This is a genomic window from uncultured Apibacter sp., from assembly GCF_946479295.1.
Taxonomy (GTDB): domain Bacteria; phylum Bacteroidota; class Bacteroidia; order Flavobacteriales; family Weeksellaceae; genus Apibacter.
The window spans coordinates 1-44,413 of the sequence record NZ_CAMLFD010000021.1 but is presented as its reverse complement, the minus strand read 5'-3'; the positions used below and the strand labels follow the sequence as shown (position 1 = coordinate 44,413).

Genomic DNA, 44,413 nt, shown 5'->3' with positions numbered 1-44,413 from the left:
AGAGAGCCTTGTATAATTATATACAAGGCTTTTTTTATGAATAAAAAATACAAAATCTACCCAAAATCATCCCATCATAATCCCCCCTCTTACTCCTATTTATTTAACATATATTAAAATCTTAAGCCTATTGTTTTTTTAATTTTTACTATTTTTTACACTTATTTAGTTATTGAATGCTTATAAATATAGTACATTTCAATCTGAATTAGATAATATTAATAAAAATCAACATATTTATGTTAATTAATTATATTTAATAATATAATTAATTAGTTTTATACAAATTTCAAATATTTGCTAATAATAATTATTTTATTAGTAAGCTTGAAATTTTCAATTATGGAATAAATTTGATAAACTTTTTAATAATAAATTATTTTATTTTTAAGATTATTGTATAGATTTCTATTTGATTTTAGGATTTTTTAGTATTTTTGATTTTATTAAATCAATTACCATCTTGTTATTAATTGATTTTCAACTAATTATACTTTAAAATAAATAATACTACGATTTTTAGTAAAGAATATGAATAACAATATCCAAAAAAATATAGAACTCACTCTTGATGAAATTCATAATTTTCGCGGTAAATATCCAAAACAATTAATATATCTATTTTTAATAGAGATGTGGGAACGTTTCTGTTTTTATGGAATGAGAGGAGTTCTAACTATTTTTATGGTAGGGCAATTAGGAGTTACCGATAAAGAATCTAATTTAAAATATGGCGCAATTCAAGCATTTATTTATGCATTTACTTTTATAGGAGGAATACTTGCCGACAAAATATTAGGATTTAGAAAGTCACTTTTTATAGGAGGCATTACTATGGTTTTGGGTAATTTAATTATAGCCTATTCTCCTCACGATTTTTTTTATTTTGGAATAACGCTTTCAATAATAGGTACAGGATTTTTTAAACCTAATATATCCACTATGGTTGGAGAATTATATAGTGAAAAAGATCCGCGAAGAGATGCCGGCTTCGGACTCTTCTATTCAGGAATAAATTTAGGTGCTTTATTTGGAGGCATATTATGTGTATATTTAGGAAAATATCATTCTTGGAATTTATGCTTTTTAGCTGCGGCTATAGTCATGTTAATAGGAATTATAATCTTTTTAATCACAAAAAAATATTTAGGGCCAATAGGAGATTCTCCACTACGTAATATGAAAGCTTCATCAAGAAGACTACGTGAAATAGTTGTATATGTGGGAGTACTATTATGTTTCCCAATTATTTATGCCATGATACATAATACAAGATACACAGATTACTTTATGTATACAATCGGTCCATTGGCAATATTATTATTCGTAATTGAATTAATAAAAATTAAAAGTATCCAAATTCGAAAAAAACTGATGGCTGCAATGATTTTAATTGTATTTTCAGTGTTGTTTTTTGCATTTTTTGAACAGAGTGGAGGAGCATTAGCAATTTTTGCTGAAAGTAATCTAAGTCATAAGTTACTATTTTTTACTATTGATCCGAATATAGTTAACAATAGTTCAAATGCATTATTCGTAATAGTTCTTAGTCCTTTATTTGGTTTATTATGGTTATGGTTAGCTAAGTTTAAACTGGAACCAAATACAGTAATAAAATTCGGACTTGGATTTTTATTTCTTTCAGCATCATTTTATGTTTTATATAGTACAAGATATTTTGCTGATAATAATGGGATAGCCTCTTTAAACATTTTTACAATAGCATATTTAGTGATGACATTTGCAGAACTTTGCTTATCACCAGTAGGATTGTCCATTGTAACGAAATTATCACCTAAAAATTTATCAGGGATGATGATGGGATTATGGTTTTTAGCTAGTTCGTATGCTCAATATGTGGCAGGATTATTAGGAGCGGGAATGTCATCATCCTATGAAAACGCTTCTTTAACTGATAAACTATATTCGTATACATCAGGATTTGAACAATTAGCAAATTACGCATTAATCGCAGGATTAATTATAATCTTATTCTCACCTCTTATTCGAAAATTAATGCAAGGAATTAAATAATAAAGAAAGTAAAAACTAAGAATAATTATTATGACAGAAACTCAAGTCAAGAAAGGACATCCTAAAGGATTATACTTACTGTTTTTAACAGAAATGTGGGAACGTTTTTCCTATTATGGGATGCGGGGAATATTAATGCTTTATCTTACCAAATCTTATTTAGAAGGAGGGCTAGGTATTGATGCTGAAACAGCTAGTTTAATCTATGGTTACTTTACGGGGTTTGTATACTTTACGCCGTTGATAGGCGGATGGTTGGCAGATAGATATTTAGGTCAACGACATTCCATAACAATTGGAGGAATTATAATGATGTTCGGACAACTTGCCTTGTTTTCATTGAATACCCATATCGGTCTATGTGTAGGACTATTTCTATTGATAATAGGAAATGGCTTTTTTAAGCCTAATATTTCAACATTAGTGGGAGGATTATATTCAGATGGAGATCCAAAAAGAGATTCGGCATTCTCCATTTTTTATATGGGAATCAATCTCGGCGCTTTGATTGCACCCATAATTATAGGAATATTAACCGATGATATTTTTTCGACTAAAGATGCTGCTGGAAAAATTATTTCCTATGGATATAAATATGGATTCCTGGCAGCAGCAGCAGGGATGTTCTTAGGGCAGATCAGTTATAATATGTTAGCAAAAAAATATTTAGGAGATTTAGGTTTGAAACCGCAAGGTAAAATAGATAAAAACGATATGAAAAATGAAACAAATACTAATGCTCCATTAACAAAAAATGAGAAACAAAGAGTTACGGTAATATTTATCTATTTCTTTTTTGCCATTTTCTTTTTCGCAGGCTTTGAACAGGCAGGTTCATCATTAACATTGTACACAGATAAATTTATCGATAGGAATGTAAATTTACCTTCAATTGGAGGATATGTCATTCCCACCTCATTATTTCAATCGATAAATCCATTTTTTATAGTATTGTTGGCACCGATTTTTGCGTATTTCTGGAATACAAAGCTAGGACAAAAACTAACAACTCCTTTGAAAATGGGATTAGGTATGGTAATTTTAGGAGTTGGTTTTTTCTTTATGTTGGGAGCTGTAGCTGAAAGAGGTGGCGATATATCAGATGTTACTATTAAAGCCAGTATTTGGTGGGTAATTTTAACCTATTTAGTTCACACGATAGGAGAATTATGCTTATCGCCTGTAGGATTATCTGTAGTAACCAAGTTAGCTCCACCTAAATTAGCATCTCTTCTTATGGGGGTATGGCTTATGGCATCTTTTTTTGCAAATATTTTAGGTGGATATTTAGCTTTTATAATTCAAACACTCGGAGCAGGAAAAATATTTTTATACATTTCTATATTTGTAATTATTTGTGGAATACTAATGATTGCACTTAATAAAGTATTAGTTAGAATGATGCAAGGTGTAAGATAAATACTGAATAATTATATACAAGATATTTTAAAGCATATTCTTTTTGTGAAAAAATTAAAGAATATGCTTTAATTATTTATCATTAAGGAACTTTACATGAAATTAAGTATAAATAAAAACAAAGTCTAAAAATAGGCTTTCTCTTTTTTAAAAATTTATTTTTTTAATGTAATCTTAATGAACTATGGCTACTATATTTAAATACAATCAAATCATTCTATAAAATTCATATAATTAGCTAACCCAAAAGAGAGTGTAATAATTACAAGAATTTATGAATAATTAATACTAATATATAAATCATAAGTTAAGAAAAATGAGCACACCCATACAAACCTTCCAATTTCCCGGATTACAGACTGAGCAAATTCTCCATATAAAAAGAGAAGATATGATACATCCTGTTATTTCGGGTAATAAATTCTGGAAATTAAAATATAATCTTATAAAGGCTAAAGATTTAGGGAAACAAATATTGGTAACCTTTGGAGGGGCTATGTCTAATCATATCGTAGCCTGTGCTGCTGCCGCTCAAGCTAACGGTTTTCAATCAATAGGAATAATTAGAGGTGAGGAAATCGTTGAAAAATGGAAGGAAAATATAACTTTAACCGAAGCATCGGAATATGGAATGAAATTTTTTTTTGTACCCAGGCAAGAATATAGATTAAAAGAAAAGTCAAAGTATATACAAAATATACTTGATAAAATACCTAATTATTATTTAGTACCCGAAGGAGGAACCAATACCTTAGCAGTGAAAGGAGCCTCCGAAATATTATCGGAAGAAACTTACAACTATGATATCATTACTTCAGCAATGGGCACTGGCGGAACCTTAGCAGGATTATCGGTAGGTGCAAAAGCATACCAGTTAGTGATAGGTTTCCCAGTTTTGAAAAATGCTCATTTTTTAGTTAAAGAATTATTAAAATATACTCATAAAAAAAATTTTATAGTAAATTTGGAGTATCACTTCGGAGGATACGCTAAAATTACGACAGAATTAATTGATTTTATTAACGAATTTTATTATCTCAATAATATACCTCTTGATCCAGTTTACACAGGAAAAATGATGTTTGGACTCAGAGATATGATAAAAAAAGGACAAATAGATAAAGATAAAAAAATTTTAGCGGTACATACAGGAGGTTTACAGGGCATTAAAGAAATGAATAAGTACTTAAGTAAGAAAAGCAAACCTATTATTGTAACATGAAAAAATTAGGCATATTTCTATTATCGATAGTTTTAGGAAGTTTCATACAAGCACAAAATACTCTCAAAAAAGATGATTTATATATACAAGACTATGCTAAAATAGCTGTGGAAGAAATGGAAATGTATCAAATTCCTGCTAGTATTACCTTGGCGCAAGGTATCTTAGAGACAGGAAATGGACAAAGTATATTAGCGAAAGAAGGCAATAATCATTTTGGGATAAAGTGTAAAAATGATTGGACGGGGGGAAGAATGTATCATGATGACGATGCCAAAGGAGAATGTTTTAGAAAATATAACTCAGCAAAAGAATCCTATAGAGATCATTCTTTATTTTTAGCTGAAAGGCCTTACTATAAAAAATTATTTCAATTAGATAGGAAGGATTACAAAGCGTGGGCGCATGGATTAAAAAAAGCAGGGTATGCTACAAACCCTAAATATGCCTATATGTTGATTGATCTAATAGAGAGATATAAATTGTATCTGTTCGATTCATTAACTTCTGATGAAGTGGATGTAAAACTTGCAGAGTTGTATCCCGGTTCGTATAAATCCAATATTTCAGATGAACAGCCTATCTTAGTAGCTGATATTAATACTAAGGATCGTGAAATCAAAGATAAAAAGAATCAAAGTTCTATAAAGAATCCAGCTAAGAAGAAAATTGAAAATGTAAAGAAAATAGTTGTAACAAAGGTTAATAATTTTCAATTTCCCAGTTCGAGAATCAAAATTCATCCTAATGGACATGTAAAATATATTGTATTTAAAGATGGAGATACCTTGGAAGACATATCAAAAGCGTATCATATTTCTCTAAATCAATTAAAAGCATACAATGATTTGGTTTTTCAGGATAATATTGAGGTCAATCAAAAAATATTTTTAGAACCAAAAAAGAAAAAAGGACTAAGCAAGGAACATGTGGTAAAAGAAGGAGAAAGGATGTATCATATAGCCCAGGAAAATGGAATTTCTTTAATCCAATTATATAAAATAAATTTAATGTTTCCAGGCGATGAACCCAAAAAAGGAGATAGAATTTTGTTAAAAGGAAGAAAAAGTTAAATAATAAAATTTTAGATGATATTTAAAAGAAGCAGAGCTTTATTTGAAGAGGCCCGTAAATATATACCTGGAGGAGTAAATTCACCTGTTAGAGCATTTAAATCAGTAGGAGGAACTCCGATTTTTATAAAATCAGCGAAGGGAGCTTATCTTACCGATGAAGATGGAAATAAATATATAGATTATATCAATTCATGGGGGCCTATGATTCTTGGGCATAATCATACAGAAGTGGTAGAGGCAGTCAGAAAACAAATGCAAAATGGATTTTCTTTTGGAACTCCTACAGAATTGGAAACTGAAATTGCAAAATTAATTACCTCCTTTGTTCCAAATATTGACAAAATTAGAATGGTGAATTCAGGTACAGAAGCCTGTATGTCGGCAATTCGGTTAGCAAGAGGGTATACCTCTAGAAATAAGATTATTAAGTTTGAAGGATGCTATCATGGACATTCAGATTCTTTTCTTATAAAGGCAGGAAGTGGTGCGGCAACATTTGGAAATCCTAATAGTCCCGGAGTAACAAATGGCACAGCAAAGGATACTTTATTGGCGAGATATAATGACATTGACTCGGTGCAATCACTTTTTGAAAATAATAAAAATGAAATAGCGGCAGTTATTTTAGAGCCAATAGCAGGAAATATGGGATGCGTTCCCCCGAAAAAAGATTTTCTTAAACAATTAAAATTTCTATGTAAAGACAATCAATCATTACTCATTTTTGACGAAGTTATGACCGGTTTTCGCGCAAAATTAGGCGGTGCGCAAGATTTTTTTAATGTACAAGCAGATATAGTAACCTATGGCAAAATAATAGGAGGAGGCATGCCTGTAGGGGCATTTGCTGCAAGAAAGGAAATTATGGATTTTTTATCTCCTGAAGGAAAAGTCTACCAAGCAGGTACATTATCCGGGAATCCGATTGCCATGTGTGCAGGGTATACGACTTTATCCATTCTTAAAAGCGATTTGGATATTTATGATCGAATTACCCAAACCACAAAAATATTATCTACGGAATTAAAGGCTATTTTTGAAAGTGCAGGAATTCAAATATGTATTAATCAATGTACTTCCATGTTGACCCTATTTTTTGGAATTTCTGAAGTTTCAAATTTTGATGATGCTTCCAAAGCCGATCATGATATGTTTAATAAATATTTTCATTTTTTACTTGAAAACGGCATTTATTTACCTCCTTCCGGTTATGAAACATGGTTTATATCCGATTGCATAAAAGAAGATGAGATTGATAAAACACTTACTATCAGTAAAAAGTTCATTTCATCAATTTAAAAATATTATAAAATTTAGAAGATACCGTGGCAGTTTTACTTATATTTTCTTCCAAATTTAGTTTGCTTTGAAAAAGAAGTATTGAATTAGAAATCAAAACTATCTATAAGTTCCAGTTCAGTTTTAAAAGATAATATTTTTGTTCCAAATGTATTAACAAGTAATTGAGAAAATTTATCGGAATAATTTCTGTAATAATCTTCTAAATCATTTTTACTTTTGGCATAATATTGTAGAGAATAGGTACATCCCGATTCATCGGAATGAGATGTTACTTTTGAAAATATGATTTTTGTAAATTTTTGTGTTTTTTTCATTTCCGGAATTAGGATATTTTTAACCCAAAGTAACCAATCTTTTTCCGAAGGATATTCCACGTGAAAGCTCTCTGAATATATAATCATTTTTTATAAGTAAGTGTTATTAATTATTTGCAAAATCCATAGTGTAGCCGAACATGCCCTTTTCTTTAATCATATCTGCAACTTCTTTAGGCATTTTATTTTCCCATCCCGATTTTCCTGAAGCTATTTGAGAAAGAATTTGTTTGCCATATATTTTAAGATAAGAGTCATTGTAATCGTTAATATCTACAATTCTTTTATTTTTCTTAAAATATTTGTATAAATCTTTTAAAGATTCATTTACTTTTAAATTATCAGAATTAAGAAGCTCTCCTGTTTCCTGATTAATATAAGGATAAAGATAAATTCTCATCTGTTGTTTAAATAACTTACCAAAGGCTTCCATAATTCCACCACTAAGTCCAGTATAGTAACTTTCCTCAAAAATATCTAATAAATTATTTACTCCCATCGTAATGCCAATTCGTTCAGAGGTAAATCTGCTAAAATAATCCACTAATCTATAATATTCGGAAAAATTAGAAATTAAAACGGTATATCCCAACTTTCCCAAGACATCGGCACGATCTAAAAAATCTTGCTCATTAATTTCCCCGGAAGAAAGTAAATTAGATAAGGTTATTTCAAACAAAACCTTAGTATTTTGATGGTCAACATTTTTTTCTTTCATAAACATTTTAAGTCCCTGATAACACATGTCTATGTTTACATGGGTAACTGGGCGAAAACTTCCTCTTAACGCAAGAATGTTTTTGTTATATAACTCATCCGCCGGGAGTACATTTTTACCATTAGGTCTAAAAACAGCGGCATCAGACATTCCGTTTTTAACTAATTGTAAACTCAATAAACGATTATCTACAGAATGATATCTCGGTCCGCTAAAATTAATCATATCGATCTCTATTTTATCGATACTTAATTCATCATATAGAGAATTAATAATTTTTTTTGGATTATCACTGTAGAAAAAAGCGCCGTAAATTAAATTTACTCCTAATATTCCTAAGGTTTCTTGTTGTAATTTCGCCTCATTTTCATGGAAACGTACATGCAAAATAATTTCATTATAAGCTTCCGATTCCTGTAACTGAAATCGAATGCCTACCCACCCGTGTCCTTTGAAAGTTTTATTAAAGTTGATAGTGGTTACCGTATTGGCATAAGTGAAAAATATTCTGCCAGAGTTATTATTTCTATCAATTCGATCTTCAATAAGCTTAATTTCATGGTCTAGCATTTTTAGTAACCTAGCCTGAGAAACATATCTATTATCAGGTTCTTTTCCATAAATAGAGTCGCTGACTTCCTTATCGTAAGCGGATATTGCTTTCGCTATGGTCTTAGAGGCAGCTCCGGCTCTAAAAAAGTAACGTACGGTTTCCTGACCCGCACCAATTTCTGAAAAAGTTCCATAAATATTCTTGTTTAAATTAATCTGAAGAGCTTTTTGTCTAGGCGTAAGTACTTGTTTATGAGAGAGCATTGTTTAAACTTTTGTTCGTAAATTTACAAAAATTATGGTACTACAAAAAAGTAATATAACATTCTTAGGAACTGGTACTTCTCAAGGAATTCCGGTTATTGGCTCAAACGATCCAGTCTGTAAATCTATGGACACTAAAGATAAAAGATTACGAACCTCTGCATTAATTCATTATAAAGGGGTGGATATTTTAATAGATTGCGGTCCTGATTTTCGACAGCAAATGTTAAGAGAAAACAAATCTAATGTAGATGTAGTATTAATTACTCATGAACATACGGATCATACTGGCGGATTAGATGATTTACGACCTATAAATTTTCTAAAAGGGCAAGATATTCCTATATATGGAAAAGAAAGAGTATTGGAAGATATAAAAAGAAGATATGCCTATGCCTTTGCAGAAGAAAAATATCCGGGAGCTCCGGGGTTTGAATTACATTCTGTACAGGGTATTATAACCTTACCTAATGTTTCCATACTTCCTATAAATGTATTGCACGGTAAATTACCTATTTTAGGTTTTAAGATTGGCGGATTGTCTTATATTACTGATGCATCCTATGTTTCTGAAGAGGAAATCGAAAAAATAAAACATACGGATATTTTGGTCATTAATGCCTTGAGAAAAGATGCTCACGCTTCACATTTTAACTTGACTCAAGCCTTAGAGTTTATTGATAAGGTTAAGCCCCAAAAGGCGTATTTAACACATATCAGTTATCAATTGGGATTTCATGAAGAAATAGAAAAAATGCTGCCTCCTAATGTTTTTCCGGCTTACGATGGATTAAAAGTTGAGTTCTGAGGATAGACCAATCTTATTTTGGTTATAAACAAAAATATCTAAAGATTATTTAGCATTATTTAGATATAGTTTAATTTGAGAATTAAATTATAAGTATATCTTCCAATTTTGTACTTTTGTAAAACTTTCAATTATATTATTACTAAATAAATGAACAACAGATCAGTATATGTGGCGGCTACTTGTCCTTACAGTGGGAAATCTTTGATTAGCCTGGGGATATTGCAAATGGTCATGAGGAGAACACCTAATATAGGTTATTTTCGTCCTATTATCGATGATTTGGATGATGGGATAAAAGATAACCATATTGAAACTATGATTTCTTTTTTTAATTTGAATCAAAGTTATGAAGATGCCTACGCTTTTACTAAAAGCGAAATTATTGACCTTCAAAATAGTGGGAGATTAAATGATGCTTATGATAGTATAATACAAAAGTATAAGGCTTTAGAAGATAAATTTGATTTCGTTTTGATTGATGGAACTGATTTATCAGCCGGAAGTACTTCTTTAGAGTATGATTTAAATGTAATTATAGCTAAATCTTTAAATATACCAGTAGTCTTGGTTGTTAAGGATTCCTTTAAAAACTCTCATGATTTAGCTAAAAATATTAGTCTTGAATTAAATAATTTTTTAAAGAAAGATAATAAGGTTATTGCAGTAATTGTTAATAAATGTGATAAGAATATAGAGGAGGTAATTACCAAAAGCAAGAAAAGAATTGGGGATTCTGTATTGTTATCAATAATTCCTAACGACAAACCTTTGAGCTTCCCGACTCTTAAAGAAGTAGCAGATGTTTTAGGAGCTAAAGTGCTACATGGAAGTGAAAATCTTAATAGATCAATTAATAAATTTATGATAGGAGGTATGCTCTTATCACAATTTATAAACTATGTAGATGATGATTGTGTAGTAATCCTTCCAGGTGACAGATCTGATTTAATCATAGGAACATTACTTTCCAACTTATCTAATTTCAAAAGGATATCTGGGATAATATTAACGGCAGGGATCAGTCCTGACGCATCAATAATGAAAATGGTTGATGGTTCCAGTGTAAATATGCCTATCTTACTTGTAGATATTGGCACATTCGAGGCAGCTACCGCTATAGATAATATTAAATCAACCATATATCCGGAGAATAGCGCTAAAATAAAACGTAATATTGATCTTTTCGAACAATATGTAGATGTACCGGAGCTTGATAAACGAATATCTTCTTTTAAAATTGAAGGAATTACTCCAAGAATGTTCCAGTATAATTTATTGAAAGAAGCTAAAGCAGCTCATAAACATATAGTATTACCGGAAGGTGGAGATGAAAGAATTATACGAGCAGCCTCTATGTTGGCGGATGATGAAATAGTAAAAATTACTATTTTAGGAAAGCAGGAAGAAATTATACAAAAGGTAAATCAGCTTGGACTGAATTGGAATACAGATCTTATTTCCGTATTAGATAATACGGATAATGATAAACTCAATGATTATGTAGAAACCTTGTATGAGATAAGGAAAGATAAAGGTATGGAGCTTGCTCAGGCAAGAGACTTAATGCTCGATGCTTCTTATTTTGGAACGATGATGGTTTACAAAGGAGATGCAGATGGAATGGTTTCCGGAGCTCAGAATACAACTGCTCATACTATACTTCCAGCTTTACAATTTGTTAAAACAAAGCCGGGTATTAAAACTGTTTCTTCTGTATTTTTTATGCTCTTACAGGACAGGGTATTAGTATATGGAGATTGTGCGATTGTTCCTAATCCGACCTATGAACAATTGGCTGATATAGCTATATCTGCTGCAGGTACGGCTAAAAATTTTGGAATTGAACCGAAAATTGCCATGCTTTCTTATTCTTCAGGATATTCAGGAGCTGGAGTAGATGTTGATAAGGTTAGAAAGGCAACTGAGCTGGTAAAATCTTTACGTCCGGATTTGTTAATAGAAGGTCCTATACAATACGATGCAGCTGTGGTTCCAAGCGTCGGAAGCAGTAAAATGCCAGGTTCTTTAGTAGCAGGTAAAGCAAATGTTCTGATATTTCCGGATTTAAATACAGGAAATAATACTTACAAAGCTGTACAGAGAGAATCAGGCGGCTTGGCTTTAGGGCCTGTATTACAAGGCTTGAAAAAACCGATAAATGACCTAAGTAGAGGAGCAACCATTGAAGATATATATAATACTGTGGTAATTACTGCTATTCAAGCTGCAAATAATAACTAAAATTATAATATAAATATCATAGACAAACTCTATTAACAGTTACTGTTGATAGAGTTTTTTATTGCTAAACATTAGATTGTATTGTTGAAATTTTTCTAGATTGTAAGATCAAATGAATAAAAAGTTAATCGATAAATTTTAAATAAATATTGCTTATCCATTGTTACTGAAATAGGTATAGGTAAGATGAATAATAAAGATGGTCATAATTATACCGCATACAATAATATTAACACCCATACTTAAAAAATAACCTAATAAAGCACCTACAGAAGCTTTTAAAGCACCTTTTTTATCCATAAAATCATGCATCAATTCTCCAAATAAGGCTCCTAAAAAAGGACCGTATAAAAAACCGGAAGGAAGAAAAAAACCTGCAAATATTCCTAGGGAAGCACCAATTATACCATATTTAGATCCTCCAAATTTTTTGGCTGTAAGAATAGGTATAAAATAGTTTACGACAAATGCTAATAGAGTTAAAGTTGCACAAAAAGCTACCCACCACCAACTTAACGAGTCTCCAAGTGGAGATAGTTTATAAATTAATAAACCTATAAATGCAATGGGAGTTCCCGGCAATGCAGGTAAGACGGAACCTATCATACCAATAATTATAAGTATAAATATTAAAACTATCCAAATTAAATCAGGCATAAAATGTGATATATTAAATATAACCATAAAGATAGTTAATAAATAACAAACATTATACTTTATCCATAATAAAATGATATAATAGTAATGAATTAATGACTGAGATAAATATATTAAGACTTAAAAATGAAAATTCAATAATTGATAAATTAGATAGTTATATATCAAAAAATTTACCTGATGATATAGTATTAATATCACAAATTACAAGTAAAATTTTGATCGTATTAATTATATTTCTGATTTTAGATTTTTTCCAGCGAAAAGTCTTATTGAAAATCGCTTTAAAAATAGTTCCTAAAACAAAAAATATCTTGATGAATACATTTATAAAAAAAAATGTATTTACAAGCTTTTTTCGATTATTTCCTTTAGGAATATGCTATCTTTTAGTCCCCTTAATATTTTATTCTCATCCACAAAGTTTTCATATTCTTAATTTAATATTCAGTATATTTTTAATCGTATTTATTGCAAAATTTTTTATTAGTATTATTGATTCTTATAATGATGTGGAAAACAGGGATAAAAGCTATAGGACCATTGCTTTAAATACTTTTTTGGAGTTTCTTAAAATTATAATTGTATTATTATCAAGTTTTATTGTTATATCCATCGTATTTGATCTATCAAGCTCAAATTTTTTTACTTTTTTAGGGGCTATAATGGCTGTAATAATTTTGGTATTTAGAGATCCTGTATTAGGATTTGTGGCCGGAATAAATATTGCAAACTCCAAACAATTAAAATCAGGAGATGAAATTTATATATCTAAATATAATTTAGAAGGAATAATATTAGAAATAAATTTGGTAACAACTAAGATTCAAAATAAAGATAAGACTATATCTACCATACCAACTTATGACTTAATATCAACAGAAGTTATAAATTACGAACCTATGAAATCTTCTCATTCTAGAAGGATAAAAAGGTCGATAATCATTGATAGTCAATCTGTCCTATTTTTAGAAAAAAAAGAGCTTGATGAGATGAAAATTAATGAAGCATTGCATCAGTACTTTACTTCTCAAAAAACTGAAAATGATTTGATACAAACAAATTTGGGATTATTTAGGAATTATATTAAATGGAATCTTCAAAATCATTTACTAATATCGAAGAAAGATACCCTAATGGTTAGATTGTTAGATCCTACCATTTATGGAATACCTATAGAAGTATATTGTTTTACCGATACTTCGGATTTACTTGAATTTGAAGATATACAAGCGGAAATTTTTGAGCATATAATCTCAATATCAACTTTATTCGGACTTAAAACTGTAGCGGGCGTAACCTCTTAACTTTTGGAGATGTATTTTTCAAGTTCCTTAATGCCTTTTTTAGTAGCAATAGACCGTATTAATAATTCAATGAAATATTTCTTTACAGGAATCTCACTTAAATTTACTTCTGTAAAGCTATTCTCCATTATGATCATTTTTTCAATGAGATAAAAATATTCAATGGTTAATTTTTTATTCATTTTAGCGCGGTATATACCTTCCTCAATTCCTAAAATTATATTATTTTTAATGAAATTTTTTATAGAATTATTATACAAAGAAACCATTTCCGAATAGATGTCAGGATAAAAGTTTTTAAGTTGAAATAAAGTTTGGTTTTCTCTGAAAAAAATAGAAGAAGTACTATTTTCAAGAATAAGAAATTTCTGGTGGATAATATTAGGATAATCCTTTATTTTATTTTCCATTTCCTGAATATAAGAAGTCAAACATTTGTTAAAGGTGTTTTTTATTAAATCTTCTTTACTGGAAAAATGCTCGTATAAAGTTTTTTTTGACATGCATAAACCTTTACTGATCATATCCATGGTAACCATTTTGACGCCGATTTGTGTAAATAATTCTATCGATTTGCTAATAATTTGATCTTTGATTATATCCATAATGAATTGCTACATAAACAAATATAATAAAAATAGAGTAAAATATTTATTATTTTACTCTATTAATTCATGCCAATTCAATAATTATAAATCATTTATTGTTTATCATCTTAAAATGTAGATAAAAAAGGATAATTCAACATTTGACCATACAATTTGTTAGATTATTTAATTATTTATGCTTTAGAAATTATAGGTAACGCCAAAATTCCAAGTTCTACCATTTCCGAAATAAACCTGATTGGCCGTATCAATTCCTTTAAACTTGACATTATCAGCGCCCTTATCTCCTGATTTCAAATTGGTCTTAGAATAGGTCATAAAAACATCATTTAATACATTGTTGACATTAGCCCTAAAACGTAGTGAGGAATTATCTAAATAAATAGTATAAGAAGCACCTACATCTAAAGTGAAATAGTCAGGAAGCTCTATTAAATCGATTTTAGTATTACCAGCAACTCTAGTAATGTCAAAATCGGAGTATAATTTTTCATACCTATTTAAATCTGCATCAAAGGAAAAATTTTTAAAAGCTTTACATACTAATCCTACTCCATAACTAAATTGAGGAGCATTCGAAGTTTTTACTCCATCCAATAAAATATCTTGTTCGCTTATAATATTTGATAAATTATTGGAATCATAGGTGGTAGAATGTGCATTACCGTTATACTTCCAGCTACCTAAAGATAAATGTCCTTTGATATTTAATTTTTTTAATGGTTTGGCAAGCAATTCAACTTCAATTCCCTGATGGAGTTCATCAATTCCGGATCTGTTTTCAATTTGATTAATACTTTCATTGGAAATTGTTTCTACCCTATTATTCCAACTGGTTCGATATATATTGATACTTACATCCAAGAATCTATAATGAAGTTCATAGCCAATCTCTAGCCCTATAATTTCCTCATTGTCTGCCAACGGATTTACATCATTTTTCCAATTTAGAAATAAATTATTCTGGAATGGTTGTCTGGAATAATATCCGGCATTTGCAAAAATATTATGATTCTTGTTAATTTTAAAATTAGCTCCTCCTTTGATGTTATACCCCGTATTATTTAACGTTTTAGATTTCTGATTGGTTGGAGTATAGTTAAATCGATCTTTTCTTGAATTATATTGTTCGGAAATAACCCCCTGTATAAATGCACTCATAAATTTATTTACATACTCAAATTGACCGAAAGCTCCAATATATTGTATGGTTTCATCATAATCAAAACCTAGTTTTTGCCCCTTACTAACATTTCTGAATAATGAGCTCCAAGGATTTATGTTATAATTTTTAGTAACTGTGTTCATTCCATTTACATTAGTTGAAATATTATCAGAAACCCCAGATAGTCCCATAAAATTCATGGCTTGTTGAAAATGAGTTCCGGTATAAGCTCTCCCGTCAATTCCAACATTAAACTCGAAATGTTTTTTGAATTTGTGATTGAAATTGGAAACTAAGCCGTACCATTGATGGTCATTAACAGATGATCTCATAATATAATTATCTTTACCTGTTCCTATTCCGTCTGTATTATGAGTTAAATTGTAATCAAAGATAGCATCCCAATTAATTGTTCCATTTTGTTGATTTCTACTTCCGGGTATGGCATTCGCACTCTGAGGAGTTGAAATATTTTGTGTTTCAATATATTTAGATCCGAATCCTCCAGTACCGCCTCCTCTACCCAAGGAGCCATAAATTACAGTAGATAAGGTACTACGTTCATTGATTTTCCAATCCCAGTTTAAATTGGCAACCGATTTGTGATAATAGTTGGATCTTAATAAAAGTTCTTTACCATGAAACCAACCTTGGTTTACATTGTATTTATAGCCATATCTTTTATAATCGGATATTTTTGTATAGTATTTATGATCATGGTTTTGAGGAGCTCCGAAAATTATAAAATTAAAATTATGTTTTTGGTTAGGTTGAAAACCAATGGACAAAAAATAATTTTGTCCGGATCCTTTTGTTCCTCTACTATATCCATCACCTCTCCAGGTAGAGGTTGCAAAGGATACTCCCCATTTTCCTTGTAAGCCACTATTATATTCGTAGGTAGTTCTCCAAAATCCATCATTTCCTATTACAAATCTAGCAGTAGAACTTGCTTTTTTTTCTGTGGCTTTTGTAATAATATTTATCGTTCCGCCTACGGAAGATACAGCAAGTTTAGAAGAACCAAGCCCTCTTTGTACCTGAACAGTATTCGCAATATCTATCAATCCTGTCCAATTGGTCCAATACACTGTACCATCTTCCATTCCATTGACGGGTTGCCCGTTGACTAATACGGCAGTATTGGATTGATCAAAACCTCTAGTTACCATCTTAGCATCTCCATAACCGGTAGCATCATTTACATAAATAGAGGGGGTATTTTTCATAATCGCAGGAAATTCCTGGTTTCCTCCCTTATCCCTGATTTCTTGTTTTTTAATTATAGATACGGCAATAGGGGTTTCCCTTTCTTTAGCAACGTCGATAACTCCTTTCCCTATTATCAAAACGTCATCAATTACCTTTTCAGAAATTGTGGAAGAATCAGAAGGAATGTTTTGGGAAAAAAACATAGATGTAGGTGCCATAATGCTTAGAAAACAAAATAGCTCTGATGCTTTGTACTTTAGCTTCATAAAATAAATAATAATTTAATTAGTTTGTTTTGTATTCTTTTACAGTATAAATATAATAGTATTAAATAAAATAGTAAAATATATAATGATAAAATAAATGGTTATTTTATAAATTTTATAAAATTTTTTCTACTAAATTAGTATTTTAGCTAAATAATTTTTTATGGATCTTTCAAGAAATCCTTATGTATTCTATTTTTTTTCATTAGTAATAGGGGTTTTTCTTTGCGAAAAAATTTCTATTTCAATCTTATACTTATGTTTTTTACAAGGAGCATTATTGTTCTTTTTAGCATATATGACCAGTAAAATTAATTATAGAAAAATATTTTCACTTCTTATTTTGGGTTCTTGGTGTTTGATTGGTATAGTAGTAGGAAAATTAAATAACGATATTGCAAATGATCATTATATAAAATATAAAGAAAAAGGACATGCCCAATACGTAACAGTAATTATAAAAGAACAAAATAATTCTAATAAACAATATCGAAAATATACTGCTGAAGTAAAAACTATTTCATATAAAAATCAACGAAATCATACTTCAGGATCTATTATGCTTTTAGTTGATAAAGAAAAATTTAATTCGGTTTTTACTCTTGGAAATGAATACGTGTTAAAGGTTACATTAAGTGATCCTATAACACTTATGAATCCACACCAGTTTAATTATGCTCAATATTTAAAAAGAAACTATATTTTACAAATAGCTAAAGTAGATAAAATAATTTCAGAATCAGCCCATTCTTCTCTTGTATACATGATTAAAAATTTCAATCAAAATTTAATCACTAAGATTGAAAGCTCATTGTTGAGTGAAGACTCAAAAGAATTTTTGAAGGCATATTTATTAGGAGATCGATCGGAAATGAAAAAAGAATCTATAGATGCTTATTCAAAATCAGGAATCATGCATTTAATTGCAATATCAGGGATGCATATAGCCTTTATATTTGGGATCATTTTTTCTCTATTAAGCTGGGTGCTAAAAAGCGGGAATAGAAAAATTATAATTTTAACTTCGTTAAGCTTTGTATGGTTTTTCGGATGCTTAGTGGGATTATCTTCTTCTGTATTTCGTTCCTGCTTGATGATCACTATCTATTACCTTTTCGAGCTGTTAAAACGTACTGGTAATATTTATCATAGTATGGCCTTATCTGCGATTATTATACTTTTATGTGATCCTAATGAAATATATTCGGTCGGATTTCAATTAAGCTATATTGCAGTATTTTTCATATCATGGTTATCACCATCTATATATAAATATATGAAGGTAAAGAATAAAAGAGTTAACGAATGGATTTTAAATCCTTTAGCAGTAACTATAGCTGCGCAAATAGGGACTTTGCCATTTGTTCTTTTTTATTTCCATCAATTTTCATTGTTATCAATTCCAATTAATATACTCATTATTCCTTATACATTTGTTATAACATATTCTTCATTAGGTGAAATTTTTTTGGTTTTTTTACCTCTAGAATATCAGACCTATCCAACATTTATCTATGATTTTTTAGTTAAAATTCTCGTAGATGCAACCTATTATATTTCTTCAATGGAGAAGTTAATGTTTAAAAATATTTCATTAAACTTAATGGAATTACTATTTTTAACATCAGCTTTAATTTTTTTAAAAAATTACCTTTACCAGCTAAAAATAAAAACTATATTTCCTTTTTTTATCTGTGTTATATGTTTTCAATTGAGTATCTTGTATAATGATTTTAAATTATCATCTAAAAAAAGTTTTATTGTCTTCAATCATTCAAATACTTTACTAGGATTTAGAAATGGAAAAAAGCTATTAATAATAGGAAGCTCATCTGAAAATTGGGAAAAGGTAAAGCGGAATATCATAGACCCATATACTATCGGGGAAAGAATAAGTTCTGTTCAATATAAAACTTTACAAATGAATACAGTTTATAAATGGGAAAGAAAAAAAATTCTTGTTCTAAATAAACCGGGTAAAAATAATATGGATTCCGCTAATTACATAATTACCGACAAACTGTCGATCGTTAAAGAACCGAAGAATCCATGTACTATTATATTTACGGGTAATAAAATCCAATACGCAGATGGTCAAAACTATAAAAGCCCTTCAAATCATTGGATTACCTCAAGAAATGGAGCGTTTATATGTTCTCTTTAGTTATATTTTTGATCTAATTCGGATTTTACATTTTTTACCATTTTCAAAAATTCATCCGGTTGAATAAATCCTTTAAAAACATAGACAGATTCACCTTCTTTATTAATTAAAACCATGGAAGGATATATTAAATGACCTCCTAATATGTAATAAGCCCATGATTGTATGCCTATTTGGCCATTGCTAACATATTCAAAAACATGACCTTTAAAAGTAATGGATCCTTTAGATTCTGCATTAAATTTCACCGGAATAAAATTTTCATTAATATAAGTAGCAACCTCCTGATTTTGGAAGGTATATTTGTCTAAAAGTTTACATGGACCGCACCAATCTGCATAAATATCAACGAATAATAACCTTTCGTCCCCATGCATTTGTAAGCTATCGGCCTCTTGTATATTTTTCCACTGAATTAATTTATTATCTTGGGCAGATATATTTAAAAATAGTAGGAAAAATAACAGTATTATCGAATATTTCATAATAAAACTTTGCTACAAAAATATATATTAAATCAGAATTGATCAACTAAAATAAATTTTTTTTATCTAAGATTATTACTTAAAACTTTAGACTTATACCGGTTAAAAAATTAAAACCGGCTTGAGGATAATAATAAGGAGTATTATCGTTATAATATCCGTTATTTTCATATTTACAATTAAAAATATTATTTAAGGCAAGTTTAAAATTAAGGTATTTCATGGATAATAATGAGGGCGAAAATTCGAATGTCATATCTGAAACAAAGTATCCCTCTAATTTACCGTTTTTAGGCTTTTCATTTGTTAAATATTGACTGCTTACATATTGATTTATCCATTTACAATTTAGTTTTTTTATAGGTTTCCATTCTGCAATAAGATTACCGATATAGCTGGGAGAAAAAGCAATAGGCGTATTTCCAAGCTTTTCGATATATGAAGAAGAGTTTATATTTTTATTGATACTTATTGTTGAATTTGCAGATAATGATATCTTTTTAGTTAATTGATAAGAAGATGAAAGCTCGATGCCGGTTCGGTAACTTTTACCACTATTTTCTCGAATAAAACTTCCCACGTCATTAATTTTTCCGCTTAATACTAATTGATTAATATAATACATCCCATACCAATTTACCGAATATGAAAATTTATGGAAATTTTGTTGAACACCCAACTCAACATTGTGCATTAATTCTGCTTTGACATTTGAGTTTTCTAATATATCATTTCTGCTAGGTTCTCTTTGAGCTAATCCATATGTGACATATATCGTCCCCTTTTCAATTTTGTAAGAAGTACCAATTTTCGGATTTATAAAATTGTAATTTTTATTAAATTTGATTGTGCCACCATTTTTAAATATACTTTCCCCCCCCGGTACATCATGACCTTTATAATAAATGGAACGATACTGTATATCGGCAAATAATTCTAAATTCCGAGTAAGGTCATATATAGCTTTAAAAAAGCTCGAAACTTCATTTTTAATAGCTTTATTTCTATAATACTCATGATCAATATGTCCATTTGAGAAATATTCGCCCCAAATAACATTTCCATAATGATATCCTTCATAACTGTTTGCGCTTATACCAACTTCAAAATTCCATTTGTTGACATTCCCCGATAAACTATTTACTATGCCGTAAAAATTATTATCTAACCATTGCCTTCTAATTAAATCTGATTTTGATATGATTTCATTCCCTATAATTATATCTTTTAGTTTATAATTGGATAATTTGGAATTTTGTTTATATTCTTCATAATATCCTTTACCATGAGTATAAAAAAATGTTGAATTAATAGTCCAAACAGGGGTTAATTTTTCTTTTATATAAAAATGATAATGATTTTGATTATAATTGTCCGTTTCATTGTTATAATAACGAACTATATTTCCGTCACTATCATAAATAGCTCCACAAGAATTAAACGTTCTTCTTTTTTTCATCATTTGGGCATCAATACCATTCCAAGATTGATACGTTTTTTCTTTACCCCCGAAGGTCATAAATCCGACAGTAGTATTGTTTTTCTCATATAAACCATGGACATAATAAGAAAATAGATCGGAAAAAGCTCTGTCAATATATCCATCTGATTTAATAAAAGAAATTTTAGCATCAATTTTTAGTGCTTCATTAAAAAGATTTCCTGTTCCTAGTCCAAAAGTATGTTTATGTGTTTTAAAAGAACCAAGAGATTGATCAGTTTGAAAATAGGGTTTGCTGGAAGGTGCTTGTGTTTTTGCGTTTATACTTGCACCGAAAGAACCTGCACCCTCAGTTGAGGTTCCAACTCCACGTTGTATGGTAAGATTGGATAAACTAGAGGCAATATCCGGCATATTAACCCAAAAAGGACCTTGAGACTCAGCGTTATTTATAGGTACACCATTTAGAGTTACATTAATTCGAGTTTGATCACTACCTCGAATTCTTAAACTAGTATAACCAACACCGGCTCCAGCATCTGAAGTTGAAACTATTGAAAGATTATTTTTTAATAAATAGGGGATGTCTTGTCCCAGATTTTTTTCTTGCAATTGTTTTGCAGTAATTCGTTCTTTACTTATAGGGGCTTTTCCAGAAACAATAATTTCTTGTATCTGAATAATTGAATCTTTTTTTTTCTGCGCATGAAGATTAACACTTAAAAGAACAATAATAAAATAAAACCAATCCCTTTTTTTCATAATTATTTAATACCAGGGATAGTTTAAATTGAACTAAAATAAATAAGATTTCAAAATACTTGAAATCTTCATCTAAGATTTCCCTTGACAACATTACTTGTCCAGGTTCTTAGGGTATAATCTCAGCCGTTTTAAACAGCACCCCTTTAATGTTTATAAATTTATTTTATACGGAAGCTTTAGCTATTTTGTCATTATTTTGAGCTTCCTCATCTGAATCTGAATTTAAAATTCTTTTACCGGTTCTGAATTTTGAGTTCCAATAAGCTTTATCAAGAGAAGAAATAGTAACGCCTTTTGATGAAGAGGCATGAATAAAAAATATTTCTCCAGAAGGGCTTACACTTTCTACAATTCCAACATGAGAAATCCTGCTTTTAGGAGTGTGTGCAAAGAAAATTAAATCTCCTTTTTTCAAATTATGTTTGGAAACATATGTTCCCTTATGTGATTGCTCGATTGATGTCCGAGGTAAAGAAATATTTAATGCGGCAAATACATGCTGAACAAAAGATGAACAATCTATTCCACGTCTTGTTGTGCCTCCATATTTATAGGGAGTTCCTAAATAAGTTCTAGCTTCGCTCAATAAATTATATGCAGTTTTAGAAAAATTTTTTTCGGCATAAATATTGCTGTCTTCATCAAAAACTACATCTTTTTTTGTGTTGGTAGTAGTAGAATGATATTCATTACTAACTAAAACTGGATCTGAAATTTTAACATTTTTTGGATGATACGACACCAACATTTCGTTGGTAGTTGGATATTTATAAGTATCATTGCTGGCTACATAGTTAGACACACAAGAAGTAGTAGTTATTGAAAGGACATTAATAACAAAAAGTATTTTTATTATAGACTTCATAAATTCAAAATAGACTTCATAAATTCAAAGATGATACAAAAATTTTTTTGGTTATCAAAAATAATAATCATATGTATATATATATGATCACTTTAACTTTTTTTACAAATATTTAACATTTTATTTTAAAATGTTAAATAAAAGTTAAATTTATAATTAGAATAAAAAACAGATAGTTGAACATCAACTATCTGTTTTATTTATGTAGAATACGTTTATATTTTAATAAGTTACGAACTAAATATCATCAAATTCAACATTTGTATAATTTGAGATATTTGTAGGATTTGCTCCGTCTTTATTTTCTTCAGATTGCAAATGGAAATCGTCTCTATGTCTTTCAGATATAACTTTTTCTCCGGTTTCTTTAATGATGAAAGCGGTAGTTTCTTCAAAGATGTCTTTAAAATTTTTAAAATCTTCTTTATATAAGTAAATTTTAAATTTTTTGAAACCTAAAGCACCCTCTTCAGAAATGTTCTTTTTACTCTCAGTAATTGTTAAATAATAATCACCTGCTTTAGTCTCTCTTACATCGAAAAAATAAGTTCTTTTTCCTGCTCTTAATACTTTAGAGAAAATTTCGTTTTCTTTCTTCTCTACATTTTCAAAATCATTCATCATATATGTGTTTTGTTTTTTATTGCCTTAAATTATATCTTTTAAGGGATAATAAAATATTACTTTTTTTGTTTAAACAGAGCAAAAATATAAAAAATACTCTTAAAATAGCAATTGTTTTTACGATAGTTTTTGCGTAATTTGTTTTTTATACAATTCAGAATAAAAACCTTGTTTTGAAATAAGATCGGAATGAGTTCCTATCTCAATAATTTTACCTTGATCTAATACGATAACCCTGCTCGAATTTTTAGCTGATGAAACTCTATGCGTAATTATCAGAGTAGTTTTAATGTCTATATCGTTTTCTATGTTGGATAATATTTTTTCTTCAGTTTCTGTATCAACCGCAGATAAACTGTCGTCAAACAAAAAAATAACAGGTTCTTTTATAAGAGCTCTGGAAATGGAAATGCGTTGTTTTTGACCTCCAGATAGAGTTACACCTCTTTCTCCTACTTCAGTTTGATATTTATCTTTAAATTCTATAATATTAGAATGAATTTCAGCTTTTTTAGCAAATTTTATAACATCTTCCATCTTGGCATTTTCCACTCCATAAGAAATGTTACTGAAAATTGTATCTGAAAATAAAAAACTTTCTTGAGGTACATATCCGATTTTATCTCTAATTAAACTTAAATTATGATCCGAAAGTGGTTTATCGTTAACAAAAATTTTACCGGAATCGGGCTCAATGAGTCGTTCTAATAATAAGGCAATAGTAGATTTTCCAGAACCGGTTTTCCCCATGAATACAATTGTTTCTCCGGGCAGTATTTCAAAAGAAATATTATTTAGTGCTTTAATTCCAGTATTGGGATATGTATAGGAAACATTTTCAAATCTAATTTTTCCTTTTATCGGATAAATGTTTGAATTTGTATTTTTTATTTCCTCTTTAACATTGAGAAAATCGTTTATTCTTTCCATAGAAGCTTCTGCTCTACGTGTCATTGATATTACCCATCCGAGTGCAGTAAACGGCCATATTAATACATTAAGGTAAAGGAAAAAATCAGTAATCGTTCCCACACTAATTTTACCGTTTATATATCGTTCGCCTCCAATATAAAGTATAAATAAATTGCTCAATCCTATCAGAAGAATCATTAATGGAGAAAAAAAAGCTTCTGTTGAAGAAAGAGACAATGATTCTTCCCTATATTGATTAGACTTAGTTACATATTTAGAAATAATATAGTCTTCTTTGGTAAAGGATTTTATAACTCTTATGCCTGAAAAAGAATCTTGTACAAAAGATGATAGTTCAGACTGTTTAGTCTGTACAATTTTAGTTTTCTTATTGATAATCGTACTTTGGTTGTAAATAATGTAAGATAAGAAAGGTAAAGGAATAATAGCATAAAAGGTCATTACGGGATCAGACTCCAACATACATGCGATAATAATTATAAGCATTATTGATAAGTTAGCGCTATACATAATTCCGGGGCCTAAATATTGTCGAACATTTACAACATCTTCACTAATACGATTCATAAGATCACCTATTTTAGATTTCTTATAAAAGGTAAAAGAAAGGGTTTGATAATGTTTATATATATTATTTTTAAGCTCGAATTCAATCCTCCTGGAAGCAACAATAATGGTTTGCCTCATATAAAACTTCATGATACCGGAAATAATAGGAGCTAGAACAATAATTCCACCATACAAAAGAAGTTTTTTAAATAATTGGTTTTTATCCTGAACTTCTGTGCTCGTTAGAGATTGGGCTATAATGTTGACAGCCTTTCCAATAAATTTTATAGGAAAGATCGTTAAGATGTTAGATAAAATTATGAAAATAACTCCATATAAGAGTAATTTTTTATGTTTATAAAAATAAGGATTTAAAGTTTTTAAGGCACTCATGAAAGCAAAGTTACAAAACTTGTTGTTTGTATATCTTATAAACTAAAAAAGTGTATACTAATTTACTTAAATTAGCATACACTTTTCAATTCAATGACTTTATCTACTGTAAATTTGTTATTTTTTGTGTTTAATCAAATATTCAGCGATTTGAACTGCATTAAGAGCCGCTCCTTTTCGTATTTGGTCGCTTACACTCCAGAAAGCTATACCTTTTGGATTGGTAAGGTCTTTACGTATTCTACCTACAAAAACCTCATCCTTTCCCGAAAGAAATAGAGGCATAGGATATTTTTTTTCTGAAGGATTATCTTCCACTACTATCCCATTAAAGTTTTCGAAGGCATTTCTAACTTGTTCTACAGTTAATTCATCTTCAGTTTCCACCCATATGCTTTCAGAATGTGCTCTCATAACAGGTACACGAACACAGGTCGCAGATACTGCTATATCCGAATGCATAATTTTACGGGTTTCATTAAACATTTTCATTTCTTCTTTCGTATATCCATTATCCGTGAAAACATCAATATGAGGAATTAAATTTAGAGCTAATTGATAAGCAAATTTTTCAACTTTTACCTCTTCTCCTAAAGAAGATTGTTTTAATTGTTCAATTAATTCATTCATGGCTTCTCCGCCTGCACCCGAAGCAGATTGGTAGGAAGAAATATGAACTCTTTTTATATGTGAGAGTTGTTCAATGGGTTTTAGTGATACAACCATTTGTATGGTAGTACAGTTAGGATTGGCAATAATATTTTTTGGTGTATGTAAAGCATCTTCAGCATTGACTTCAGGTACGACCAAGGGAACCTCATCATCCATTCTGAATGCTGATGAATTATCTATCATAATAGCTCCGTGCTTGGTAATTGTTTCAGCAAAATTCAAAGAGGTACTTCCTCCGGCAGATACCAAAGCATAATCTACATCTTCAAAATCATCATTATGTTGGAGTTCCTTGACCTTATATTCTTTTCCTTTGAATGTATAAGTTTGTCCGGCACTTCTCTTGGATCCGAAAAGCACTAAATCGGTTAAAGGAAAATTTCTTTGATCTAAAACTTTGAGAAGCTCTTGCCCTACAGCACCGCTTACTCCAACAATTGCGATTTTCATAAATGATATACTTAAATGATTTATAATACTTTAATTTTTTAAGAAATTAAACTGTTCCAAAATGCCTTAGGAATCATTCCAATTACTAAAGCAAGAGATATTGCTGACATAAGGAGTGTCCATACTGAAATTTTCGGTACTTTTTTAATCCGTGCATTAATTATAGTTATCAATATTCCCGCAATAATCATTGAAAATGGGTGTTCAACATAGTTTCTTCTAATAGAACCGATTCCCATAATATCTTTAATACTGGAAGATTGAAAAATAGGAGAACTGAAAAATAATACTAATCCAATAATTATTTGTGTATGTGTAAATATTAAAGTTATTAATGATATTTTTTTAACTTGTCCGGTTATTGTTCTTTCTTGTAAGTAATAAATAAACGATACAACAGTAAGTAATAATATAAAAACAAGTGTTATCATACCTACATAATGGTGTATGTTCTTAAAAAGTATATACATGGATTTATTTTTATTTCATTTATTTTAATTAACAAAAATAGTAAACCTACGGTAATATAAGGTGATTTTATTAGTTTTTATTAAAAGAATAATAAATAAGACTATAGAAGCAGCGTTTACGTTATAGTCTATTAGCTCTAATTTCACCATATCCAATAAGTGCATCGTATGTTCCGCCAAAAGGTGTGTAATATAACAGACTCTGGTAGAGATTTTCAGTTTGCCAGAAAGATCCTGGAATTTCCGAAAGGCTAAGCTGACCGTTTTTTTTGTCGACGGTTGCTATAGTATAATTATAATAGCCTTGCTTTAATACTATGGTCTTCACGTATCTACCTTGAATTTCATCAAAAATCATTTTATTGGAATCGGAAAGTTCGTAATTATTAAATAATCCCACAATATATAAATCTTTATCATCTAAGGGTTTACTAAAAGCTACTGAAAAATTAACAGGAGTATAATCTCCTTCGCGTCTAGCATCCCTTTCTTGATTAAGATCAAAGCGTCTAAAATAATAAGCACCATTTACATCAGGATTATATGCGTAATCTAAAGGATAAGGAGCAATCGGATATAAATACGTAAGATATAAAGGGTTGCTTTCTTGAGATTCTGAGACTCCATAACCGGGTACAGAAATATTTTTAGTATCGAAAGTATAAAATTCATTACCCCCTTCGAAAGCATTAGATAATTGTCCAAATGTGAAAGAATTTCCGTTAACAAATTGAGGTTCTATATTACAAATGCTATTTTTCCAATTATTATTTTGCAATATGCATAAAGAAAGTTGCCTGGTCGAAATTGAATTGATTCCCGAAACAGAAGCCTGCGCTATTACTCGCTGTGTTATATTTGAATTTTTAGCTGTTGAGTATCTTTCATATCCCACATTGATATGTGCAAAATCTTCATAAAATGAAATTCTTTTGCTAAATAAGGGTTTGTGATTTTCATTATAAACAGTCAAAAGGTAATTTCCGGAAACTTTAGGTTGCATGTCTTTGTTAGGAAATTCCAAAGTATAATGTGTATAATTTTGTCGTGTATTAAAAGAGGGTTGATAATCATATATTTGAGGTAAGGTATATCCGTCAATATATTCGGATTCAAAAAGCTGATCTTCATTCCAATTCCTGTCAAAATGCTTTATAGTATAATATATTTTTTCATAACCTTTATCTAAAATATCAAAAGTTAATACAAACATACCCTTTCCCATTTGTATGAACGGGGTTTCATCATTCGTATCGGGATTGAATAATTGAATTCCATTCACCGACGAGCTGTAAATTTTTTCTAACGCTTTTTGAGAAAAGCAAAATTGAGAAAGTAAGCATAATAGAAAAACTTTTTTTAACATTTCAATTTTTTATAGGTTATAGTTTATTATTGAGAAAATTTTACCAAATCCTTTATGTTTGACATTTGACGCAAAATCCAAACTTTTCTTTTTTGGATAAAATTCCCATTAATATCTTTTCCATATACTCTAGGATTAGGTAATAGAGCAGCTAAAGTTGCAGCTTCACTATTAGTAAGTTTATAGGCTGATTTATGAAAGTAATGTTTAGAAGCAGCCTCTATTCCGTAAATACCATCACCAAATTCTATTACATTTAAATAAACTTCCATAATTCTTTTTTTTCCCCAGATCCATTCTATCAAGCAAGTAAAATAAGCTTCAAGACTTTTTCGTATAAAATTTCTGCCATTCCATAAAAATACATTTTTTGCGGTTTGTTGTGAAATGGTACTACCTCCTCTTTTAGTAATTTCTAGTTTTACAATAATTCTTTGTATCTCCTTAAAATCAAACCCCTTATGTTTAAGATAATTTTGGTCTTCACTTGCAATAACTGCCAATTTTATTGAGTTTGGTATACTGTCCAAAGGAATCCATTTTTTTTCTATTTTCGCACCATTTACAAGATATCTTTTTAACATTAATTGCGTATAAGGAACCGGTAACCATTTATATACAAAGACCATAATAATGGATAGTAAAACTAATGCAAAAAATAATCTTTTAAGCCATTTAAAAATAGTCATTAAAAATTAATTGTTGTATTGATATATAATTATTTACTTACCATCCTTTGACAGCTCCTCCTTTAAATTCACGATTGGTAGTTTCTGCAACTTCATCTGATTGATAAGCCTTAACAAACTTTTTTACATTTTCTGCGTCTTTATTATCTTCTCTCGAAACAATTACATTCATATAAGGAGAATCTTTGTCTTCAACAAACAGACCGTCTTTTAAGGTAAAACCATCTTTTGCAGCAAAGGTATTATTGATAATTGCAACCGCTACTTTATTATCATTAAGAATTTCTGTTAGGATGGCAGGATCTAAATCAACTATTTTTAAATTTTTAGGATTTTCAATTATATCAGAAGCGCTGGAAGTAAGACTTTTCGGATCTTTTAATTTTATTAACCCTTCTTTTTGTAATAGTAATAAGGCTCTTCCTCGATTGGTAGCATCATTAGGTATTCCAATTGTACTACCGGGTTGTAACTCCTCAATTGATTTAATTTTTTTAGAATATCCTGCCAAGGGATAAATAAAAGTATTTCCGACAATGGCTAACTTATATCCCCTCTGTTTGATGATATTATCTAAAAAAGGTTTATGTTGAATAATGTTAATGTCTATATCGCCATCATTTAATGCAGTGTTAGGTAAAATATAATCATTAAATTCCACTAATTCTACATCTAAGTCATATTTTTCCTTAGCAATTTTTTGTGCGGTTTGTGCGACTACAAACTCTGGTCCTGATTCTACACCTACCTTAATATAATTCGGATTTTTTGCTTGATCTTTTTTACAAGAACTAAATAATATAGCAGAAATAATAAAGGTAAAGATTATTAATTTTTTCATTATAATTATATATTAAACTCTCGATTTTGTAATTTATGTAATTAAGTTTTATCGGTGATCAACTTTTTTTGAAAGATAATCTCCGGTAAATTGTATAGCAAAAACAAGTAAAACTAATAATAATAATACAAAATTCATAATTTCCATGTTTTTGTTTACATATCCTTCTTGGTATCCAATCTTACCTAGCCCACCCGCACCGACTGTTCCTCCCATTGCCGAATATCCAACCAATGTGATTAAAGAAATCGTAGCACAATTAATAAGCGAAGGTAAAGCTTCCGGAAGTAATACTTTTTTAATAATTTGAAGGGGAGTGGCCCCCATAGCTTTCGATGCTTCCACTAAACCATTGGGAACTTCTATAAGGCTGTTTTCAACCATTCTTGCAATAAAAGGAGCGATACCTAAGCTTAAAGGTACTAATGCAGCAGGTACCCCAATAGAAGTTCCTACGATCATACGGGTAAAAGGAATCATCCATACAATTAAAATAATAAACGGTATCGCGCGGAAAATATTAACTATGGTAGAAACCGTATGATTGATAACAAGATTTTCTTTAAGCTGTCCTTTACGTGTGATAAATAAAAGGATTCCAACGGGTAACCCTAGTAAATATCCAAAAAAACCGGAGACGAAAGTCATAACAATAGTTTCCCAGGTTCCTTTTGCTAAGAGATCAATAATTGAATTAGACATATCCTAATAAAGTTACTTTAATGTTTTTACTTTGTAAATATTCTATGGCAGCCTGTTCATTGGAAACATTGCCGATAATTTCTGTTAACATAACGCCGAATTTAATTCCGCCTGCATAGTCCATTTGTGCACTTATGATATTATTATTAGTATCAAAGAGCCTTGAAATTTCCGATAATACCGGCTCGTCAACCGTATTTCCGGATATTTGTAATTTCAATAACGGGTGTTTTCCTTCTTGGGATATAGGAGTTATACGTTCTTGATAATCTATAGGTATTTCTAAATGTAGTGAAGAAGATATAAAACGTTGAGCCAATTCTGTTTTAGGATTCGAAAAAATTTCTGAAACACTTCCCTGCTCAATAATTTTTCCCCCATTCATTACAGCTATATCATCACAAATTTGCTTGACTACATCCATTTCATGGGTAATAAGTAAAATTGTTATTCCTAATTCTTTATTTAAATCTTTAAGCAAAGATAGAATAGAGCGAGTCGTTGCTGGATCAAGTGCGCTGGTAGCTTCATCGGATAGCAACACTTTAGGGTTGTTGGCAAGTGTCCTGGCGATAGCTACTCTTTGCTTTTGTCCACCTGAAAGATTTGCTGGATACTGATCTAATTTATCAGTAAGTCCTACTAATTCTATAAGCTCATATACTCTTTTTTTTATTTCAGACTTAGGGGTACGATTTAATTCCAAAGGAAAAGCTATATTTTCAAATACTGTACGAGAAGAAAGTAGATTGAAATGTTGAAATATCATACCTATATTGGTACGAGCGGAGGCTAATTTAGAAGGAGTAAGAGTCATAAGGTTTTGGCCATCAATCCATACTTCTCCTGAATTAGGTCTTTCCAATAAATTAACACATCTGATCAGTGTGCTTTTTCCGGCACCCGATTCCCCGATTACCCCCACAATCTTTCCAGCAGGAACAGATAAAGAAATATCGGAAAGGGCTATATTTTTCTTGCCTTTAAATTCGAATGTTTTGGTAATATTTTTTAACTCAATCATTGAATTGATTAAATTTTTTTAGGTCTTTATACATTTATAACGTATGTGCAAAGGTACAAATAGTATATAGAAACTCCCATTAAAATGAAATTATTAAGAATAAGAAGCTTTGGTGTAAATAATGGATGAGTGTTGCAAATAAATCAATTTAATATTTATACTTTAAAATAATCTTTCTATAAAATAAATTTGCTTATTAATTGTGCGCAATTTAATTTTGTTCAATCTAAAATGATATGGATAGTTTAAAACTTACAGACCAATTGTGCTTCCCGATATATGCCTTGTCTAGGCAAATTACAACTTTGTACAGGCCATATTTGGACAAATTGGGAATCACCTATCCACAATATTTAGTCATGCTGGTTTTATGGGAATATGAAGAAATTTGTGTAAAAAACATTGGCAAATTATTATGGCTGGATAGCGGGACATTAACTCCTCTTTTAAAAAGAATGGAAGAGAACGGTCTCATTTTGAGATGTCGCTCTAAGCAGGATGAAAGACATATGTTCATTTATCTTTCTGAAGAAGGGAGAAAAATGAAAGAAAACGCTTATATAATTCATCGAATTCTGAAAAAGGAATTATGCATGAAAGAAAAAGAATTTTTAGAGTATCAAAAACAATTTTATAAGCTATTAACCATCGTTACGAACAAGTGCAAGTGTAAAAATAAAGAAGAATTAAAAGATAAATATTTAAAAGAAAGTAAAATTGATATGGAATTAATAAAATCATTGCAGTGGAGGTATGCGACTAAAAAATTTGATCCTTCTAAAAAAGTAGAGCAATCCTTAGTTGATCAAATTATTGAGGCTGCATGGCTTGCCCCTACTTCTTCAGGCCTACAGCCCTTTAAAGTTATAGAAATTACAAACCAAGAATTGAAAAAAAAGATGGTTTCCATATCCAAGGACCAAAAACAAGTAGAAGACTGTTCTCATATTTTAGTATTTGCTGCCTGGGATAATTATACAGAAAAAAGGATAGATACCATTTACGGTCATATTACCGGAGAACGAAATCAGCCAGCAGATGCTTACAAAAGTTATACTGATCGTATCAAAGGAGTATACCTGAACAGAGCTGCAGAACTTAATTTTGAGCATGCTGCTAAACAGACTTATATAGCTTTTGGGTTATCAATTGCCGCCGCTGCCGAGTTGAAAGTAGACACAACACCAATGGAAGGATTTGAAAATGAGGCCATAGATGAGCTATTAAATTTAAAAGAGTTAGGGTTGAAAAGTGTGGTTATGCTTCCTTTAGGATATAGAGATGAAGATAACGATTGGAACGTAAATTATCCCAAGGTAAGACATCCCAAGAAAGATTTTTTAATTAAAATTAAATAGAAATAAAATAAGTTTATACATTTTTAAAAATTTAAATGGTAAGAGACTTTATCTTTAAAGGTCTCTTATTTTTTATTTGTAGGGTATACAATATTTGAGATGAAATTAAAATCTGGATGTGAGATAAAATTAGGTAAAGGTTATGATGAATATAATAAATAGGAAGTAAACAGAGTATGTTTATGTACCCAGGGCGGGAATCGAACCCGCACGATATTGCTACCACTGGATTTTGAGTCCAGCGCGTCTACCAATTCCGCCACCTGGGCATTAATTTCAGGTGTGCAAATATACTTAAATATTTTTTTTTATCAAAATTTATGTTTATTTCATTCATTCTTTACTATATTCGTAAAAAAGATTATGAAAATATTAATTATAAATGGTCCCAATTTAAATCTGCTAGGTCAAAGAGAGACAGATATTTACGGTCATTATTCGTTTGAAGATTATTTTAAGCATTTACAGAAGAAATTTTTAGATTTGAAATTGGAATACTATCAAACTAACCATGAAGGCTCGATTATTGATAAAATTCATCAAAGAGGATTTAAATATGATGGCATTGTAATTAATCCGGGAGCTTACACTCACTATTCTTATGCAATATATGATGCTTTGAAGTCGGTAACGGCACCTGCTATAGAAGTTCATATTTCGGATATCGAAAAAAGAGAAGAATTTCGAAAGATTTCTGTAATCAAGGATGCGTGTGTACATCAGATCAAAGGAAAAGGGCTGCCCGGATATGAAGAAGCCATTGAATATTTAGTAAAAATGAAAGAATAGTCTCATTTACTATATTTTACAGGGAACAATGAAGGAAAAAATAAGTGCAAAAGTAATACATCAGATTTTATTTCTTATACTAATAATAGCTCTTTTTATTCTAATTATTAGTCAGTTGGCTGTATTTCTTCCAAGTTTATTAGGAGCTATAACTTTATATGCTCTTTCAAAAGATTTTTTTTTATATTTAACAGAGAAAAAGGGATTAAAAAAGTGGCTATCAATAATTATTGTTTTTTTATTAGCCTCCATAATTATTTCGATTCCGATTTTCTTTATCATTGAGCTTACCTATTCTCAGGTACAAACAGCAATAACATATTTCAATAAGATAAATGATTCCCTTGTAGAAGTTGTAAATGATTTACAGGTTAGATACGGGCTTAATATATTAAGTAAGGATAATATCATTAAAGCTACTGCTTGGGTAGGTAAAATTGTGCCAAGGATATTAAATTCAACAGTGAATACCGTTGTGGTTTTCTTTTTTTCATTTGTTCTATTTTATTTTATGATTATGAATATTAGGAAAATGGAAAGCACATTTTTAAAATGGTCTCCATTAAAAGAAGAAAATACCATAAGATTGAGTCATCGATTGAAAAAAATGATACAATCAAATGCGGTAGGAATACCTTTGGTTGCTATAATTCAGGGGATTGTTGGAGTCATTGGTTATAGTATTATTGGGTTGGATAATTTATGGTTTTGGTTTGCTGTTACTACTTTTGCTTCTATGTTGCCTATTGTCGGCTCTGCATTAGCATACGTACCGATTGCGATTTTATTATTTGCTTCAGGAGATACATGGCAATCTGTGTTTGTATTATTATATGGAATTATAATTATAGGAACTTCCGACAATATTGCACGTTTTACAATTTTAAAAAAATTGGATGATGTACATCCCTTGATTACTATTTTCGGAGTAATTTTAGGAATGAATATTTTCGGATTTATAGGATTAATATTCGGTCCAATATTACTTTCTAGTTTCTTTTTACTCTTAGATGTGTATAATAATGAATTTAGTGATGGTCCTTAAAAATGGCTAATTTATTGGAATGAATTTTGATTTTTGTAAGGATGGCGCTAATAACCAAACGATTATACTTTGTAATTGTAACGATTGTCATATTGATATCTTGCTTATCTAAGGACAAGTTGTTTGGAAGTAAAAAAGAAATACAAATGAAGATAGTAAAATCTGAAGAAGAGTGGAAGAAAGAACTTTCCTCCCAAGAATATTATGTATTAAGAGAAAAAGGAACAGAAGCTCCATATAGCGGTAAATTTAATATGCATTTTGAAAAGGGTGTGTATATCTGTAAAGCTTGTGGAACAGTATTGTTTGATAGTAATTCCAAATTTAAATCTCACTGCGGTTGGCCTAGTTTTGACCAGGAAATCGTGAAAGGACGAATTATTGAAAAGTTAGATACTTCTCATGGAATGACACGTATTGAGATTCTATGTGCTAATTGCGGTTCACATTTGGGACATGTTTTTAATGATGGTCCAACAAAAACTGGATTAAGATATTGCGTGAATTCAACCTCATTGGATTTTGTTAAAGAATAATATAACTTTGTAAATGAATTAAGGTTAATAAATTTCGCGCGATGGCAAAAATTATTAAAATCTACCCGGATAATCCGTCAGAAAAATATATAATCGAGATAGTAGAGGTATTAAAAAAGGATGGGATAATTGTATATCCAACCGATACAGTTTACGGATTAGGGTGTGATATTTTTAATCATAAAGCTATGGAAAAGCTTTCGAGAATTAAAAACGTAAAATTAGAAAAAACCAATTTTTCCTTTGTATGCAATGATTTAAGCAACCTTTCACAATATTCAAAACCTATCAATAATAATTTATTTAAACTACTAAAAAGGGCATTACCAGGTCCTTTTACTTTTATTCTAAATGCTTCTAATACATTACCGTCTTACTATAAAAATAAAAAGACAGTAGGTATAAGAATTCCAGATCATCAAATCCCCAGAATAATAGTTGAAAAATTAGGGAACCCTATAGCCTCCACTTCTATCCATGATGATGATGAAATTATGGAATATTCTACTGATCCCGAATTAATTGCCGAAAAATATGATAAAGTAGTAGATATAGTAATTGACAGTGGAGCGGGAGGATATATACCCTCTACGGTTGTTGATTTAACATCAGGTGAGGCAGAAATCTTACGTCAGGGGAAAGGAGATTTAGATTTATATCTTTAAATTATTAAAAATTAAATTAAAATTGACGTTTAAAATTTAAACATACCCTGTACAAAGCCGTTTCATTAAATAAATTAAATACTCAATAAAATCAAATCTATGATTTAAATATAAAAAATACCGAATATTATATTCGGTATTTTGGTGTAATTCATATAGTTTTTTGAAGAAATGAAATTTTTAACTCATATCTTATAAATTTCTTAATAATTAAATAACTCATCAATGCTAAGTTCTTTCACTTTTCCAAGTTTTTTAACAGAGTTCCAATCTAAGCTTTCTTTTTTGCCAATTAGAGATACATTGTAAATTTTTCCTTTAATTTCTTGATTAAAGAAATCTCTAAGATCGGAAAGTTGTAGCGTTTGGATGCGAGAATACATATCTTTTCTTACATCGTAATCGATGCCTCTTTTTTTAGCTGAAAGATATGACCAATAAATGTTTGATTTAGTAATTCTGTCAGATGCAATTTGTTTTAAAGCACTTTTCTTAGCATTGGTAAATTGTTTGTCAATTTCCGGCATATTATTCATAAGCTCTTTCATGGCATCCACAGCTTGCGGCAATTTATTTGCTTGCGTGCCTATATATGATGAAATAAAATCATATTTATCTTTGTCTGAAGCAACAGAGTAACTTGCATAGGCTGAATAGGCTAAAGACTTGCTTTCACGTATTTCTTGAAAGACGATAGAAGAAAGTCCTCTTCCAAAGTATTCTCCAAATACTTTTGCGTAAGGCATCTTGGTAATATCAAATTTTTTACCTCTTGATTGGAAAAGTATCTCCGTTTGTACCATATCATAAGGAGAATAAAATAAACTGCCGTCAGATTCAATTTCTTTGTAAATAATAGGAGTTGAATATTCCTTTGATGTTCCGAAATTATGATATTTCTGAATTGCTTTTTTTATTAAAGATTCATTCGGGCCGAAATAAAAAATTTCATGTTTGTAATCGAAAAGACCTTTACTTAGATTAACCAAGTTCGAAGGATTTTTATTTAGAAGATCATTTTCAGAAATATTATTTCTAATTCTATTATTTTCTCCAAATCTAGCGTATTGAGCAAGGGCATTTAAAATCGATTGCTTATTTAACTTAGAGTTTTTTCTCGCCTTAAGAATTGTTTGTACATATTTTTGATAAGTCTCGGAATCAGGTTTAGCATACTTCCATAAATGCTCAAATAATTCAATTCCTTTTGGAATATTTTTTTCCAATCCTTGTAGGCTTAAAAATATGAGTTCATTTTGAACCTGTATAGAATAGGTAATGCCTATTTTGTAAAATTCTTTTTCAAGTTCAGATTTTGTGTATTTTTCTGTACCTAAAAGAGAGAGATAATTTAAAGCAAGAGCTAACTCTTCATTATTGTCTGAGCCGAAATTGAAGATATAGTACAGTTCTCCTAATTCATTATTTTTATTTTTAATGTAAGCAAGAGAAGTATTTTTTACATTATCAAACTTAATTAAGCTTTGATAATTTATAAATTGAGGTTGAATTTCTTTTTCAGGAATTTGGGCAAATTTTTTATAAAAGTCGGACTGTTCCGTACGGTTTAAGGTTATAGGAGTAATTCCCGGATTTTCTACTCTAACGAGTTTATTGTTCGTACCCTTTTCTTTATAAACGACAACATAATTATCCTTATAGAAATTGTTCGCAAATTTGACAATATCTTCTTTACTTATCTTATCTAATTCGTTGAGTTCATCAAGTATGTTTTGCCAAGAAAGGTTTTGGATAAAAGCATTATACATTTCTGTTGCTACTCCATTGGAAGTATCCCAGCTACTTATACGTTGTGTTTTTAAATCGTTTACTATAGCCTTAATTAACCAGTCTTCAAAATTTCCTTTTTTAATTATCTCAAGCTGATCTAATAAGAGTTTTTGCAATTCTTCCAGTGTCTGACCTTCTCTGGGGGCTCCATATAAAGAATGAAGGCCGTATTCTTTGAAAAATGAGGTATAAGAACCCGCGCCTAAAGCTAACTGTTTTTGATTGATATTAATATCAATTAAGCCAGCTCCCGAATTATTTAAAATCATGTTGACCATTTTCGTGTAAAGCGCTTCTTTACTTCCTGCTCCTTCACATCTAAAGGCTATTTGAATCCTTTCGGAAGAAGGACTTTTTACAACTCTTTTTACGACAGATGTTAAAGGCTTTTCGATCGGTCTATTTAGCACCGGCAATTCTTTATATTGGAAACTTCCAAAATACTTATCTACCAATTGGATGGTCGTATCAAAATCTAAGTCACCTGCAAGAACTACTGCCATATTATTTGGAACATAATACGTCTCATAATACTGATGGATAGCTTTCATAGAAGGATTTTTCAAATGCTCGGATGTTCCTATAGTAGTTTGTTGCCCGTAAGGATGAGTTGGAAATAAAGCGTCCATCATCTCATAATTTACCAAACGCATATCGTTATCCTGTGCACGATTAAATTCTTCATATACGGCTTCAAGTTCAGTATGAAAAAGTCTTAAAACCAATTCGGAAAACCTTTCTTTTTCAACAAATAACCATCTTTCTAATTCATTGGAAGGGATATTGTTTTTATAAACTGTTTCATCGAGCCAAGTATGAGCATTGGTCCCAGTAGCTCCAAGTTCTGAAATCATTTTATCGTATTCATTAGCTATAGCATATTTGGATGCTTCTTGGGAAACCTCATCTATTTTTTTATAAATTTCCTTTTTCTTGTTAGGATTTTTTTCAACCTTATGTTGTTCATATAAATCTGAAATACGAGCTAATAATACAGATTCTTTATCCCAGTTTGACGTTCCCAGTTTACTGGTCCCCTTAAACATCATATGCTCCAAATAGTGAGCAAGACCTGTATTTTCGGATGGGTCATTAGCAGATCCTGTCCGCACCGGAATATAGGTTTGAATCCTTGGTTCGTCATCGTTCCTTGATAAATATACTTTTAAGCCATTTTTTAGTGTATATATTCTTGAGTTTGATGGGTCATTTGATACTGTTTCATAGATATAACCATTTGGATCTGTTGCTATTTTTGCTTTATAAATTTGTGCATTTGTTGTCATTATAAAAAACGTTAGTAAAAGTGATAAAAATATTTTTTTCATATTGATCTTTGGTTTATGGGTGTGAAAATACAAAAGATTTTCGTTAAATTTTCTTTTTTTGATATATTATATATAAATATGTGTATCCAATTAAGGCTGAACATAGTGAGGAAAATAAAATCATAATTTTTGCATGGTTAATATATTCGGATTGTGTTAGCGGATTAAAAGCAAGTAAAGTAATAAAAATAGACATAGTAAATCCAATTCCTCCTAGAAAACCAATGCCTAGCATTTGTTTCCAGCTTGTTTCTAAAGGAAGCTTACATAGTTTTAAAATATTAGCCAAGTAAGTAAAAAGTAGAATTCCTAGAGGTTTTCCAACAACTAACCCCAAAAAGATTCCAAGACAATAAGGTTGAGAGAAAAACTCTTGAAAATTTAATTGAATGGGAAGAGCAGTGTTGGCTAAAGCAAAAAGAGGTATAATTATAAAGTTTACAGGATATTTTAGCAAGGATAATAATTGGGTAGCTTTGCCATTATTGAAAGGTATAGTCAGTGCTACTAATATACCTGCAAGAGTGGCATGTACGCCGGAATGTAACAAACAATACCAAATTCCGATACCTCCCAAAATATAAAGGAATAACCATTTTACATTCAAACGATTAAATAATAACAATAACATCCATATAGCCAAGGCTAAAAATAGAAAATACAGAGAAAGATTTTTAGTGTAAAAAACAGCAATAACTAAAATTGCTCCCAAATCGTCAATCACAGCTAAAGCAGTAAGAAAAATGCGTAGGGATAGGGGGACCTTTTTTCCCAATAAGCTTAAGATGCCTAATGCAAATGCTATATCGGTAGCCATAGGGATACCGGCTCCTGAAATTGTCTCATTACCGAAATTTAAGTAAGCATAGAGGCCTGCCGGAACAATCATACCCCCAAATGCACCTAAAATTGGTAAAAGAGCCTGGGAGAATTTAGAAAGCTTTCCTATATATACTTCATGAATTAGTTCTAACCCAACCATAAGAAAAAATATACTCATTAATCCGTCATTTATAAATTCAGATATGGTTAAAGAATTTCCTTGTAAACTGAAGAAATTTAAATTGCCGAATTTTAAAGAAATGGGCATTTCCCATAATTTGTAATATATAGTATGAAAGGAAGAATTTGCTAACAATATTGAAATAATTGTACATATAATTAGCAAAACACCTACTGACTTCTCATTTCTCATAAAATTATATAACAATTTTTGAAAAGTCTTTATGTATTGTGTTTTTTTATTCGGCATTTATAAAATTTAGTGATGGATTAAAAGATTAAATACAGCTAAAGTATGATTTTAAATTTATATTTTAAAATTAGCCTACATATATACTATTGTTTTTATTAATATGAGAGAAATCAAAAAAAGAGACAATAAAATTCATATTCACGATAATTTTTATATATCCAATTTTTTTTGAGACACAATAATGTAAATGTTTAAATTACATTTTCGTCATATATTAGCTTTAATACAATAAAAGCAATGAATTAATAGTTTTTGTATAATAAAAACATTGAATTAATGCATTTAGTTTTAAAGACTTTGTTCGGTTATTTAGCTAGGCCTCAATTGTATCCGGAATTAATAAGAAAAATCAATAAAAATATTTTTGATAGAGATAGTGCGATTCAAGGAAAAAAAGAATCCGAAATTTGGTGTATGCAAAGAGCCATTAGTCAGGAAGAAGCAATTTATCAATTAACAAACAAAGAATATTCCTTATATAAGGACTTTCCTAAAAGAATGGCAAAAGCAAAAAAAAATGAAACGGAGTGTCCAGTTAAAATGGGAGGAGCAGGAGCATTGGATTTAATATACGCCTTATGCGAGCACACACAGGCAAAAAATGTTATTGAAACTGGAGTAGCTTATGGATGGAGTTCCTTAGCCATTTTATTATCTTTACAAAAAAGAGATGGCAAATTGTATAGCTCAGATATGCCATATTTGGATAGGAATAACGATCGTTGGGTTGGATGTGTAATACCTGAAAAACTAAAAGAATATTGGAAATTATTTACACAAGCAGATAAAGAGTCGCTGCCTAAAATTTTTAAAAAGCAAAAAACTTTTGATATAGCTCATTACGACAGTGATAAAAGTTATAAGGGAAGATTGTGGGCCTATCCTTTATTATGGAAGAGGATTGAAAAAAATGGATTTTTTATCAGTGATGATATTGGCGATAATTCCGCATTCATGGATTGGGTAAACCAAAATAAATTGGAAAGTGTTATTGTAGGCTTTGAAGGAAAATATGTAGGTGTTGTAAAGAAAAAGTAAAAAAATTAGAATATAATTATCGGAATTAAATAAAAGTTCAATCATCACATTACTATGATGGTAAGGTAATAAAATATTTCCTTCATTAGATATTTTTGAGATACAAAGCGAAGATAAAGATCCCATAATAAAAAAATCATTGTAATTTTAATATTATAAAAATTGATTAGATAATGTTATGGAGACATACGAGGAAATTTTAGAGTGGTTATATACTCAGGTATCAAATTATCAAAATGTAGCGAATTCGGCATATAAACCTGGGTTTGAAAATATTTTAAAATTATGCGAAATTTTAGATAATCCTCACAAAAAAATTAAATCTATACATATTGCCGGGACCAACGGGAAAGGAAGCGTTTCCAATATGACCGCTTCTATAATAAAAGAAGCAGGATATAAGGTAGGATTATTTACCTCACCGCATCTTAAAAATTTTACAGAGCGAATCAGAGTAAACGGAGAAGAATGTTCCGCTGATTTTATATACGATTTTTTAATTAAAATAAGAAATTATTTTACTAAAGATTTTAATCCATCATTCTTTGAATTAACCACTGCTATGGCTTTCAGCTATTTTGCCAAACAAAAAGTTGATATAGCAGTTATTGAAGTAGGAATAGGAGGTAGATTGGATTCAACCAATATCATTATTCCTGAAGTATGCGCTATTACTAGTATTTCGATGGATCATGTCGATCTATTAGGAGATACTCTTGAAAAAATTGCCATTGAAAAAGCGGGAATTATCAAAACAGGTGTACCCATAGTAATTGGAGAAGAAAAAGAAGAAATTAAAAAATTACTTATTCATATAGCCCAAGAACGTTGTGCAGAATATATGGATGCAACAAAAAATATAGTAACATATGATTCAGATCTCAAAGGCATTTATCAAGAAAAGAATAAAAAAACAGTTTTAGGTATTATAGAGGTACTAAGAGATAGAGGATATATAATATCTGAGAACACCATTAAAGCTGGATTATTGCATGTCAAAAAAAACATGAATTTCAGAGGAAGATGGGAAGTTTTGCAAAAAGAAAATCCAATGATTATTTGCGATACGGCACATAATGAGGATGGATTTAAACAATTGGTAGAGCAATTTAAACTTGTAAAGTATAAAAAATTAAGGATCGTTATAGGTTTTGTAAAAGGAAAAGATTTGGATAAAATATTTCCTCTGCTGCCACCTCATGCCATATATTATTTTGTTAAACCAGCAATTTATCGGGGAATTCATCCCGATGAATATTCAGAAAAGATCAATATATACTTTAAAAATTATCAAAAATTCAATAGTGTAGCAGAAGGGCTAGAAGCGGCTAAAATCCAGTCTGACAAAGAGGATTTGATATTTATAGGAGGAAGTAATTTTGTAGTTTCTGAAATTTTTTAAAAAAAATATTTGCAAGTATGAAAAATGAGCGTATATTTGCAATCCAATTACGGAACAAAGTAATTAAGAAAAGTTCTTAAAAGTCTTTGTTTTAAAGGGGCGATTAGCTCAGCTGGTTCAGAGCACCTGCCTTACAAGCAGGGGGTCGCAGGTTCGAATCCTGCATCGCCCACAACAAGAAAAACCTTGATTTTTCAGTTAAGGTTTTTTTGTTGGTACAGACCCATGGTGTAACGGTAGCACACCGGTTTTTGGTACCGTTTGTCGGGGTTCGAATCCCTGTGGGTCTACAAAAAAATTAAATGAAAAAGTATATTTGCGGAGAAATAAAAAATAATTACATTTGCACCGCGAATAGATAATGAAAAGAAAGAATTAAAAATGGCAAATCATAAATCAGCAATAAAAAGAATAAAACAGAATCACGTAAGAAGGTTACGTAATAAGTATTACCACAAATCAGCTCGTACAGCTATTAAAGAATTAAGAGCTGAAACAGATAAATCTGTGGCGGAAGGTAAATTGCCATCTGTTTTTTCTCAGATTGATAAGTTAGCTAAAAGAAATATTATTCATAAGAATAAAGCTTCTAACTTAAAATCTAAATTAAACAAGCACGTAAACGCATTAGCATAAAGTAAAAATATTAGTAGGCCCGTTCGTCTATCGGTTAGGACTTCAGATTTTCATTCTGGCAAGAGGGGTTCGACTCCCCTACGGGCTACAGATACAAAAGCTTAATTTATTGTCAGTCAATATTTTAAGCTTTTTTCTTTTTACAATGTTCCGAAAAAAGGAACGATAAATTTTTAACCAATCATCTACCAGTGCTTTACCTCCTCTACCAGTCGCAATATTTTATTGTTAGATTTTTTTATTCTTCCTTCACTAATAAATAATAAAAACGTCCATATATTTTAAGGCGTCTTACTCTTTATTTATTATATTTATTTTACGTGAGAAAATTATTTAAAAGAAGTTTAAATCCGGTTTAAAAGTTGAAAACCTATTTAAGAAACTTTGCCAATAGCTCATCTTTTTCTTTTAGCATTCTTTCGTATAGATCCTGTTTTTCTTTGTGCAACTTTTCTTTTTCATTATAAAGTTCTACTATCTTATCAATTGGGTTGAAATTAAAATAAAATTGATGACTTGTCGACGAATCATAACTATTAGCAGTATTTGCAATAAAATTTAAAGCACCTTCATCATTAAAATTTTTGATAGCATCTACAGGTAACTTTAGAAATTCAGCTACTTTTTTTAATGTTTCTTCTTCTATAACCTCTTTATCTTCCAACTTAGATACCCCTGCTTGGGTAATATTTAATTCAATAGCTAAAGATTCTTGTTTTACCCCTAACATTTCACGGAGTCTTTTTATATTCCTTCCCTGATGTATTTTTTTAGCTGTTATATCTAAATTCATTTTTATAATTTTTTCTTTTTTACAAAGATATAAAATAACTAGTGGAAAATAATTTATTCCTTTTTTGTTGTTTTATATTCCTTTGTGTTATGGGGTATTCTATTGATATTCATTTATTTTACATCTTATAAAGATAGCTGAAATATGATTATGACAATTCAAGAGATAAAAGAAAA

At 30.0% G+C, this 44,413-nt stretch carries 37 protein-coding genes, 4 tRNA genes and 1 riboswitch; of the genes, 20 read left to right on the top strand and 21 right to left on the bottom strand.

Annotated elements, in window-relative coordinates:
• Positions 1 to 531: 531 nt before the first annotated feature.
• From Q0T35_RS10520 to hemL, 5 genes are all read left to right on the top strand, one after another.
• On the top strand, positions 532 to 2,034 hold the full coding sequence (locus Q0T35_RS10520) for a peptide MFS transporter (protein ID WP_295843011.1): 1,503 nt from the start codon (positions 532 to 534) through the stop codon (positions 2,032 to 2,034).
• Between the two features lie 30 nt (positions 2,035 to 2,064).
• Entirely contained in the window at positions 2,065 to 3,453 is a 1,389-nt protein-coding gene (locus tag Q0T35_RS10515; RefSeq protein WP_293916877.1) for a peptide MFS transporter, read from the top strand.
• Between the two features lie 316 nt (positions 3,454 to 3,769).
• Entirely contained in the window at positions 3,770 to 4,675 is a 906-nt protein-coding gene (locus Q0T35_RS10510; protein WP_293916879.1) for a 1-aminocyclopropane-1-carboxylate deaminase/D-cysteine desulfhydrase, read from the top strand.
• Complete coding sequence (locus Q0T35_RS10505; RefSeq protein WP_293916881.1) at positions 4,672 to 5,748, top strand: glucosaminidase domain-containing protein; 1,077 nt, start codon at positions 4,672 to 4,674, stop codon at positions 5,746 to 5,748. Before Q0T35_RS10510 ends, Q0T35_RS10505 begins: the two co-directional genes overlap by 4 nt.
• 15 nt (positions 5,749 to 5,763) lie before the next feature.
• Entirely contained in the window at positions 5,764 to 7,050 is a 1,287-nt protein-coding gene (hemL, locus tag Q0T35_RS10500; RefSeq protein WP_295843007.1) for a glutamate-1-semialdehyde 2,1-aminomutase, read from the top strand.
• Between the two features lie 86 nt (positions 7,051 to 7,136).
• Here hemL and Q0T35_RS10495 read toward each other — a convergent pair whose 3' ends face one another.
• Positions 7,137 to 7,454, bottom strand: coding sequence for a DUF4286 family protein (locus Q0T35_RS10495; RefSeq protein ID WP_293916884.1), 318 nt, complete (start codon positions 7,452 to 7,454; stop codon positions 7,137 to 7,139).
• 19 nt (positions 7,455 to 7,473) lie between these two features.
• Entirely contained in the window at positions 7,474 to 8,901 is a 1,428-nt protein-coding gene (locus Q0T35_RS10490) for a TonB-dependent receptor (protein WP_293916887.1), read from the bottom strand.
• Between the two features lie 34 nt (positions 8,902 to 8,935).
• Here Q0T35_RS10490 and Q0T35_RS10485 point away from each other — a divergent pair, with 34 nt between their 5' ends.
• Together Q0T35_RS10485 and pta are read left to right on the top strand one after the other, a co-directional pair.
• Positions 8,936 to 9,709, top strand: a complete 774-nt coding sequence (locus Q0T35_RS10485) for an MBL fold metallo-hydrolase (protein ID WP_293916889.1) — start codon at positions 8,936 to 8,938, stop codon at positions 9,707 to 9,709.
• Positions 9,710 to 9,859: 150 nt separating this feature from the next.
• Positions 9,860 to 11,953 (top strand): phosphate acetyltransferase, encoded by a 2,094-nt coding sequence (gene pta, locus Q0T35_RS10480; protein ID WP_293916891.1) that lies wholly within the window; start codon positions 9,860 to 9,862, stop codon positions 11,951 to 11,953.
• Positions 11,954 to 12,106: 153 nt separating this feature from the next.
• Here pta and Q0T35_RS10475 read toward each other — a convergent pair whose 3' ends face one another.
• Positions 12,107 to 12,610, bottom strand: a complete 504-nt coding sequence (locus Q0T35_RS10475; RefSeq protein WP_293916893.1) for a DUF456 domain-containing protein — start codon at positions 12,608 to 12,610, stop codon at positions 12,107 to 12,109.
• Between the two features lie 95 nt (positions 12,611 to 12,705).
• Between Q0T35_RS10475 and Q0T35_RS10470 the strand changes: the two genes are divergently transcribed.
• Complete coding sequence (locus Q0T35_RS10470; protein ID WP_295843004.1) at positions 12,706 to 13,917, top strand: mechanosensitive ion channel domain-containing protein; 1,212 nt, start codon at positions 12,706 to 12,708, stop codon at positions 13,915 to 13,917.
• On the opposite strand, the gene Q0T35_RS10465 is transcribed toward Q0T35_RS10470, so the two are convergent.
• Together Q0T35_RS10465 and Q0T35_RS10460 are read right to left on the bottom strand one after the other, a co-directional pair.
• On the bottom strand, positions 13,914 to 14,522 hold the full coding sequence (locus tag Q0T35_RS10465; RefSeq protein WP_295843003.1) for a TetR/AcrR family transcriptional regulator: 609 nt from the start codon (positions 14,520 to 14,522) through the stop codon (positions 13,914 to 13,916). The two genes, Q0T35_RS10470 and Q0T35_RS10465, sit on opposite strands and share 4 nt — an antisense overlap.
• Positions 14,523 to 14,705: 183 nt before the next feature.
• Positions 14,706 to 17,120 (bottom strand): TonB-dependent receptor plug domain-containing protein, encoded by a 2,415-nt coding sequence (locus tag Q0T35_RS10460; RefSeq protein WP_295843001.1) that lies wholly within the window; start codon positions 17,118 to 17,120, stop codon positions 14,706 to 14,708.
• A gap of 211 nt (positions 17,121 to 17,331) precedes the next feature.
• Here Q0T35_RS10460 and Q0T35_RS10455 point away from each other — a divergent pair, with 211 nt between their 5' ends.
• Positions 17,332 to 19,332, top strand: coding sequence for a ComEC/Rec2 family competence protein (locus Q0T35_RS10455; protein ID WP_295842999.1), 2,001 nt, complete (start codon positions 17,332 to 17,334; stop codon positions 19,330 to 19,332).
• On the opposite strand, the gene Q0T35_RS10450 is transcribed toward Q0T35_RS10455, so the two are convergent.
• The 12 genes from Q0T35_RS10450 to metN all read right to left on the bottom strand — a co-directional run bounded on the left by Q0T35_RS10450 (position 19,329) and on the right by metN (position 31,601).
• Positions 19,329 to 19,817: a thioredoxin family protein gene (locus tag Q0T35_RS10450; RefSeq protein ID WP_295812864.1), complete on the bottom strand. Its 489-nt coding sequence runs from the start codon at positions 19,815 to 19,817 to the stop codon at positions 19,329 to 19,331. The genes Q0T35_RS10455 and Q0T35_RS10450 overlap by 4 nt on opposite strands.
• A gap of 79 nt (positions 19,818 to 19,896) precedes the next feature.
• Entirely contained in the window at positions 19,897 to 22,020 is a 2,124-nt protein-coding gene (locus Q0T35_RS10445; RefSeq protein WP_295842996.1) for a TonB-dependent receptor plug domain-containing protein, read from the bottom strand.
• A 62-nt stretch (positions 22,021 to 22,082) separates the two neighbouring features.
• Positions 22,083 to 22,176, bottom strand: a riboswitch (TPP riboswitch).
• 10 nt (positions 22,177 to 22,186) lie between these two features.
• Positions 22,187 to 22,888 carry a C40 family peptidase gene (locus Q0T35_RS10440; RefSeq protein ID WP_293916910.1) on the bottom strand — a complete coding sequence of 234 codons (702 nt, stop codon included), beginning with the start codon at positions 22,886 to 22,888 and terminating at the stop codon, positions 22,187 to 22,189.
• Between the two features lie 237 nt (positions 22,889 to 23,125).
• Positions 23,126 to 23,509: a DUF3276 family protein gene (locus Q0T35_RS10435; protein WP_293916912.1), complete on the bottom strand. Its 384-nt coding sequence runs from the start codon at positions 23,507 to 23,509 to the stop codon at positions 23,126 to 23,128.
• Positions 23,510 to 23,629: 120 nt separating this feature from the next.
• On the bottom strand, positions 23,630 to 25,387 hold the full coding sequence (locus Q0T35_RS10430; protein WP_295842992.1) for an ABC transporter ATP-binding protein: 1,758 nt from the start codon (positions 25,385 to 25,387) through the stop codon (positions 23,630 to 23,632).
• A gap of 117 nt (positions 25,388 to 25,504) precedes the next feature.
• Positions 25,505 to 26,509 (bottom strand): aspartate-semialdehyde dehydrogenase, encoded by a 1,005-nt coding sequence (locus Q0T35_RS10425; RefSeq protein ID WP_295842991.1) that lies wholly within the window; start codon positions 26,507 to 26,509, stop codon positions 25,505 to 25,507.
• Positions 26,510 to 26,547: 38 nt separating this feature from the next.
• A complete protein-coding gene (locus Q0T35_RS10420) occupies positions 26,548 to 26,979 on the bottom strand; it encodes a hypothetical protein (protein ID WP_293916918.1) in 432 nt (143 codons plus the stop codon).
• Positions 26,980 to 27,100: 121 nt separating this feature from the next.
• Positions 27,101 to 28,345 (bottom strand): type IX secretion system plug protein domain-containing protein, encoded by a 1,245-nt coding sequence (locus tag Q0T35_RS10415; protein WP_295842990.1) that lies wholly within the window; start codon positions 28,343 to 28,345, stop codon positions 27,101 to 27,103.
• Positions 28,346 to 28,371: 26 nt separating this feature from the next.
• On the bottom strand, positions 28,372 to 29,034 hold the full coding sequence (mtgA, locus tag Q0T35_RS10410; protein ID WP_293916923.1) for a monofunctional biosynthetic peptidoglycan transglycosylase: 663 nt from the start codon (positions 29,032 to 29,034) through the stop codon (positions 28,372 to 28,374).
• A gap of 37 nt (positions 29,035 to 29,071) precedes the next feature.
• Complete coding sequence (gene metQ, locus Q0T35_RS10405; protein WP_293916926.1) at positions 29,072 to 29,875, bottom strand: methionine ABC transporter substrate-binding lipoprotein MetQ; 804 nt, start codon at positions 29,873 to 29,875, stop codon at positions 29,072 to 29,074.
• 48 nt (positions 29,876 to 29,923) lie between these two features.
• The gene (gene metI / locus Q0T35_RS10400; protein ID WP_293916929.1) at positions 29,924 to 30,577 is read right to left on the bottom strand and encodes a methionine ABC transporter permease MetI; all 654 of its coding nucleotides are present in this window, start codon (positions 30,575 to 30,577) and stop codon (positions 29,924 to 29,926) included.
• Positions 30,570 to 31,601, bottom strand: coding sequence for a methionine ABC transporter ATP-binding protein MetN (gene metN / locus Q0T35_RS10395; RefSeq protein ID WP_295842988.1), 1,032 nt, complete (start codon positions 31,599 to 31,601; stop codon positions 30,570 to 30,572). Before metN ends, metI begins: the two co-directional genes overlap by 8 nt.
• Before the next feature lie 236 nt (positions 31,602 to 31,837).
• On the opposite strand from metN, the gene Q0T35_RS11205 reads away from it, so the two are divergent.
• Entirely contained in the window at positions 31,838 to 32,959 is a 1,122-nt protein-coding gene (locus Q0T35_RS11205; protein WP_366937745.1) for a nitroreductase family protein, read from the top strand.
• Between the two features lie 185 nt (positions 32,960 to 33,144).
• Here the strand turns inward: Q0T35_RS11205 and Q0T35_RS10380 are convergent.
• Positions 33,145 to 33,228 (bottom strand) — tRNA-Leu (locus Q0T35_RS10380).
• 94 nt (positions 33,229 to 33,322) lie between these two features.
• Here Q0T35_RS10380 and Q0T35_RS10375 point away from each other — a divergent pair.
• The 4 genes from Q0T35_RS10375 (at position 33,323) to Q0T35_RS10360 (ending at position 35,994) form a co-directional block, all read left to right on the top strand.
• The gene (locus Q0T35_RS10375) at positions 33,323 to 33,748 is read left to right on the top strand and encodes a type II 3-dehydroquinate dehydratase (RefSeq protein ID WP_295842986.1); all 426 of its coding nucleotides are present in this window, start codon (positions 33,323 to 33,325) and stop codon (positions 33,746 to 33,748) included.
• Positions 33,749 to 33,776: 28 nt separating this feature from the next.
• Positions 33,777 to 34,793 (top strand): AI-2E family transporter, encoded by a 1,017-nt coding sequence (locus tag Q0T35_RS10370; RefSeq protein WP_293916936.1) that lies wholly within the window; start codon positions 33,777 to 33,779, stop codon positions 34,791 to 34,793.
• Between the two features lie 146 nt (positions 34,794 to 34,939).
• Entirely contained in the window at positions 34,940 to 35,329 is a 390-nt protein-coding gene (msrB, locus tag Q0T35_RS10365; protein WP_295842985.1) for a peptide-methionine (R)-S-oxide reductase MsrB, read from the top strand.
• 41 nt (positions 35,330 to 35,370) lie between these two features.
• The gene (locus Q0T35_RS10360) at positions 35,371 to 35,994 is read left to right on the top strand and encodes an L-threonylcarbamoyladenylate synthase (RefSeq protein WP_295842984.1); all 624 of its coding nucleotides are present in this window, start codon (positions 35,371 to 35,373) and stop codon (positions 35,992 to 35,994) included.
• A 203-nt stretch (positions 35,995 to 36,197) separates the two neighbouring features.
• Here Q0T35_RS10360 and Q0T35_RS10355 read toward each other — a convergent pair whose 3' ends face one another.
• Both Q0T35_RS10355 and nhaA read right to left on the bottom strand, forming a co-directional pair.
• The gene (locus tag Q0T35_RS10355) at positions 36,198 to 39,113 is read right to left on the bottom strand and encodes a pitrilysin family protein (protein ID WP_295812893.1); all 2,916 of its coding nucleotides are present in this window, start codon (positions 39,111 to 39,113) and stop codon (positions 36,198 to 36,200) included.
• 43 nt (positions 39,114 to 39,156) lie between these two features.
• Positions 39,157 to 40,308, bottom strand: coding sequence for a Na+/H+ antiporter NhaA (nhaA, locus tag Q0T35_RS10350; protein ID WP_293916941.1), 1,152 nt, complete (start codon positions 40,306 to 40,308; stop codon positions 39,157 to 39,159).
• Positions 40,309 to 40,644: 336 nt separating this feature from the next.
• On the opposite strand from nhaA, the gene Q0T35_RS10345 reads away from it, so the two are divergent.
• From Q0T35_RS10345 to Q0T35_RS10320, 6 genes are all read left to right on the top strand, one after another.
• Positions 40,645 to 41,406, top strand: a complete 762-nt coding sequence (locus Q0T35_RS10345) for a class I SAM-dependent methyltransferase (protein WP_293916942.1) — start codon at positions 40,645 to 40,647, stop codon at positions 41,404 to 41,406.
• Positions 41,407 to 41,584: 178 nt separating this feature from the next.
• On the top strand, positions 41,585 to 42,808 hold the full coding sequence (locus Q0T35_RS10340) for a folylpolyglutamate synthase/dihydrofolate synthase family protein (RefSeq protein ID WP_295842983.1): 1,224 nt from the start codon (positions 41,585 to 41,587) through the stop codon (positions 42,806 to 42,808).
• Between the two features lie 97 nt (positions 42,809 to 42,905).
• Positions 42,906 to 42,980 (top strand) — tRNA-Val (locus Q0T35_RS10335).
• Between the two features lie 47 nt (positions 42,981 to 43,027).
• Positions 43,028 to 43,098: transfer RNA gene (locus tag Q0T35_RS10330), tRNA-Gln, on the top strand.
• A 91-nt stretch (positions 43,099 to 43,189) separates the two neighbouring features.
• Complete coding sequence (gene rpsT / locus Q0T35_RS10325; protein ID WP_295812902.1) at positions 43,190 to 43,444, top strand: 30S ribosomal protein S20; 255 nt, start codon at positions 43,190 to 43,192, stop codon at positions 43,442 to 43,444.
• 16 nt (positions 43,445 to 43,460) lie between these two features.
• Positions 43,461 to 43,532 (top strand) — tRNA-Glu (locus Q0T35_RS10320).
• A 282-nt stretch (positions 43,533 to 43,814) separates the two neighbouring features.
• On the opposite strand, the gene Q0T35_RS10315 is transcribed toward Q0T35_RS10320, so the two are convergent.
• Positions 43,815 to 44,237 carry a helix-turn-helix transcriptional regulator gene (locus tag Q0T35_RS10315; protein WP_295812907.1) on the bottom strand — a complete coding sequence of 141 codons (423 nt, stop codon included), beginning with the start codon at positions 44,235 to 44,237 and terminating at the stop codon, positions 43,815 to 43,817.
• Positions 44,238 to 44,413 lie beyond the last annotated feature (176 nt).

Bases quoted from the DNA above. Each gene is read 5' to 3' on its own strand.
- Q0T35_RS10450 (WP_295812864.1), bottom strand. From the start codon at position 19,817: ATGAAATATTCGATAATACTGTTATTTTTCCTACTATTTTTAAATATA.
- Q0T35_RS10505 (WP_293916881.1), top strand. From the start codon at position 4,672: ATGAAAAAATTAGGCATATTTCTATTATCGATAGTTTTAGGAAGTTTC.
- Q0T35_RS10375 (WP_295842986.1), top strand. From the start codon at position 33,323: ATGAAAATATTAATTATAAATGGTCCCAATTTAAATCTGCTAGGTCAA.
- metQ (WP_293916926.1), bottom strand. From the start codon at position 29,875: ATGAAAAAATTAATAATCTTTACCTTTATTATTTCTGCTATATTATTT.
- msrB (WP_295842985.1), top strand. From the start codon at position 34,940: ATGAAGATAGTAAAATCTGAAGAAGAGTGGAAGAAAGAACTTTCCTCC.
- rpsT (WP_295812902.1), top strand. From the start codon at position 43,190: ATGGCAAATCATAAATCAGCAATAAAAAGAATAAAACAGAATCACGTA.
- Q0T35_RS10475 (WP_293916893.1), bottom strand. From the start codon at position 12,610: ATGCCTGATTTAATTTGGATAGTTTTAATATTTATACTTATAATTATT.
- pta (WP_293916891.1), top strand. From the start codon at position 9,860: ATGAACAACAGATCAGTATATGTGGCGGCTACTTGTCCTTACAGTGGG.
- Q0T35_RS10355 (WP_295812893.1), bottom strand. From the start codon at position 39,113: ATGAAAAAAATATTTTTATCACTTTTACTAACGTTTTTTATAATGACA.
- Q0T35_RS10490 (WP_293916887.1), bottom strand. From the start codon at position 8,901: ATGCTCTCTCATAAACAAGTACTTACGCCTAGACAAAAAGCTCTTCAG.
- Q0T35_RS11205 (WP_366937745.1), top strand. From the start codon at position 31,838: ATGGATAGTTTAAAACTTACAGACCAATTGTGCTTCCCGATATATGCC.
- Q0T35_RS10485 (WP_293916889.1), top strand. From the start codon at position 8,936: ATGGTACTACAAAAAAGTAATATAACATTCTTAGGAACTGGTACTTCT.
- Q0T35_RS10495 (WP_293916884.1), bottom strand. From the start codon at position 7,454: ATGATTATATATTCAGAGAGCTTTCACGTGGAATATCCTTCGGAAAAA.
- Q0T35_RS10440 (WP_293916910.1), bottom strand. From the start codon at position 22,888: ATGAAGTCTATAATAAAAATACTTTTTGTTATTAATGTCCTTTCAATA.
- Q0T35_RS10455 (WP_295842999.1), top strand. From the start codon at position 17,332: ATGGATCTTTCAAGAAATCCTTATGTATTCTATTTTTTTTCATTAGTA.
- Q0T35_RS10415 (WP_295842990.1), bottom strand. From the start codon at position 28,345: ATGTTAAAAAAAGTTTTTCTATTATGCTTACTTTCTCAATTTTGCTTT.
- Q0T35_RS10315 (WP_295812907.1), bottom strand. From the start codon at position 44,237: ATGAATTTAGATATAACAGCTAAAAAAATACATCAGGGAAGGAATATA.
- Q0T35_RS10435 (WP_293916912.1), bottom strand. From the start codon at position 23,509: ATGAATGATTTTGAAAATGTAGAGAAGAAAGAAAACGAAATTTTCTCT.
- metI (WP_293916929.1), bottom strand. From the start codon at position 30,577: ATGTCTAATTCAATTATTGATCTCTTAGCAAAAGGAACCTGGGAAACT.
- hemL (WP_295843007.1), top strand. From the start codon at position 5,764: ATGATATTTAAAAGAAGCAGAGCTTTATTTGAAGAGGCCCGTAAATAT.
- Q0T35_RS10510 (WP_293916879.1), top strand. From the start codon at position 3,770: ATGAGCACACCCATACAAACCTTCCAATTTCCCGGATTACAGACTGAG.
- Q0T35_RS10420 (WP_293916918.1), bottom strand. From the start codon at position 26,979: ATGTATATACTTTTTAAGAACATACACCATTATGTAGGTATGATAACA.
- Q0T35_RS10370 (WP_293916936.1), top strand. From the start codon at position 33,777: ATGAAGGAAAAAATAAGTGCAAAAGTAATACATCAGATTTTATTTCTT.
- Q0T35_RS10515 (WP_293916877.1), top strand. From the start codon at position 2,065: ATGACAGAAACTCAAGTCAAGAAAGGACATCCTAAAGGATTATACTTA.
- Q0T35_RS10465 (WP_295843003.1), bottom strand. From the start codon at position 14,522: ATGGATATAATCAAAGATCAAATTATTAGCAAATCGATAGAATTATTT.
- Q0T35_RS10360 (WP_295842984.1), top strand. From the start codon at position 35,371: ATGGCAAAAATTATTAAAATCTACCCGGATAATCCGTCAGAAAAATAT.
- Q0T35_RS10430 (WP_295842992.1), bottom strand. From the start codon at position 25,387: ATGAGTGCCTTAAAAACTTTAAATCCTTATTTTTATAAACATAAAAAA.
- nhaA (WP_293916941.1), bottom strand. From the start codon at position 40,308: ATGAGAAATGAGAAGTCAGTAGGTGTTTTGCTAATTATATGTACAATT.
- Q0T35_RS10425 (WP_295842991.1), bottom strand. From the start codon at position 26,509: ATGAAAATCGCAATTGTTGGAGTAAGCGGTGCTGTAGGGCAAGAGCTT.
- Q0T35_RS10470 (WP_295843004.1), top strand. From the start codon at position 12,706: ATGACTGAGATAAATATATTAAGACTTAAAAATGAAAATTCAATAATT.
- mtgA (WP_293916923.1), bottom strand. From the start codon at position 29,034: ATGACTATTTTTAAATGGCTTAAAAGATTATTTTTTGCATTAGTTTTA.
- metN (WP_295842988.1), bottom strand. From the start codon at position 31,601: ATGATTGAGTTAAAAAATATTACCAAAACATTCGAATTTAAAGGCAAG.
- Q0T35_RS10520 (WP_295843011.1), top strand. From the start codon at position 532: ATGAATAACAATATCCAAAAAAATATAGAACTCACTCTTGATGAAATT.
- Q0T35_RS10445 (WP_295842996.1), bottom strand. From the start codon at position 22,020: ATGAAAAAAAGGGATTGGTTTTATTTTATTATTGTTCTTTTAAGTGTT.
- Q0T35_RS10340 (WP_295842983.1), top strand. From the start codon at position 41,585: ATGGAGACATACGAGGAAATTTTAGAGTGGTTATATACTCAGGTATCA.
- Q0T35_RS10460 (WP_295843001.1), bottom strand. From the start codon at position 17,120: ATGGCACCTACATCTATGTTTTTTTCCCAAAACATTCCTTCTGATTCT.
- Q0T35_RS10345 (WP_293916942.1), top strand. From the start codon at position 40,645: ATGCATTTAGTTTTAAAGACTTTGTTCGGTTATTTAGCTAGGCCTCAA.